Raw genomic sequence first — 56,681 nt, forward strand, 5'->3', positions numbered from 1 at the left:
TTCTGCATGCTCATGACATTTCCTCCGGATGTTCGACCGAGCGCGTGCACGGGCTCGGTGACGGGACGGGATTCCTCGACCTCGGCTGCCGCCGCCGGTCGACTCCTCGGCTGTAGGCAGCACGCGGCGGCGGCGCCCACTGCGGCGGGGCTAATTGCGGCCTGGCGGTGGTTTGAGCCCATACCGGGCGATGACGTCTGGCAGCCAATCGGGGGTGGCGAACTCCAGTCCGTACTCGGCCGCGAGCCGTGCCATCTCCCCTTCGGCGGGCGGGCTGCCTGCAATCAGGTCCGACAGGGCATGGAAGAACCCTTCGAAGCCGCCCGGGGCAATCACCTCGATCATCCGCGCGGGTATCTTGCCCGCGTTCCACATCGTGTGAAGTTCTCCGCGTGGCTTGGCGATGTATCCACCCGCGCCGAGTACGGCCTCGCGATCGCCTGATCGGAAACCGATCTCCCCTTCGGTCACGATCGAGTACTCGTCCTCACGGGTGTGCAGGTGCGGAGCGACCAGTGCACCGACGGGGAACGGGTGTTCCACGATCGACACAGCACCTCCTGTCTCGTGGCTCCAGAGCTTGAAGGCCACTCCGATATCTCCGAGATCCCCCTCCTTTCCCTCCCCCGGTTGCACGATCGTCAGTGGCGGAGGCGTTATGTCGCCCATGGTGACTCCCCGTCGTCATCGCTGTGACTCGCTGCCGGCGTCGTCCGACTCGGCCCCTGGCGAGGCCGGGTCAGCGGGCGCAGCTTCGCGGTCGCGAGCGATCTGGGCGATGAAGTATTCCGGGTCGTCCGGGTCGAAATTCCGTTCGGTGGTCTCCACCGGCATGGCTGGCTCCAATCACCGTGGGGCTGCGGCTTGTACCGTTGGCCGCCGTCGTCACTTCGATTGGCGTAAACCAAGGGGGGAATCTTACGGGGGTCGGCGAACTTGCCCTGGAATACCCATCGGGCACCCATCCGCGCACCGCAGCTGCTCGCGCCGGGTGCCTCGCCGCCCACGATCCGCTCGGTGTCGCTGGAGCCGGACCACGCGCAAGTTCGATGCGGCCTGCGCCTCTTCCTTGGCTGTGGTTCAGCGGCGAATCGAGTGATGGCACCTTGTTTGGCCGGACAAACATCGCGACACGTGATTTCCGCAGCCGGCCCGGGGGCACCTCCCGCGGCGGCGGCGACGGGTGGCCGAGCAAACGGACCCGGATCGCGCCGCCGCCGATCCGGAATCCTTTGTCTGGCAAAGCGACGAAGGTACGCGAACTGGTGACCTCCGACGCAACGTGGCGAACGCCGCTTCCCCCTGCTCACACAATGGCGACGCCTGGCCACCCAATAAGACTGTAAGGATGATCAGATGGCGTCCGGCGCGCGGGTCTGACCCGCGATACGACCGGCCTTCGGTGCCTTCAATTTGATCTGTTGACTCGGGTTCCGGGCGGTACGTGCTGCCGCCGGACCAGCGGGACGTGTCCCGATAGGGGCCTTGCCACTGGTGCGCGAGCATCACGGGACCGCGGCCGATGCGGCCAATACGTCCGTGACGCGGAGAACGCGGGCCGCCAGGACATCGCCGACTTCTTCCGCCGTGTGATGGAGCAGGACTCGGCCCGGGCGAAGCAGTGCCACGAGTACATGAAGGAGCCCTCGGGCAGCTCCAGCTCCGGCCCGGCGGTTTCCTGACGCGGCCGGGCGGGAAGAGCCGGGCGGCGCCTCCCGCCCCGCGCGGAGTTCATCGACAGCGCGTGCGAAGACCCACGCGAGTTACGAGCCCGACGAGCGGGAGGAGCCCGATGAGGAAGGTGACTGTCGACGATCTGCGCGAGCTGCTGGCGGCTTCGCTCGCCGAACCGGTGCTCGTGCTGACCGAAGGACGTCTGCGGGTCGAACCGCCGACGGCGGGACGCCCGGCGAGTGACGTGGTCACCCGCTCCGAGCTGCGCCGCCGACTCGGCGACGCCGGTGAACCCGGCAATCGCGACCTCGAGCTGATCGCGGCGACGCTCACCACGGCGGTCGGCGAGCGCGGAGCCTGACGGGTCAGAGGATCGGCACGCCGCCTGTCACCGCGACGCGCGCGCCGGACACGTAGCTGCCGTCGTCGGAGGCGAGCAGGACGTAGACCGGGGCGAGTTCGGCTGGCTGGCCGGCGCGGCCCAGTGGCACCTGCTCGCCGAAGCTCTTCACCTGTTCCTCGGGCATCGTGGACGGGATCAGCGGTGTCCAAATCGGACCCGGAGCGACGCTGTTGGCGCGAATCCCCCGAGGCCCCAGCAACTGCGCCAGGGCCGCCGTCATGTTCGCGACGCCCGCCTTCGTCACGTCGTAGGGCAGCAGCTGCGGAGTCGGGTTGTCGGAGTTGACCGACGAGCTGCCGATGATCGCCGCACCGGGCTTCAGGTGCGGCAGGGCCGCCTTGACGAGGTGGAAGTAGGCGCTGAGATTCGTGGCGAGCGTGTGGTCCCACTCCTCGTCCGAGATCTCTTCGAGCGTCTCGTGGGTCATCTGGAACGCCGCGTTGTTCACGAGCACGTCGAGCCGGCCGAACTCCTCGACCGTCCGAGCCACCAGCGCCCGGCAGTGCGCCGGATCCGCGATGTCACCGGGAACGGCCACGGCCTTGCGCCCGGCTTCGGCGACCCAGCGGCGGGTCTCCTCGGCGTCCTCGTGCTCGTCCAGGTAGGAGATCAGCACGTCGGCGCCTTCACGCGCGTATGCGATCGCCACCGCGCGGCCGATGCCGCTGTCCGCGCCGGTGATCAACGCGGCCTTGCCAGTCAGCTTCCCGGAGCCGCGGTAGGTGTGCTCGCCGTGATCGGGCCGCGGGGTCATCTCCCCGGTCGACCCGGGTGGGCTCTGCTGCTGAGCGGGCTGGGACACGGCCGGCTCCTTTCATTGTCAAATGCACCTGCGTTGGCACCGACGACATCGGGCAGCAGGCTCCCGTTCCGAGTGCGGCCGGTGGCGGTGCCGGCGACGATCTGGGTTCGACGGTCTGCGCGGCGTCCTCATCCGCCCGCTCGGCGAGTCGGCGCTCAGTTGCGCTCGCGGCTGACTTCGTGGTCGCCGGCGGCTTCGCGTTCGGCGAGCTCGCGCTGGTCCTCGGGGGTCAGGTCGCCCGAACCCGTGAGTTCACGGTCGAGCGTCGTATCGGCGTCGCGTTCGGGATCGGTCATGTTCCGTCGGCTACCCGCCCCTGAGCCCGGCAAACGCGGGGTCAGCCGAAGGCGGGCGCGGGCCCACCACCGGTGGACCCGCGCCGGTACCTCACGCTCCGCGGCCCGTGGTGCGCTGCAGCTCGTCGATCCGTTCCGAGGCCTGCGCTTTGGTGAGGTCGTCGGACACCTCGACCCCGGCCTCCTGTCCCAGCGTCTGCAGGTACGACTTCTGCGGCCCGGTCATGGGCTCGTCGCCGGTCGTCCAGTCGCTCGGATCCTTCTGCGGGTTCTGGTCAACCTGGTCCGTCATCACTCCTCCATTCGAACAGGTGTTCGCATGCACCGACCGTACCCCGGGTGTGCGGCAACCGCCGTCCGAATGAACCCGGAATGATCAGCGACGCCGCCGGGTACCCGCGAAACCGTGAGCAAACCTGATTTGACCCGTTCCAGTCTCGGTCCTACGGTGCCTGTGTGATGGCTGACTTCGAGGGGCAGCTGCGCTCGGCCTCATTGCGCGTGACACGGCCGCGACTGGCCGTGCTCGCGGCGCTGCGCGATCACCCGCACGTGGACACCGAGACGGTGATCGCACTGGTGCGCGACGAACTTCCGACGGTCTCGCACCAAGCGGTCTACGACGTGCTGCGGGCGCTCACCGACAGCGGCCTGGCGCGTCGCATCCAGCCCGCCGGCGCGAACGCCCGCTACGAGTCCCGGGTGGGCGACAACCACCACCACGTCGTGTGCCGCTCGTGCGGCGCGATAGCCGATGTCGACTGCACCGTCGGCGCCGCCCCCTGCCTCACCGCTTCGGACGACCACGGTTATGCGATCGACGAAGCGGAGGTCGTCTTTTGGGGTACCTGCCCCGACTGTTCGGCAGAACGCCACAACCAGTGATCCGCGAACTCGGAAGGCAAAACACATGACCGACACCCCGGAAAACACCCCGTCGAGCGCGCAGGGGGTGGACAAGAAGGCGGCCGAGGGTTGCCCGGTCGCACACGACTCCGTGACCTCGCACGGCAGCGAGAGCGAGAACCCGGCGATCGACTCGCCGCGCCCGAAGACAGGCGGCCGCCCGCGCACGAACCGGGACTGGTGGCCCAACCAGCTCGACCTGTCGGTGCTGCACGCGCACTCATCCAAGAGCAACCCGCTGGCACCGGACTTCAGCTACGCCAAGGAGTTCGAGAAGCTCGACGTCAACGCCCTCAAGCACGACATCACCGAGGCCCTCACGACCTCGCAGGACTGGTGGCCGGCCGACTTCGGGCACTACGGCGGCCTGATGATCCGCATGAGCTGGCACTCTGCGGGCACTTACCGCATCCACGACGGGCGCGGGGGCGCCGGTGACGGCGCGCAGCGCTTCGCTCCGCTCAACAGCTGGCCCGACAACGCCAACCTCGACAAGGCCCGCCGCCTGCTGTGGCCGGTCAAACAGAAGTACGGCCAGCAGGTCTCGTGGGCCGACCTGCTCGTGCTCGCCGGCAACGTCGCGCTCGAGTCCATGGGCTTCAAGACCTTCGGGTTCGGCTTCGGCCGCGTGGACACCTGGGAGCCCGAGGAGATCTACTGGGGCCCCGAGGACGACTGGCTGGGCGACGAGCGCTACGCCACCGACTCCGCGATGGTGCCCGAACTCGGCGCGACCGAGATGGGCCTCATCTACGTCAACCCCGAAGGCCCCCGCGGCAGCGCGGACTTCATGGCTGCGGCGCACTTCATCCGCGAAACCTTCGCGCGGATGGCGATGAACGACGAGGAGACCGTCGCGCTGATCGCCGGCGGTCACACCTTCGGCAAGACCCACGGCGCAGGCGTGGCCGACGACCACGTCGGCCCCGAGCCCGAGGGCGCGCAACTCGAGGCGCAGGGCCTCGGCTGGCTCAGCACCCACGCCAGCGGCAAGGGCGGCGACACGATCACCAGCGGCCTCGAGGTCACCTGGACCGACAAGCCGACGGAGTGGAGCAACCGCTTCTTCGAGATCCTCTTCGCCTACGAGTGGGAGCTCGAGACGAGCCCCGGCGGTGGCAAGCAGTACGTCGCCAAGGACGCGCCGGAGATCATCCCGGACCCGTTCGACCCGAACAAGAAGCACAAGCCGACCATGCTCACCACCGACCTGGCACTGCGCTTCGACCCGACCTACGGCGAGATCTCGCGCCGCTTCCTCGAGAACCCGGACGAGTTCGCGCTGGCGTTCGCCAAGGCCTGGTACAAGCTGCTGCACCGTGACATGGGCCCGGTCAGCCGTTTTCTGGGCCCGTGGGTCCCGGAGCCGCAGCCGTGGCAGGACCCGGTGCCGGCCGTCGAGGGTGATCTCGTGGCCGACGCCGACATCGCGGACCTCAAGGCGAAGGTGCTCGAGTCCGGGCTCACCACCGCGCAGCTGGTGACCACGGCGTGGGCGTCGGCCGCGAGCTTCCGCTCCACCGACAAGCGCGGTGGCGCCAACGGCGCGCGGATCCGCCTCGAGCCGCAGCGCGGCTGGGAGGTCAACCAGCCCGATCAGCTCGCGGCGGTGCTCGAGAAGCTCGAGGGCATCCAGCGCGAGTTCAACGAGGCCGGCGGCGCGAAGATCTCGCTCGCGGACCTCATCGTGCTGGCCGGTTCGGCCGCCGTCGAGAAGGCCGCGCACGACGCGGGCGTCGAGGTGACCGTGCCGTTCCACCCCGGCCGCACGGACGCCACCCAGGAGCAGACCGACGTCGAGTCCTTCGCGGTCCTGGAGCCGCGCGCCGACGGCTTCCGCAACTACCTGCGCGCCGGCGAGAAGCTCCAGCCCGAGGTGCTGCTCGTCGACCGCGCCTACATGCTCAACCTGACGGCCCCCGAGATGACCGTCCTGATCGGCGGCCTGCGCACCCTGGGCGCCAACGTCGACGGCGCCCAGCACGGTGTCCTCACCGACCGCCCCGGCGTGCTGACCCAGGACTTCTTCACCAACCTCCTGGCCCCCGGCACCCGCTGGAAGGCCTCGGAGTCGGACGAGAACGTGTACGAGATCCGCGACACCGCAACCGACGAGCTGAAGTGGACGGCCACCGCCGTCGACCTCATCTTCGGCTCCAACTCGCAGCTGCGTGCCCTCGCCGAGGTCTACTCCAGCGAAGACGCCCGCGACAAGTTCGTCGCCGACTTCGTCGCAGCGTGGACGAAGGTCATGGAACTGGACCGGTTCGACCTCGCCTGAGGCTGAGCAACGGACAGCCCGGCCGGTCCCGAGTGGATCGGCCGGGCTGTTCGCTGTCCAGAGCCCGAGGTCCTGCTCCCGGTGATCGCGCGCCGAGAGGCCGAAGGACCTCGATGACGATGCGGTTCCCCTGGGCGATCAGGTTTCATTCTCATAGAGGGAAAGCCCAGCACCCGGCCCCGCCCGCCACCGTGTCGGCCGTCAAGGCGTTGGTTTCACGTCTCCGCCTGTGGGAATCCAGCCCGCGCACGGTGCTTCCATCTGCGGGGCAGGCTTACGCGAAGGTGGTGGTGTTCGGTGAAACCGGAGCCCACGTATCGAGAAGAACTGCTGCTGCGTCACTACATAGAGTCGGTCGCTGAGCAGGTGGGAGTGGAGGCGACAGCGGTGCTTTGCGAGTGCGGCACGCCCTCAACCGCGTACGTCGCGCTCGCCGACACGTCGCGCGCTTGGCCCGGGCGGCTCCTGATGCTCGCGTGGAGCAGCGACGAGGGCTGGCGACTCGCACTCGAGCCCGAAAGCGACGAACCACCTGTGATCGTTGCCGTGTGGCCGGAACCGGTCCGCCCGGCCCCGGAGCGAGTCGCGCGCCGCCTCCAGAACGAGCTGCAGAAGCGGGCACAGGCAGCCGCGACGGCATCGATGATGCCTTCGGAAGATGCGGCCCACCCGTCGCGGCAGCCGGAACTTGCCCAAACGCCGATCAGGCGCTGAAGTTTACGTGGCCCGCCGTGTCGGCCGCCACCGCGCGGGTACTCCACCAACACAGCGGTATCAGCCACCGCACGAGCAAGTTCCGGAGAGGAGACATCATGGCCACCGGCGAAACCGGATTCGACGACGTCACCTACGACCTGGTGTCTGTGCAGTACCACGCCCTGAAGGCAGGACACGACTACGGCCAGTACGTCAGGGACGCGGACAACGCGGGCAAGCAGGAAATCGCCGATTTCTTCCGCACAGTCATGAAGGAAGACTCGGCACGCGCCAAGCAGTGTCACGAATTCATCAAAGAGCTGTCCGGCAGCTCGGAATCGGGCCCGGCCGTCACCTGAGGTCACCCGGCCGTTCGTCCTACGAGGCGAGGGCGGAGCAGCTGCGCACGGCCGCCGGCTCAGCCGGTGGCCGCGTGCTCGCTGTGAGCGGCCGGCACCACCGCGGCGCTGTCGCGGCGCGTAGGTCGACGCTGGTGGGTGCGTCGAGTGCGGCCGGGTCGCCGTCCGGATTCGGTTCGAAGCTCGACATGCCCTCGGTCTTGGCGCGGCCGCGGCCGAGGGGCTCCGACGCTGGCGCTCAATCTGAGTGAGGTCCCGCGTCGTTTCCTCGGCCGCGCTCGGGCGCTCGTCTCGAACGCAGCCTCAGCCGCTTGGGCACGACAGGTTCTTCACGCCGTATTCGTCTTGGGACAGGAACTGGCCGCCGAAGCAACCTGACGGAATTTTCGCGCGTATCCGCGGCATGATCAGGTAACAGGTCAGGTTGGATGATCAACGTCGAGGCGCCGGCGCCCACCATCTCGCCCGCGTCACCAGCGGCCGGGCGGGACCGGTTCGTCGCTGTTCAGCGGACACCGTACTGGACTGGGTTGCGAGTCAACTCGCGGCACCGAGCCGTTGGGCGAGCAGTTTCTTGCCCTGCTCCGCACCCTTCCGGCTTTCCTCCTGGGCACGGCGGAAAAAGGCGGCCAGCTCGCGGTCGCCCGTGCGGTCGGCATCGGCGATGTAGGACTCCATTCGCAGTGCGTTGCTCAGACACGCCTCCACGAACCAGATGATGTTGTAGTCCTTGTCCTGTGTACCGGTGACCTGATCGGTTTCGCTGCTGGTCACGATCACTCCTCGGGTTTCGTTTCCGATGGCCTCAGACCTCGGCTACCCCGATTCCGTCACTCGACACCTCGAACCCGCCTGGCCCGATCGCACTCGATGCCCGGCGCGGCCCGCTGCGCCCCCGACACGCGAGTGAACATCTCAACGCCCGAAGGTGGTGCACCGTAACGGTGGCTGCGAGACGATCGGGCAATGCAGGCATCCGATCGCTACCCCACGCCTGGCGCCGGCGAGACGAGCGTCAGCCTCCGCGGTGAGGGTTCGGCTGTGGTGCTCACGGCACGCGGCGAATTCGATGCGCTCACCGCGCCCCTGCTCCAGGCGGCGATCCACGATGCGCTGAAGACCACACCCGAAGTCCTGGTGGTCGACCTGACCGCAGTCAGCTTCATCTCCTCGATCGCGCTCGCGGCCCTGGCCGAGGTACACCAAGCCGCTGGTGAGCGCACCAGCCTCCGCCTGGCGGTCGAGCGCCAACTGGACCGCACCCTGCGGTTGGTCGGACTCCACCAGCGGTTCGCCCTGTATTCGTCAGTGGCCGACGCTCTAGCCGCTGACGACACCTGACTCGCAACGCGCGACACAGGACGGGTGTATCTCGGGCGGGCGCGGGTATGCCGCAGACAAGACCCGGCAGGCCGGGCCGCGACCGCGCGAGGTGGTGCCCATGTCTGTGACCGGCAGCCACGCCGCTGCAGCGAAGGCCGAGTTGTCGGTGCGCCTACCCGCGCGCACCGACGACGTGACGCTCATGCGGTATTCTCTGGCCGGCTGGCTCAGGGCCCACCGCCTGACAGGGGATCTCGCCCACGATATCGAGCTGGCAACCTACGAGGCACTGATCAACACGGCCAGCCACGCCTACCCCGCCGGCATCAGCGGCACCGTCGAGCTGAATGCACGCCACCAGGATGACCTGATCCGGGTCACCGTCACCGACGACGGCCGCTGGCAACCATCCACCAGGGACCCAGACCAGTGTTACGGGCGTGGCCTCACCATCATGCGCGCTCTCTCCGACCACATCATCCTCGCTCCCACCGACGTGGGCACCACCGTGACCATGACTTGGTACCTGACATTGCCCGAGGCCCTCGGCACGAGCTGACCCGAGCAGCCCACTGTCACCGCGCGCAGAAGCCGCCAGCTGGGCGTCGACGACCAGGGGCTCGTTGTCGGGCCCGCGGGCGATCTCGCGGCCCCGCAGCACCCAGGGACGCACGCCCGGGCCGCGCAGGTCACGCAGGTGCCCCTAGTCGTACAGCCGGCGGGCGAGCCACAGCCGTACGGAGCGGTCACGCCACCAGGACTCCGTCCGCAGCGGGTTCGCCGACAGGCCCGGCAGCGAGATGCCGGTGAGGCCGTCGAGACTTGTGGGATCGCGGTCGCCGTCGGCGAGGTCCGTGTCGGGGCCTCGCGACCAGCGCACATACAAGTCGTCGCCACCTTCGGTCTCCAACAGGCAGGCCAAGCCCGCGAGGTCGTAGACCGTCGGCAGGTCCGTGCCGATGCGAGTCCTGCTGCCCCGTTACCCAGGCGACCGCGCGCGAAACACGGTGGTTCGGCAAACCCACGACCGGGTAAGCCCGGGACATGCGCGACGGTACCGATCAGCCCGACATCGCCCGCCCGACGACGCCCGACCCGGGCCGCGAGGACGACTCCCTGTACGACCCGGGAGAAGGTCGCCCGCCGAGGGACGTCGATGACGCCGAGGGCACGGGCCAAAGCGTGATCGGCGAACAGCGCGAGCGCCGTCGCGACCGAACTTGACTCCCCTCTTTGGCGACGGCCGCGCCTTCGTCGGCGTCCATCTCCTTCGTGTCGTGCGGCGGCAGGAACTACTCGCCCCCCGGGCGACGCCGCACCTCGAGCCGGCGCCCGGGGCGAGGCGTCCAGCACCGCGATGTTCGAGATCCAGAGCCAGACCAGGAACACGATCACACCGGCGAGCGAATCGTAGGTCTCGTGGCAGGGAAACGAAATTAGCCACGCACGCCGCGAAGCCCGCCGAGCCGATTCCCAGGAGCGCGACCGAACCCGTTGCGACCACGCCGGGCGCGCGAATGGGGGCGGGATCACGATCCCGAAAGTCGGTGCCAACCGCAGCGGCAGGACTTCGACAGTGGACTCGCCGGAAGCCGCTCGGAGGCGGGCGCGCCCGGTGACCCGAGGTCTGGGAACCCCGGGCTCGCGATCGTGACACTACGCGAGCGCAGCGTCCGCGACTAGCAGCCAAAGGCTCTTTGGCTGAACGTTGTCAACGGACGTGGGGTCAGGGACGACGGTCAGCGTGACGTGCCTTCCCGACCGACGCGCCGACGTCGGCTTGTGTTTCAGACCAGTTGCCTTGCTCATCCTTTGTGGACACACGCCGCGTGGTGAAGAGTTACCGCTTCAGCGAGGTGGTGGAAGCGGGCGACCACCTGCCCGCGCCCGCGGCACAACTTCCTCGAGCTGCCGCGGACCAAGTCGGAATGGCCGGTGTTGGAGCTGCGCTCCCTGGCCATGGAGCGCATCAACGCGGAGAACCACGTGGCCCGACGGTTACTCGACACAAGTGTGTAAGCGCCCTCGTGCCGGGTAACCGCAGCACTCGAAAGGAGGCAGCATGGCTGAGTTTTCCCGTTCCTGGCCACGCCTGGTCGTCCTCGTGGTCGCGGTGGTCTACCTCGTGCTCGGCGTGGCGGGGTTCTTCGTGCCGGAGACCGCGCACGTCGGCCACGCCCCGTCCCGCACGGTCTGGATCTTCGGCTCCAGCACGGTCCTCAACATCGTGCACACCGCAGTCGGTCTGCTCGGCCTGCTCGCGGCACGCAAGCCCTCCGGGGCCGTCGGCTACTGCTGGTTCGTGTTCGTCGCGTTCGCCGGACTCACGGCGTTCGGCATCCTGTCGGCCACGTTCGGCACAGTCGACGACGACCCGGTGAACCTCAACGGCGCCGACAACTGGCTGCACGGCCTTACCTCGCTCGTCGCGCTGGCCGTGGCGCTCGCGGGCGACCGCGCTCGCGAACGCGACACGGCGCCTTCGTCGCCCAACCGGAGCGACTAACCGGCCACGAGGCCGACGGTGTACGGCAGCACAAACGCGCACCCACCGACGAAACCGGCGAACGCCAGCGCGCCGGCTACCGGCGACGAAGCCGGTCACCAGCGTGAGCACGCCACCCGGGAAAACCTGGCGCAGCCGCGCAGGGGAACAGCCAACCGGAGGTGACCATGTCCGTCCTGACCCGTGTCCTCGGGGCCGCCACCGCGGCCTACGGCCTGACTACCATCGTCTACCCGCGGGCGCTGGCCAAACCGTGCGGGCTCACGACCGCGTCCGGTGCCGTGCCGGCCGGCACCCGCACGCTGATCGCCGCGATGGGCGCCCGTGACATCGCGATCGGGCTGGCGATGGCGTTCGCAGACGAGGGCAAGCCGATGCGGCTCGCCCTCGCCGCGCGCGTCGCCTCCGACACCGCCGACGCGGCGGCGTTCGGGCTGGGGCTGCCGGATCGGTCACCCCGGCCGAAAGCCGCGGCGGCCGCGCTGGGGTGGGCCGCATTGTGCGCGGTCTCTACGTTCGTCCGCCGATAACAGTCTACTGTGGACTAGGCCAGCGACGTGGCGATGAGCAACGGCGCCGCGGCCGCCCACGCTTGCGGTGACGCCGAGTGTGGATACCGAACCGGGTACGGCGTTTCCGCGCGAGCGTAACCGGCCATCACCTCGGGCAGGCGGTTGCCTGGTTGGTGCCCGGCCGCGGCGACGAGACCCTCGGCCAGGTGCGTGGCCTCCGTGGTGAGTCCGGCGCGAGCCAGGCCCGCCACCGCGATGGCCGTATCATGGGGCCAGACCCCGCCGTTGTGGTAAGAGACGGGGTGGAAGGGCACCTGCCCTTCCGCGAGCGTGCGCACGCCCCAGCCGCTGAAGAACCTCGGCTCCGTCAGTCGCTTGCCGACCTGCTGCGCGCGGCCGTCGGGGAGGATCCCGGACCACAGCACGTGCCCGGCGTTGGAGGCCAGCGCGTCGACCTGGCGGCGCCGGCCGTCGAGGGCCAAGGCGACGAAGTCCTGGCCCCGCAGCCAGAAGTCCTGCTCGAAGTCGGCACGCAGGCGGGCCGCGCGATCGGTGAGCCGGTCGGCGTACGCCGGGTCCCGCCACACTTCGCGGGCGAGCTCAGCCGTCGAGATCAGGGCTTCGTAGGCGTAGCCCTGCGCCTCGCAGACCGCGATGGGTCCCTCGGCGAGCTCACCGTCCGCGAAGCAGATCGAGCGCGCGGAATCCTTCCAGCATTGGTGGACGAGGCCGGGCCCGTCCGTGCGGTACACCAGGTAACCGTGCTCGTCCAGGCCGCCGTGGTGGAACATCCAGTCAACGGCGGCGCGCGCGGCACTTTCCAGTTCGATGGCCATGCCGTCGCCCGCGACGCGACGGTGACCACCCAGCAGCACGAGGAAAAGCGGCGTCGCATCGACGGTTCCGTAGTACCGCCCGTACGGCGTCTGCCCGAAGCGGCTCAGCTCTCCCTGCCGCACCTCGTGCGCGATCTTGCCCGGCTCTTCTATCCGAGCCGGATCGACCACGCGGCCCTGCACCGCCGCGAGCGCGCGCAAGGTCGCGCCCGCCAGCTCCGGCCGGTAGGGCAGCGCCGACATCGAAGTGATGAGGCTGTCCCGGCCGAAGAGGGTCAGGAACCAGGGCACGCCGGCCCCCGGGATGCGCAGGTCCGGCTGCCCCGGCGCGGGCACGCGCAGGTCCGCCAAGTCGGCGAGCCCGGCCGTAACGGCCGCCCGCAGCTCGGGCCACCCGTGCGCCGGGACGTCCACTCCCTCGACGAACTCCTCGACGTCCAGCCGAGCTCGACGCGCCACGTCAGCCACTCTCGCGGGCTGTTCGCCGGACACCGGCACGCGCTGTCCTTCGCCGGCCAGCACTTCGAGACGCAGCGGTACTTCGCCGTGCGGTGGAAGGTCGAGCGTCCAGCTGAGCTGTTCGCCGGCGTACGCGGCCGGAACGGAGGATCGCAGCACTGTCCACTTGCGATAGTCGTCCCGCTCGTAGGCCAGCAGCACCTCGCCGCTTTCGCGCACGATCGTCGTGTGCCGGCCCGGACGTTCGAACTGACCGGTGCCACGCAACTCGAACTGGTCGGCGAAATCGGCCGCGAACCGGAACTCCACCGTCACGGCGACCGGCACCGCGAGGTGGTTGCGCACGCGGACTTCTTCGACGAGCGAGCCTGAACCCAGTGCCTGGTCGCGGAACACGCTGTACGCGGCGTCCTGGTTCCGCGGCGTGGCCGGGCTGAGGATCACGCTCGTCGACTGCCGGTCACGCACCGCGCTCAGCACCCGCAGCGCATCCCCGGTCGAGAACTCCCACCGCGACAGGTGCCGGGTGTCCTCGGCGTAGAAGCCTTCAGTACCCGCCACGACGTCGGCCGTGTCACCCGTGATGAGGAACGTCGTGCCCCGCACGGAGGTGTGCGTGCTCATGCCGCCCGCCCGTCCGCCGCCGGTTCCGCGAGGAGGTCGATCGCCACCGCGGCGGTCCAGCTGAAGTCGTCGCTGCCGTGGCCCTCGCCGGTGAGCGGGTCCACGTACTCGCGGAAGCCCGCGCCGCGGATCGAGTCCAGCATGCCCTCGCGCAGCCGATCGGCGACCTCGTGGTAGCCCTGGGCGCGCAGGCCGCGCCAGATGAGCCAGCCGGTGTTGAACCAGGCCGGGCCCCGCCAATAGCGCGCCGGTTCGAAATCGGCGGCGAGGAGGTCGTAACTGGGCACGGGGCTCAGCTCGCCGAGGCGGAAGTGCTCGCCGCGCGCGGATTTCAGCAGTTCCTCGACCACCGGCAGGTCCGGCACGACCAGCGGCACGAGACCACCGACCGTACGGCGCCGCAGCAGCGACTTCGTGTGCGCGTCGCGGGCGAAGAACATCCCCTCGACCGGGTCGTAGAGCCGGCTCACGAGCGAGTTCGTGATCGCGCCCGCGCGCCGCCGGTGGGGCGTCGGGTCGGCGCCGATCTCCTCGGCCATCGCCGCGAGCGCCGCTTCGCCGGCGGCCAGCACGGCGTTCGTCAGCGGGTCTTCCACGGCGAAGGCGCAGCCGTCGAGCGCGTCGGCGAACCCGCCGTCCCGGTAGTCGGCGGCGAGACGCACGTACCGGCCGTAGTCCAAGTCGGTCGGCCGCTCACCCGCACCGGCGTGCCCGAGATCGCGGCGGACGAACGACGAGGTGGGCACCGGCTCGATCCGGCCCAGCGGCTCATCCCAGCTCGGGCTGTTGTCCAACCCCGACTCCCACGGGTGCACCACGCTCACGAGCCCGTCACCGCCCAGGTCGCGGCGGGTGAACAGGTAGTCGTGCCAGCGCCGCAGCCGCGGGTAGAGCCGGCGCAGGAAACCTCGGCGGTCCGAAGTGGACGGGTCGGCGAGGTGCACTTCCCACGCGGCCAGCGCGTGCACCGGCGGCTGCACGAGCCCCGAGGTCACCAGGCCGGTCGACGCGTGGCGCGCGCCCGGTCCCCAGAAATCGGGGCCGGGGAAGTAGGCGTCCGCGGGCACCGCCGGGTTGAACACGATCTGCGGCACACGCCCGTCGGTCCACTGGGCGCCGAAGAGCGACTCGAGTTCGCGTTGCGCGCGCACGGCCGACAGGTGCCGAAGCCCCAGCGCGATGAACGCCGAGTCCCAGCTCCACTGGTGCGGGTAAAGACCTTGGGCGGGCACGGTGAATCCGCGGCGCCAGTTGGCGAGCAGGATCCGGCGGGCCCGCCGGGCGAGCTCGTCGGTCATGCGAGCCGTCGCAGGAACGGTGGCACCCCGGCCACCGCGTCCGCGGGCTCGCCACGCAGCCGGCTCTCCAGAGCAAGGTCGCCCTCGTAGCCGATGGCGGCCAGCGCGCCGAGCACCGCCGGCCAGTCGAGGTGCCCGGCGCCGGGCTGCAGCCGGTTCGAGTCGCTGACCTGCACGTGGCCGATGTAGCGGGCGAAACGCACGAGCGAGTCCGCGGGGTCGTCCTCCTCGATGTTCATGTGGTAGGTGTCCGCGCCGATGCGCACGGAGTCCAGCCCCACCTCGTCGATGAGCGACGCTGCCTGCTCGAGGCGGTTGACCATGTGGTCCTCGTACCGGTTGAGCGGCTCCAACAGCAGGAGCACGCCTTCGGCCTTCGCGTGCTCCCCCAGCTCGGTCAGGCCCGCGACCAGCACCTCGCGGTCCTGTTCCTCGGAGCGCGGCGGCTCGAACGGCGGCAGCCGGCGCGAGAACATCCCGTAGGACGCCGGGGTCATCGCCCCGATCCCGCCCAGCTCGGCGATCACCGACAGCTGGGAGCGCATCTGCTTGATCGCGTCGGCACGAAGCTCGGAGTCGAAAGCGCCGAAGAAGTGCAGCATGTCCACGCATACCGTGCGCATCACGACGCCGTTGCGCGCGGCGCGGTGCAGCTCCGGCAGGCGCTTTTCCAGCGCCAGATCCTTCTTGCCGCGCAGCTCGATGGCGTCGTACCCGGCCGCGGTCGCGAAGTCCCACTTGGTCTCGAGGTCGTCGCCGGGCAAAAGCTGTTCCTGGCAGGCGAGTTTCAGCATCACTTCTCCGTGTAGTCGAGGACGACCTGCAGTGCGTCGGCCGGGTGTTCGTCGAGCAGTTCGTAGGCGCGTTCGACCTCGTCGACGCGCACGCGGTGGGTGACGAGGCGGACGGGGTCGATGGCGCCTTCCGCGGCCAGCCGCAGGAACGTGCGGTTCATCCGGTCCTGGTCCCAGCGCCCGGCCAGGCGCCACGGCACCCCGCCGATCTGCGAGGCGACGATCTCGACGCGGTTGTGGTGGAACTCCTCGCCGAGGCGCAGGCCGGTGCCGTCGCCCTGGTAGAAGCCGGCGGCGACCACGCGCCCGCCGACGCCGACCGTCCGGACGGCTTCGTGCAGTGCGCGGTAGGTGCCGCTGAGCTCGATGGCAACGTCGGCGCCGCGGCCGCCGGTGGCTTCGCGCACGGTTTCCGCCGCACTGGCCGCGGTCACGTCCACGGTCTCCACCGCGCCGAACTCCGAAGCGATCGCCAGCCGCGACGCGATGGCGTCGCACGCCACGACCCGGCCGCCGTTCAGCGTCGCGAGCCTCGTGGCGAGCAGGCCGATCACGCCCTGCCCGAACACCGCGACTGTCTCGCCGACGTGCACGTCGGCGCCGAGGACGCCGTTGAGGGCCACCGCGCCGACGCGGGCGAACGACGCCGCCAGCGGTTCGAGACCGGCCGGCACAACGTGGTCGACCAGCTTCGCCACCGGCACGATCGCCTCGCTGCGGTGGCCCCAGATGCCCCACACGACGTCGCCCACGGCCGGCGCCCCCTGCGTGCCGACCGCGTCGGGCGAGACCTCGAGGACCTCGCCGACCTCGGAGTAGCCCCAGCCGACAACCGGGTACGTCTGGCTCACGTCCCCCTCGACGAACAGCCGGCGCTGCTCATCCCACACCCGCGTGAGGTACGGGTTGGTGCCGCGGTAGGCCGTCAGCTCGGTGCCGGCCGAGATGCCCGAGTACAGCGTGCGCACGCGCACCGCCCCGGCTCCCAACTCCTCCGGCTCCGTCTCGACCGCCTCGACCCGGCGAGGGCCAACGAACTGAACCACCGTGCCCACGAGGGCCTCCTCCGACCACCTTGTCGATCATTTATGACCATCTGCCCGGCAGAAGCTACCCCACTTATGCCAGAAAATCTACATAACTTGTCTTGCTTTCACGCCTAACTGATGCTGTGATCGTCGCCAGGCACGACGCAAAGGAGCACCGATGTCTTCAGCACGAGGACGGTCGAGAGTCCCGGTCCGATCGGCCGCCGCACTGGCGGCCGTGGTGATGGCCGGTGGCGCGCTGACCGCCTGCGGCTCCGGTTCCGACGACAGCGGCGATGGCACGCTGACGGTCTGGAGCATGGAGAACCAGTCAGACCGGGTCGCCGCGGCACAGAAGATCGCCGACCAGTTCACCGCCCAGACCGGCGTGAAAGTGAAGATCGTCGGTCTGGACGAGGACCAGTTCAGCCAGCTGGTCACCTCCGCCGCGGCCGCGGGCAACCTGCCCGACGTCGTCGGCGGGCTCTCGCTCACGGGCGTCAACGAGATGGCCGTGAACGACCTCGTCGACACCGACGCCGCGGCGGCGGTGGTGAAGGACCTGGGAGCCGGCACCTTCTCGGCCCGCGCCCTGCAGATGGACTCCAGCGCAGGCAAGCAGCTGGCGGTGCCGTCGGACGGCTGGCCGCAGATGCTCGCCTACCGCAAGGACCTCTTCGCCAAGGCCGGCCTGGGCGCGCCCGACACGTTCGACAAGATCCGCCAAGCGGCGCAGAAGCTCAACTCGGGCGGCGTCGCGGGCATCTCCATCGCGACCGACCCCGGGGACGCGTTCACGCAGCAGACGTTCGAGGACTTCGCGCTGGGCAACGGCTGCCAGCTCGTCGACCAGAGCGGGAAGGTGACGCTCGACAGCCCGGCGTGCGTCAACACGTTCTCCTTCTACAACGACCTGGTGCACAACTACTCCGTGCCCGGCGCCCAGAACGTCGACTCGACGCGCGCGACCTACTTCGCCGGCAAGGCCGCGATGACGGTGTGGTCCTCCTACCTCCTGCCCCAGCTCGCCGGGCTGCAGAAGGACGCCGCACCCAGCTGCCCGCAGTGCCAGGCCGACCCGCAGTTCCTCGCGAAGAACACCGGGTTCGTCACGGCCATCAAGGGCCCCGACGGCTCGGCCGCGCAGAACTTCGGCGAGCTCGGCTCGTGGGTGGTGACGCAGGGCGACCGCGCGGCGAACGCCCAGAAGTTCGTGAGCTACATGCTCGACCAGGGCTACGCCGGCTGGCTCGGCCTCGCACCGCAGGGCAAGATCCCCGCGCGCACGGGTACCGCGAACGAGCCCGGCAAGTTCACGAAGGCGTGGTCCGGCCTGCAGGTCGGCACCGACACCAAGAAGCCGCTCAACGCGGTGTACCCGGCGGAGGTGATCCAGTCGCTGCAGAACAGCTTGGACACCTTCCAGCAGTGGGGCGTCACGCAGGGACAGGGCGGTCTGGCCGGTGCGACGCTGGCCGAGCTGCCCGTGCCGAAGGCCGTCAGCGCGATGACCGGCGGCAACGTGGACCCGGCCGGCGCGGCCAAGCAGGCGAGCGACGCGGTGCAGAACATCCAGAAATCACTGAAGTAGGGAAACGCGGATGACCTCGGCGCACACCGTACGGAACCGGCCCGCCCCCGCGAAGCCGTCCGGACGGCCCCCACGGCGACGAGCGCTCACGCTGCGGCAGCAGGAGAGCAGGGCCGGACTGGCCCTGCTCTCCCCGACCCTGATCATCGTGCTGGTGGTCGTGGTCCTGCCCGTGGTGTGGACGATCGTGCTGGCTTTCCAGCGGCTACGGCTCGCGACCCTGCAACGCGAAGGCATCTTCGGACGCTTCACAATGCAGAACTTCGCGAAGGTACTCGGCTCCCCGGACATGTGGAGCTCGCTCGTCACCACGCTGGTCTACACCATTGGCGGCACGGTGCTCTCCCTCGCGCTGGGGCTCATCGCGGCGCTCGCTCTGCGCAAGCCGTTCCGCGGACGGGGATTCCTGCGCAGCGCGATGCTGCTGCCCTACGTCTCGCCGGTGGTGGCGGCCACGTTCGTCTGGGAGATCATGCTCAGCCCCCAGTTCGGCGTGGTCAACGCCTGGGGCAAGAGCCTGTTCGGCTGGGACAAGCCCGTGGCGTTCCTCAGCCAGGAGTCCTCGACGATCTCGCTCTTCGGCTGGCACGTGCACTTGCCGCTGGCGCTGCTGGTGGTGATCGCGTTCGAGGGCTGGCGCTACTTCCCCTTCACGTTCCTGTTCCTCGTGGCCCGGCTGCAGGCCGTGCCGTCGGAGCTGGAAGAGGCCGCGCTCGTCGATGGGGCCACGCCGACGCAGCGCTTCCGCCACATCCTGCTGCCGCAGCTCTACCCCGTGCTCGCTCTGCTGTCGGTGCTGCGGTTCATCCTGACGTTCAACAAGTTCGACGACGTCTACCTGCTCACCGGCGGCGGCGCGGGGACCGACGTGCTGAGCGTGCGCGTCTACGACTTCCTCACCGCGCAGTTCGACATCGGCGGCGCAGCCGCGCAGGCACTGGTCCTCGCCGCGGTGCTGGTCGTGTTCCTGGCCATCTACCTGAAGTTCTTCGCCCCGGAGGATCGCGCGTGAACCGCATGACGTTCGAAACCCGGCTGTTCGGGGTGCTGCGCTGGGTCACGATCGTGCTGCTGGCGATCGCGACGCTGTTCCCCTTCTACTACATGGTGCTGCTTTCGGTGCGGTCGCAGGACTCCCTGCTGCAGCACCCGGGTGACATCCTGCCCAAACTGTCGGACTTCACCGTCACGACCTACACGACCGTGCTCAAGTCGGTGGACGCCGGCGGCGACGGGCTGCTGAGCCTGCTCGGCAATTCGGCGCTGGTGGCGGTCGGCACGGTCATCGTCACCCTGGCGTTGTCGCTGCCGGGCGCCTACGCGGCCAGCCGGCTGCGCTTCGCCGGACGCAAGCAGGTGCACTTCCTGTTCTTGGCCGTCTACCTGTTCCCGTCTATCCTTCTGGCGATCCCGCTGTTCGTGATCTTCAGCAAGGCGGGCCTGCGCGACTCTCTGGTGGGGCTGCTCGTGGTGTATGTGGCTCAGGCGTTGCCTGTGTCGATCTACATGCTGCGCAACTACCTCAGCACCATCCCCGAGAGCATCGAAGAAGCCGCCGCGATCGACGGTTGCGGCCGGCTGGGGACCATGTGGCGGGTCACGCTGCCGCTCGCGGCGCCGTCGATCGTCGCCACTGGTCTATACGTCTTCATGATCGCGTGGAACGAGTTCCTGTTCGCTTTGCTGTTCCTCGTCGAGGACCGCTCGAAGTGGACGGTGTCGCTCGGGTTGTCGCAGCTCGCCGGAGGGCTCGAGGTGCCCAAGACGGTGCTGATGGCCGGGTCGGTCGTACTCACGATCCCCATCGTGATCCTGTTCTTCGCGGCGGAACGGCTGCTCGCCGAAGGCCTGACCAGTGGCGCGGAAAAGGGGTAGGAGATCACTACAGTTGCTCCGGTGACGATGTCTTCCGGCTATCTGCTCTGGTTGGTCCGCACGGGGAAGGCCCGCACGCGCGCCGATCTCCAGCAGCACACGGGGTTGTCGCGGTCGACGGTGCAGCAGCGCCTCAAGCCGTTGTTCGACCGCGGATACCTGCGCTCCCACGGCACCGAGGACTCGACCGGCGGCCGGCCGTCGGTCCTGCTCGAGTTCACCGACGAAGGTGTCGTGCTCGTCGCCGACCTGGACACCGCCGACGCTCGGCTGGCCGTCGTCGACCTCGACGGGTGCCGGCTCGCCGAGGAGCGAATCGAGCTCGAGGTCGCGGCGGGCCCGGTACCGGTCCTGGACACGCTCGATGTCCGGTTCCGCGCTCTGCTCGACCGAACGGGCCGGCCCCCGGGCCAGGTGCGCGGCATCGGCGTCGGCGTGCCCGGGCCGGTCGAGTTCTCGACGGGCACCGTACGCCAGCCGCCGATCATGCCGGGCTGGGACGGCTACTCGATCGCCGACGACCTGGCCGGCCGCTGGTCCGTACCGGTGCTCGTGGACAACGACGCGAACATCATGGCGCTGGGCGAGCACACCCAGCACTACCCGGGCTCGTCGCCGCTGGTGCTGGTCAAGGTGTCGGCGGGCATCGGCTCCGGGCTGGTGTTCAACGGCGGCCTGCTGCGCGGCGTCGACGGCGGCGCCGGCGACATCGGGCACATCCGGCTGCCAGGCCACGATGACGCGGTCTGCATGTGCGGTTCCCACGGCTGCCTCGCCGCCGTCGCGAGCGGTGGCGCGCTCGCGCGCCGGCTCACCGAACGCGGGGTGCCGACACGGTCGAGCCGGGAGCTGGCCGAGCACCTCGCGGCAGGCCGGCCCGAGGCCGTCGAGCTCGCGCGGGAAGCCGGCCGGCTCGTCGGCGAGGTCTTGACCACGGTCGTGTGCATGGTCAACCCGGAGGTCCTCGTCATCGCCGGTGACCTCGCCGACACGCACTTCGTCACCGGCGTCCGGGAGGTCATCTACCAGAAGGCGCTGCCCCGTGCGACGAGGCACCTGCAGGTGACCAGCAGCAGCCTCGGCGACCTCGCCGGCCTGCACGGAGCGCAGGCCATGGTGCTGGACGCCGCCTACGCCCCCGCCGCCGTCGACGAGCGACTCGCCCGTGAAGGAGCATCGTGACCGAAACGCCCCTTCGGATCGGGCTGGTCGGAGCAGGTCCGTGGGCCCACACCATGCACGCCCCGACCTTCGCCGCCGGTCCCGAAACCACCCTCACCGCGGTGTACGCGCGCCGCGCCGAGGCGGCCGCGGAACTCGCCGGGAAGTACGGCGCCGTCGCGACGACCGACTTCGACGCGCTGCTCGGCACCTGCGATGCCGTCGCGTTCGCGGTCCGCCCCGACGTCCAGGCCGACCTGGCGCGACGCGCCGCACGGGCCGGAAAAGCGGTGCTGCTGGAGAAACCGGTCGCGCTGACGTTGCCCGCGGCCCGCGAGCTCGCCGACACCATCGAGATCGCGGGTGTCGTGAGCCAGCTGGTCCTGACCAAGCGCTACCTGCCCGCGACCCGCGAGTTCCTCGACCGGGCGCGCTCGTTCGACACCGTCGGCGCCCGCTCGTGCTACCTGCACGGCGCCTTCCTCGGCGGCGACCTGGCCACCGGCTGGCGCCTCGAACACGGCGCGCTGCCCGACCTCGGCCCCCACCTGCTCGACCTGCTCGAATCCGCGCTCGGCCCCATCCACGCCATCCGCGCCACCGGCGACTCGACGAAGTGGATCGAGCTGACCTGCGAACACGAGTCCGGCGCGGTCAGCCAGGCCTCGTTGTCCGGCGTGATCGGCCTCGCCCGGCCGCGCACGACCGTGGAGCTGTACGGTCCCGCCGGCGCGCTGACCTACGACACCGCGGCCCTCGACCACACCGAAGCGTGGCCGATCTTGCGTGCCGAGTTCGCCGCGGCCGTCCGCGCGGGCCGCTCTTCGGCGCTCGACGTGCGGCGCGGGGTCCGGCTGCAGGAGCTGATCGCTCAAGCAGCCGGCTCCCTTCACGCCGCGAGCTGACTCGGGGTCATCCGCTCGGCACCGGCACCGCTGGGGTCGCGCCGTGCCATCGCTGATCGCGACATCCGCGTGGACCACGCGCAGCGGGAAATCGTTCGTCCACAACGGTTACGGGGAAAAGGTCATTCGAGTTTCGTGCACGCCTCGGATCGCCGATGGTCAGCTCAGGTCGCGTTTCCGAGGGCGCCCGCCGCCGGCGCCGCGACCGGGCCGCCCGTGTCCCAGGCTTCGATCTCGGGGCGACGGCTACGAGCCCAGCCCGGCGTGCGCCGGCGGAAGTTGGCGGCGTGCAGCGCCTTACGCAGGGACCGCCACGTCCCACGGACCTCGGCGATCAGCGCTTGTTCTCCGACGAGGTCTGGTCACCGGAAGCGCTCATTGACGAGCTCGAGCGTCTTGGGGCGGCCGCCCGATCCGACCTGATCGCGTCGTCGCAGGAGGCATCACGAACGGCGCGCTCCACACGCACCTCGGACACACACGTGTCCATGAGCTGGGCAACCAGTTCGGCATCGACCGCCGAACCGTTGGGGAGTTCTTCACCCGCAATGGTCTCCGGTCCGACCATCCAGGGTTATTCCCCTCCCCGAGCCGACCGGCGACCGTTCAGTCGAGCATGCCGCGGGCCAGCCAGTCGTCGGCATCCCGGACGCCGGGCAGGGCGAAGAAGTAGCCGCCGCCGAAAGGTGAGACGTAGTCGACCAGTGGTTCGTCGATGAGCAACGTCTGGAGGGCGACGAACTGCCGGTCGAGGTCGGCGTTGAAGCAGATGAAGATCATCCCCATGTCGAGCTGCCCGTTGCGCTCGATGCCGGCGCTGTAGTTGAAGCCGCGGCGCAGCATCCGTCGGTCGTCGGCCGTGCCGTCGTGCGGGTTGGCGAGCCGGATGTGCGCTGTCAGCGGCACGGTGTTGCCGTGCGCGTCCCTGAAGTAGCTGGGGAGCTGGAACTCCTCCTGGCCGGCTACTCGTTCGCCCGGGCGGCCGGACAACGGTGCGCCGGTGTCGCGGTCACGGCCGAAGATGCGCTGCTGCTCGTTGATCGAGATCCGGTCCCAGAATTCGACGAACATCCGGATCAGGCGGACCACGTGGTAGGAACCGCCGGTGACCCAGTCTGGTTCGTCGCCGCCTGCTTTGGTCCACACCAGTTGATCGATGAGATCGGGATGGTCGAGGATCTCCGTGTTGGCTGTGCCGTCCTTGAAGCCGAACAGGTTGCGGGGCGTCCCACTCGGCCGCGGCGGGCTGGTGAAGCCCTCCATCTGCCACAGCACCTGCAGGTCGGCCCGGGTCGTGCGCATCAGGATGCGCAGCGCGTGCAGCACGGTGTCAGGGTGATCGGCGCAGATCTGCAACAGCAGGTCGCCGTCGCAGCGCTCGGGGTCGAGCGCGTCGTTCGGGAACTCGTCCATCGCGCGTAGCCGGGCCGGTTTGACGCCCGCGAGACCGAACCGGTCGTCGAACAGGCTCGCACCGACACTGACCGTGACGGTGAGACCGTCGGGCACCGTGCCCGGGCCGAGCATGCCGTTCTCGTACGGGGTGGACACGAGCCCGTCGTCGCTGCCGCGCCCGGCCGGGGCGTCGCCCCCGTCGACCAGGTAGCGGATCGTCGCCGTCAGCGTCTGGAACATCCGCCGCAATGCCGGCCGGTCGGCCGCGGTCACGAGGAACGCGACGACGATCGCGGTGCGCTGCGGGGGCTCGAGAATGCCGGCCTGGTGGGTGCCTTCGAACGGCCGGCTCGCCGGCACGGCGGTGTCGCGTTCAGTCATGGGTGATCGGGCCTCGGTCGCGGGTGGCGTTGCGCGGGTCGATGACGACCGCGGCGTGGGAGAGCAATTCGACGCTGTGCTGCACTGCCGCGTTGAGCGCGGCCCGCTGCCGAATGGGCAGTGACGCCAATCCGACCCAGCCGTCGGCGTGGAGGTGGCTGCGGATCAACTGCTGGGTGAGCCGCAGCTGCTGGTCGGTCTGGTCCAGGTACGGGTCAAGCTTGCGCAGGATCGGTCGCAGCGGGTCCAGCGCCTGCCAGACCCCGGTGAGGTTCGCGTCCACGGTCGCCAGCTCGGTCTGGCTGCCGGCGTCGCCGATCCCGTTGAGGTCCCACTGCAAGGCATCCTCGAGGATCTCGTGAGCCCGCCGGCCCATGTCGATCGGCGTGATCGCGTTCGGCAGCGCCAGCTCGTCGGTGAGCCGCCCGATCGCCTCGAGCAACGCGTCGACGTGCGGCACGATCGTCGCCGCCGGCCGGTCACCCCACAGCATCGCCTCGATCTTGCGGAAGCCGGTGAAGTCCGCGTCCGCGAGGCGCGCGGGAGCGACTCCGCGCGGCGGGTCCGCGTTGATGTCGTCGCCGGTCTCGTCATACGCCCGGTAGGCGCCGCCCAGTGTCTCGTAGGTGAGGTGGGCGATCAGCCAGTCGCGTTTGGCGGCCGCCGCATCGCCGGCTTCCAGGTCGCCGCGCAGCCGTGTGACCTGTTGGGTGAGCGCGGGCAGCTGTCCGGTGATCCAGCCGACGTAGTCGTTGATCGGGATCCGCAGGTCCAGCGCAGTCACGGGGATGATCCCGTACACGTCGTAGGGCAACAGGTCACCTGTGACGATGACCGGCAGGCTGTACTTGATCGTGTAGTCGGTGATGCAGACCCAGCGGTACGTTCCGGGCGGCACCGATGCCGTGACCGTGCGGCTGACGCCGCGGCCGAAGTGCTCGACCTCGACGTAGATCCGCTCAGTCGCGGGGTCCTCCAGATAGATCTCCGCGCCGGCGCCCTCGTTGTTGACGAACACGAAGTCGTAGCGGCCGGCCGGTCCGCCGAGCCAGTCGTCGATGCCGTAGGGCGATCCGACGACCAGGACAACGGTCTGCGGCCGGGGTGGTGCGGCCGAGGCCGTCGTGATGCTCACCGAGCCCAGCTTGGGTGGCGGTCGTGAACGCGTTCGATGACGCCCATTGCGCACCGGTGAACAGCGGGTGACTCGATTGCGTTTTATCCGGGCAACCCCGACGGAGCGAAATCGCGGACGCCCTGAGACTTCCCGGAACGTTCACAACCTGATTCTCGCGGCGCCGAGACTTGCGGCAGTTGACTTTGCGGGGTTGGCGATTCAGGCCGACTCCCCACCACGAGAACCGAGGTACAAGCCCCATGTCGCAGAACGATTCGGACGGCACGAGACCGACGGCGGACCGCAACCGGATCTCCCGGCGCCGGCTGATCCAGGCCGCGGGAGCCGCGGGTGCCGCGGTCGCCGCCGGCGGGCTGGCGGCCGCCCCGGCCGAGGCCGCAGCCGACTCGGCCGTCCCGGTTGTGGCCGCAGCGGACGGCAAGCCCGGCTCGAAGCCGGTGCACCGCACGGGCACGATCAAGGACTTGAAGCACGTCGTGATCCTGATGCAGGAGAACCGGTCGTTCGATCACTACTTCGGCACCCTCGACCTGGCCGGCGCGCGCGGCTTCGGCGACAAGCAGGTGCTGACCTGGCAGAACGGCCAGACGATCTACTACGACCCCAACAGCCGTGCCGAGGGCTACCTGCTGCCCTACCACGGTGACAGCCTGAAGTACAACGCGCAGAACACCAGCGCGCGGAACCGGTACTTCATGGAAGCCGACGTGCCGTGGCACCACGCGATCGCCAAGGCTTACACCATCGGTGACCACTACTTCTGCTCGCTGGACACCAGCACCAGCCCGAACCGCATCATGATGTGGGCCGGCACCAACGACGCGGCCGGCACCCAGGGTGGTCCGGTCGTCAACAACAACGGCGACTACGGCTACGCCTACAAGTTCAAGACCTACCCGGAAACGCTGCAGGACGCCGGCGTCAGCTGGCAGATCTACGTCAACAACGACACCGACGACAACTTCCTCGGTGACTACACCGACAACACGGTCCGTTCGTTCGCGGCGTTCGACCCGAAGAACGCGAACCCGCAGAACACCATGCCCCGCGAGGGCCTGCTTGCCCGCGGCGGCGTGGTGCACGCCCACACCACGCAGCCCGCCGGCATCAAGAACGACACCTCCAACCTCGACTACGTGCTGGGGGACTTCATCGCCGACTGCAAGTCGGGCGACCTCCCCGAGGTGTCCTGGGTCGTCGCGCCCGCGGCGTGGACCGAACACCCGACGTACGCCCCGAACAACGGCGCGGTCTACACCGACCGGGTGATCCAGGCGGTGCACGACAACCCCGAACTGTGGGAGTCGACGCTGATCATCCTGAACTACGACGAGCCCGACCACGCGAACCGCATCGGTGAAGGCGGCTTCTTCGACCACGTCGTGCCGCCGATCCCCGAGGTGGGCACCGTCGGCGAGCGCGCGCCGGGGATCAAGCCCGGCATGGGCGGTCGCGTGCCGTTCGTGCTGGTCTCGCCGTGGACCCGTGGTGGCTTCGTCAACTCCGAGGTCTTCGACCACACCTCGACGATCCAGCTGATCGAGGAGTGGACCAAGAGCCTCGGCAAGCCGGCCATCTGCAACAACATCAACGACTGGCGGCGCAGCGTCTCCGGCAACCTGCTCTCGGCGATCGACTTCGGCAACTTCGACACGTCCTTCCCGAAGCTGCCGAAGCCGGCCGACCTGCTCAAGTCGGTCGTCGCCGACGCCAGCCTGCCGGCAGTGCCCCAGCCGGCCGTCGGTGCGCAGGTCATGCCGACCCAGCGGATCACCGGCAAGGCGAAGCGGAGCCCGCTGTCGTTCCAGCCCAACGGCGTCCTCGTCGAGAACCACGACACCGGGACCGCGACCGCGACCTTCACCGTCGAAGGCGGGCCCAACGGCAAGGCGGTCAACCTGGTCGGGCTGGCCGACAAGTACGTGCCCGCGCTGGCCGGCGCCGAGCCGCTCGGCATCGGCCAGGACGCGCTGCCCCTCACGGCCGGCAACCACCAGTCGAAGTCGTACACCTGGGACACCAAGGCGACGAACGGCAAGTACGCGTTCACCTTCTACGGGCCCGACCACTTCATCCGGTCCTTCGCCGGCACCGTCGTCCCGGCCAACGACCGGACCTCGGCCCAGCCGCGAGTCGACGTTCGGCTGGTCAAGGGGCACGCCCAGGGCAAGTCGTCCGACGCGACTGTCCAGTTCACCCTGTCCGCCGACGGCCGCCGGTCGGTGACCTACACGCTGACCGCGAACGACTTCGCCGGGAGGAAGACGACCATCGAGGTGCCCGCCGGCAAGCACAGCGTCGTCACCTGGCCGACCGAGGACGGCTACTACGACGTGATCATCACTGCAAAGGAGTCTGCCGACTTCATGCAGCGGTTCGCCGGTCGCGCTGCGGAGAAGTGAGCCTTTCGCTCGCCGTTTTGAGCTAAGGGATGTCTCGTAACTGCTCTTGTGGTTGGTGGGACTGGTGTTGCGGATCAGTCTGCGAGGAGGATGTTGTGCAGATGCGCGATGCCGGAGACCGTGTCGTTCAGCGTGCTGGCGGCGCGGCGGTAGTCGCGCAGGATCTTCCAGCACTTCATCCGCGCCAGCGCGTGCTCGACACGGGCCCGGATCTTGCGATGGCCGGCATTGAGGTCTTCCTGCCAGCCGGGCAGATCGCTGCGGTCACGAGGTTTGCGGTAGGGCATGATCACCTCAGGATTGCCTTGGTAGCCACCGTCGGCCATCACCGAACGCCCCGCCAACTTCTGCTCGATGCCGCAGGCGCGGTAGACGGTGCAGTCGCCTGCGTTGCCCGGATACGCGTCGCCGGTGGCGATCACCAACCGGGTGTCCGCGTCGATCGCGACCTGCACGTTCGCCGAATACCGGTAGTTCTTCGACGGTGCTGCCAGCCGGTGATCCCGCGTCGGCACCAGGGTGCCGTCCACGATCGCGATCGCGTCGATCCGCCACTTGCGGACCGGGCCCAGCGCCAGCAGCGGCCCGATCGTGTCGATCACCCGATGCGCCGCGGAATGCGACACCCCGAACAGCGGCCCGATCTGGCGCATCGTCAGGTTCGTCCGCCAGTACGTCGCGACCAGCAGCACACGATCGGCCAGGTCAAGACGCCACTGACGACCAGGTCGGCCATCGGCGATCTCGTCACCGCCACGTTTCGCCACGATCCGCACCAGCTTCCGGAACTGACCCGGTTCCAACCCCGTGAACGGGACAATCCACTCCGACCGCGACGCCGAGATCACCTGCACCACACCATGATCAACCACCACCCCCAACCGACCCACACCGGGTTACGAGACATCCCTTAGTCGCGATGTGCCCGCGTTCCCACCGGATCGCGGGCACATCGCGCTGCTTTGCGCTCTGTCCGCGCGCACCGCCCGATACCGGCCCCGTAGTGCGTAATCGGAGAACAGCCCCTTGAGGTTCCCGCGCAGGCCCCCGCTTCTCCGGGCCGACATGTCAGCGGCCGGTGCGGCGACAGCCGGAACACTCCCGCCCGCAGCCACCGCGACTGCGGCCGGCCACCGCACGCACACGCCCCGGCTTGACCTTGAGGTCCACGAAGCCGTGGTCGGTCCGGGTCACGATCACCCGGCCGACCGGTGGATTCCAGCCCCGGTTTGCCGGGCTGGGAGTCCGCGACCTTCTCCCCCACCGTCACCGACGCGATCGCCTTAAGCGAACCGTCCACCATCAATACTTTGGTCGCCGACGAAACTGTGCGTACAGTCGCCGTTCGCCGACGGGGCGCGGCCACGGGCACTGCGCAGACCACCCAGCGCGCCGAACGCCGCACCACCCACACCACCCGCCCCGCCGCGGCGGAGACCGCCGCCCAGCGAGCAGCAGCTCGCTCGTGCTCAAGGTGGTCCTCCCGGCCGGCGAATCCGGTTCCGCTGCTCCCGCGGTCAGTCCGTGAGCTCGGCGGGTACTGCGATCACGTCGACGAGGGCGCCGTTGCGGAGCACGGTGACCTCCATCTGCCGGCCGATCGCGTCGGAGAACAGGCGTTTCTGGAGTGATTGGGCGTTGCGGAGCGGGGCTCCGTCGACGGCGAGGACGAGGTCGGCCGGCTTCAGTCCGCTGCGCGCGGCGGGGCTGGCGTCCACCACCTCGACGATGCGCAACGCGGTGCGTTGTCCGAATCGTTCGGCTTGGGCCGGCGTCAGGGGCGCCGGGGTGGTCACCAGGCCGAGATACGCGCGGCGGACTCGGCCGTCGTGCATCAGTGCGTGGATGATCCGGTGGGTGGTGGCGTTGATCGGGACGGCCAGTCCGAGGCCGAAGCCGGCGACGGCGGTGCTGATGCCGATGATCCGGCCGTGGCTGTCGGCCAGCGCGCCGCCGGAGTTGCCGGGGTTGAGCGCGGCGTCGGTTTGGATGACGTTCTCGATCAGCCGCGCGGCGGTGCGGGTGCGGGCCGGAATGCTGCGGCCGAGGGCGCTGACCACTCCGGCGGTGACGGTGCCGGCCAGGCCGAGCGGGTTGCCGACGGCGACGACGAGGGAGCCGACGAGAAGGTTGTCGGCGTCGCCATAGTCCGGTGGGGCAGGGATTTCCCGGTCGGCGCGGATCACGGCGATGTCGGAGAGGGGATCGCGTCCCACGACGTCGAAGTGCGCGACGGTGCCGTCGGCGAACTCCGCGGTGCCATGGTGGCCGCCGGAGAGGACGTGGGAGTTGGTGATCAGGTGGGATTCGCTGGTCAGGACGACGGCCGACCCGGCGGATTCCCCGCTGCGGGACCGGATGGTCAATGCCGCGACGCGTGGTGTGAGCTGCTTGGCGACGGAAGTGACGATTGCCGAGTAGACGTCCAGTGCGTCGGGCTCCGCCTTGTCGTTGTCCATGTCATGCAAACGCGTCTCGTCGTGTGCCCGATTCCGTGGTTCACCGTCAGCGAACTGCGCCTCGGCGTTGGCGGTGTTGCCATCGGCCTGCTGACGGTATCGCTATCGGGAACCCTGCCGGATCACACTCGGTTCCTCCGCTCACCGTCCGGCTCGCCGAACAGTTCCGGGGTGACGTTCTCGTCGTAGCGGTGCAATGCGAGCGCCCGCGCGTAGCGTTGCGCCACCCGGGTCATCGCCGGCTCGCCCGGTGCCTCGGTCACGCCGAAGACGGTTCCCTGGTAGTCGAGCGGTTCCATCACCGAGGCGATGCGTTCCCGTTGCTGCGGTGGGATCAGCTGGACCGGGTTACCACCGGCGAACCAGCCGATCGGCACCGCCGTTCCCGGCGGCACCACGGTGTTGACGTGCACCACGGCCCCGAACTCGACATCGGCGCCGGAGCCGATGCGCGCGCCGTTGTAGATCATCGCTCCGGTCGCCACTCGCGCGTTGCCGTCGATGACGCAGCCACTGAGGTGGGCGTGCGGCCCAACCAGGACGTGGTCCCCCAGACGAACCGGATGGCGCAGGGAGCCTCGTAGCACTGCGTGCTCCATGATCACGCAGTGCGCGCCGATCTCGACCGGCCCTCCCTCCGCGGTGAGCACGGCGCCGAAGAGGACCCGGCTGTGCGGCCCGACGGTCACGTCACCACACAGCACGGCTGTCGGGGCGATGTACACGGACTTGTCGACGCGCGGGTGCCGATGCTGGTGTTCGATGAAGACCGCGCCGCGGCCCACCGGATGCAGATAGTCCTCGGGAAAGGTCATCGCGGCCTCCGATCGGTGGGGAAGATCGGCACCGACGGCAACAGCGCTGCCGCGCCGGGACCGCACCACAGCACGACGCTACGCCCGACCTACAGCCAAGGCCAGGCCATGTGCCGGCGAAGGCTCCAGCGTTCCATGCAGATCGAGGACGTGCGTCAGTCACCACACCGCCGGGGCGAGCCCGGCGCAACGAGAGTCCGCCGAAACCCACAGCAGCCGAGCCTGACGTCAGGAACGCAGTTGCAACGCCGCGGGTCGAATCGCGGCGGCGAGAGCGGGGTCCTCGCGGGCCGACGGTTCTTCACCGGCCGCGAGCACATTCGGATCCTGGTTGTTCGACGTCGTCAGCCCTCACACGTCGTAGTACAAGGCGAATTCGAACGGGTGCGGGCGCAACCGCAGCGGGTCGATCTCGTGCTCCCGTTTGAAGTCGATCCAGGTCTCGATCACGTCCATGGTGAACACGTCACCTTTGAGGAGGAACTCGTGGTCGGTTTCCAACCGGTCGATCACAGCCTCCAGTGATCCTGGAACTTGGGCGACATCGCGAGATTCCTCGGGCGGGAGCTCGTAGAGGTCCTTGTCGATCGGCGCCGCCGGCTCGATCTTGTTGCGGATCCCGTCGAGTCCGGCCATCAGCATGGCGGCGAACGCGAGGTAGGGATTGCCGGAGGAGTCGGGGCAACGGAACTCGATGCGCTTGGCCTGGGGACTGCTGCCGGTGATCGGGATTCGGACGCAGGCGGAGCGGTTGCGCTGGGAATACACGAGGTTGATCGGTGCCTCGTAGCCCGGGACGAGGCGGTGGTAGGAATTCACCGTCGGATTCGTGAAAGCGAGCAGGCTCGGCGCGTGGTGCAGAATGCCGCCGACGTAGTGGCGCCCGATATCGGACAGGCCGCCGTAACCGGTCTCGTCGTAGAACAGGGGCCCGTTCTCGTCCCACAGCGATTGGTGGCAATGCATGCCGGAGCCGTTGTCGCCGAAGAGCGGTTTGGGCATGAAAGTGACGGTCTTGCCGGCCGCCCACGCGGTGTTCTTCACGATGAACTTGAACAGCTGCAGGTCGTCCGCGGCGTGCAGGAGAGTGTTGAACTTGTAGTTGACCTCGGCCTGGCCGCCGCTGCCGACCTCGTGGTGGGCCTTCTCCACCTCGATTCCGACGCCGGCCAGGTTGCGCACGATCTCATCGCGCAGGTCGGCGAAGTGATCACGGGGTGGGACCGGGAAGTACCCGCCCTTGTACGGCGTCTTGTATCCCTGGTTTCCGCCGGCTTCGTCGGCGCCGGTGTTCCACCAGCCCTCGATCGAGTCGACTTCGTGGAAGGCGCCGTTCTCCGCGAAATCGAACCGGACGGAGTCGAAGATGTAGAACTCGGCCTCCGGCCCGAAGAACGCGCGGTCCGCGATGCTGGATTCCGTGATGTACTGCTCGGCCTTTCGGGCGATGTTGCGCGGGTCGCGGCTGTACGCCTCGCGAGTGAACGGGTCGTGCACGAAGAAGTTCATCGCGAGGGTCTTGTGGGTGCGGAACGGGTCGACGCGGGCGGTGACCGGGTCGGGAAGCAGCAGCATGTCCGACTCGTGAATGGACTGGAACCCGCGGACCGAGGAGCCGTCGAAGGCGAGCCCTTCGGTGAAAGAGTCCGCGTCGAAGGAGGCGGCCGGGACGGTGAAATGCTGCATGATGCCGGGCAGGTCGCAGAACTGGACGTCGATGAACTGGACGTCCTCATCGGCGACGAAACGGAGGATCTCATCGGCGTTGGTGAACATGTTCTCCGGTCTCCTTCGCGAGTATCGAGGACGGATTGCGGCGAGCTCAAGACACCAGGGCGACACCGATCGCGGCGGCGCCGAACCCGGGCACGGCGTCGGTGAAGGTGGGGATAACGGTGCGCTCTGTGATGCCTTTCCGCAAGACGGTGGTGGTCGCGCCGCCCAACAGGCAACCGGACGTGAGCGCGCTGGGGAACCCGATGCCGGCGGCAGCGAGTGGGCTGTGGCCCCGAATGCCGAGCAAGGCCGCGCCGGTGAGGAGGGCCGTTCCGAGTGGGCCGCCGAGCAGCATCCAGAGTTTCACGGGCCCGCACCCCAACCTGTGATCGCTGGGATCGTGAAACAGGGAGGGACTGTTGGCGGCCGAGACCGCGGTTCGGGTCCGGTGAGCCCCACCGCCGGCGCAAGTGCGCTGGAGGTTGAGATTACTGCATTTCGAGGACGTCTTCGGTGGAGCCGAAACTCCGTCGGTCCGGAGCAACGCCGAACCCAGGCGTCCTCCGGACCGACGACGGGCTACGAGTTCAGCAACCGCACGGTGAGCGGGCGGGCCGCCGGTTGCGCCGGCGTCCGCACGGTCACCGTCCTCGTCGCGGGGTCCCAGGCCCAGGACCCGTCGGCGCTGCGGTGACCGTCGATGAGCACCGCCGACGGCGCCTTGGTGTCGGTGAACTGGACGGTCCACGTGCGCTGCGCCGGCCTGCCCGGGTACGACCCGTGCATGGCGTCGATCGCGAGTGTCGCCGAGTGGGCCCCCTCGGTGTAGGTCATGCCGGTCGTGGCGCCCTTCGCGGAGGGCGACTGCCCGTCGTCCTCGTAGAGGGTGAACGCACCGTCGTGGCCGCCGGCCACGGTGACCGTCGCCGCGGTCAGCGGGTTGTTTTCGTCATGGGTCACGCTCCCGCTGCGGGTCACCATGATGCCGCCCGAGCGCAGGAACACCGGCATCGTGTCCCAGCCCGTGGTGATCTGCGCCGTGGTGCCGCCGTGGTAGATCTTCCCCGTGAAGTAGTCCGTCCAGTCGCTGCCGGGCGGGAACCACACACTCGTGGTGGCGGTGGCACCAGGGCTGGTCACCGGCGCCACCAACACGTCCGGGCCGTACAGGTACTCTCCGCCCGCCTGGGCGTAGGCCTCCTGCTGGCCCGGGTACTGCAGGTACAGCGGCCGCACGAGGGGCAGGCCCGTTGCGGTGGCCTCCTGCGCAAGCGTGTACGTGTACGGCACGAGATCTTCACGCAGGTTCAGGAACTTCGTCGCCGACGCGTCCGCGGCGGCACCGTACTGCCACGGCAACCGGTCGCTGTGGTTCGAATGCAGCCGGTCGATCGGCTGGAAGGTACCGAACTGCACCCAGCGCGCGTACAGGTCGTCCGGCAGCTTCGTGCTGCCCGGCTCGCTGCCCGGTTCCTGCAGGCCCCCGGTGTGGCCGCCGATGTCGTGGCTCACCGAGGCCAGGCCGGTAGCCGCGGACTCGCCGGGCGTGTAGCCGACCTCGAATCCCAGCGTGGCCCAGTCGGAAACGGTGTCGCCGGTGAAGTGCAGGGTGGTGCGCTTGTCCGCCCACGGCCCCGTGGGCACCGGGGTGGGCGAGCTGTAGCCACCGGCCTGCAGCGAGCCGTACGCGCGGGAGAACGCGAACCCGCGGCCGACGGTCTTCGCCGCGTCGTCGGCGTACTGCTGGTTGATCCACGCATCCGGCGTGACGCCGGCGAGGCTCGAGTTCGACCCGTCGCAGCACCAGTCGAGCCACCAGAGGTCGTTGCCTTGCTGCTCCATCGGCCGGTGCAGGTCGAAGTAGGCCTTCAACTGGTCCGGGTCGCCGAAGTCGAACACGTAGCAGTCGGTGCCGCCGCCCCCGCAGCTGCCGGGCTTCAGTTTGCCCTTCGCGGTCGCCTGCGCCGCCGGGAACTGCGGGTCGGAGGCGAGGATGCTCGGGTGGATGTTCAGCGCGGTGTGCAGGCCCTGGTCGTGCGCCCACTGGAAGAACGCCGCCGGGTCGGGGAACCGTGACGGATCGATTTCCCAGCCGTTCCACTTGTTCGGCGCCTTGAAGTCGGTGTCGACGACGAGCATGTCCAGCGGCACGTTCTCCGACTGGAACTTCGGCAGGATGTTCTGCTCGAAGTCCGCGGCCGTGCGGTCGTAGTACTCGGAGTACCAGACGCCGTACGACCAGCGCGGCAGCAGCAGCGAAGGTCCGGTCAGCTGGGACAGCTCACGCAGCGCGCGGGCGTAGTCCTGGCCGTAGGCGAACACGTACCCGTCCTGGTAGGCCTTGCCACCATGCCCAGAGCGCTGCGTGACGACCTTGGTACGCGGGTCGTACAGTGCCGAGGCGGTGTCGTCGAGCAGCGACCAGCCGTCCTGGTAAAGGATCCCCGGTGCGGTGACGGCGGTGCCGTCCACGCCGTCGAGCCCGCGCCGGTAGCCGCCCAGCGCCGCGTGCGGGGCGAGCAGCGGCGAGTGGGGCCGGGCGATCGCGACGGTGTCGATGTTGAGGTGGCAGTTCGTCGAGTCGGGGCAGCCGAGCGTCACGGTGTTGGTGCCGGCCGCGAGCTTGACCGGGACGGCCGTGGTCCGCCACGAGTTCCAGCTGCTCGTCGCCGGCAGCGTGAGGCTGGTGGGTGCAGCGTCGCCCACCCGGAGGGACAGGGTGGTGGGTTGGGTCTGGCCGGAGACGGCGGTCGCGTCGGCGTAGCGCAGTTGCAGGTCGTACGAGCCCTTCGCGGGCACCCCGGTCACGGTGAGCGTGTCGGACGCGTCCGCCTTTTCCATGCCCGCGAGGAAGCTCTTGCCGGAGTAGCCGTCGTGGTCGCTCGCCGGGTGCGCGCCGCCGGCCAGGGCGCCCTGCTCGGCTTCGCAGAGGGCGCCCAAGGCGCACGGTGTGGGCGCGGGCGGAACGGGCTGCGGGTACGAGGCGCCCGTCGTGACCACGGCGAGGCTGTCGATGTTGACGTTGCCCGAGTCGGTGGCGCCGCGCTCGACGGTCACCTGGTGCTCCCCCGCGGACAACGTCACCGGCACGGTGGCGAGCGTCCAGGTGTCCCAGTCGGCGGTGGGCGGCAACGACACCGTGTGCGGGTCACCGCCGTCCACGAGGACCGTGAGCGTGCGCGTGGTGTGCTGCCCGTCGCCGCCGGACCCGTTGGCGTACCGCAGATCCAACTGGTAGGCGCCGGCCGCCGGGGCGGTCGTGCGGAACGCGAGGTCGTCGCCGGCGTTGGCGAAGCCCGCGGCGAAGCCGTCGCCGGTGTAGCCGCGGTGGTCGCTCGCCGCGCCCGGCCCGGAAAGCTGCAGGTTCTCGGCCTCGCACAGGGTGCCGAACGCGCAGACGGGGGTCAGTTTGCCCGTCCAGGGGCCAGCCGTGACGTCCTGGTCGCCCGTACGAAGCTCGACGGTCAGATTGTCGTCGGAGAACGCCCCTGAGCCGAGTTTGTACCGCAACCGCACGGCGCTGGTCCGGATCGTCAGCCAGCCGTCACGCTTCGTTGTGGTGTACGGGGTTCTGGCGAAGCTGCCGCGGCCGACCGCGTTGAATGTCCCGGCATCGACGAAGGCGGAGTCGCCCGCGTACTCGGTCCGGATGAGCGTCGGCGAAAGAACCTCGAACCGCGCCTGCCCGGCCGTCACCGTTTGAGCGGCCAGGCCGGAAGCGGGCGCCGCACCGGCGGAAGCGCCGGTGGACACCAGCGTGCCCGCCAGACACAGCACGGCCAGCAGCCGCACCAAAGGTCGTCGTCGGACAGATGTTGCCCGTGTGGCCACCGTTGCCTCCTAGACAGATCTTCGGCGACGGTAGTTCGGCAACGATCAAGAATGAAGACGCGGGTTCAAGGTTGTCCGATGTTCTGTCCTGGCGGGCACTCACCACACAGCGCCGAGCGTGGGGCTCCGGGCGTGAAAGATATCCGTTCAAGGGAACGGTTTCCGGACGAGTTCGAGCACCTGGGCGATGGTTCGTACGGCTGGCCCTAGGCGACGCCACCTCCGGCGGAAATTTACCGCCACCGAACCGGGCATGCTGCCCTTCGGATCGATATCCGGACGAATCTCGGACCATGAAAATCGAGTTCGGAGAAGTTCAACGAAGCGTGCATCAAACGCCCTTCAGAACACGATCAAGTGCTGCGCGACCTGCAGGTCCCCAGTGAGGCTTGCCGCCGGGAAGACCCCGATCTCCGTTCTGCCCCATGAGCATCAGGAAGAGGCTCTTCATCGCGGCCAGCCCGCGGGCGCGGCGGATCGCCGCCTCGTCCGCGTGCGCGTACATCTCGAAGAACCGTGAGGCCGTGCCCGCGGGTAGCAGCACCCATGCGGCGGCGAGGTCCCACGCTGGATCGCCGGCGAACATGTCACCGAAGTCGACGATGCCCGAGAGCGTTCCGTCCGAGACGACGACGTTCGCAGGATGGAGGTCGCCGTGCACCCACACGGGCGGGCCCTCCCACGCCTGGGCCGCGACGGCGTCGTCCCAGACGGCCCGGACGTCGGCAGCGATGTCGTCAAGAGCAACGGCCTGGAAGAAGTTGTCGAAGCCGCCCGTGCAGTTCCTGGGATGGGCACCCCGATCCGTGGCGATCGGCGCCTCGGCGGGTGCTTCTACATGGAGCGCCTGGAGGAAAGCCGCGAGCGTATCGGCCGCGTGGGCGCCGCGGCTGATCGTGCCATGGTCCAATGGCTCGCCGGGAACCCACGTCATCACGGTCCAGTGCTTGGGGAAGCGCTCGGACGGTTCGCCGAACCGCACCGGGGTCGGCACCGGGAGCGGCAGGTGCGGGGCCAGCACGGGTAGCCATCGCCGCTCCTTGAGCTGGAGCTCCGGGGTGGAGTCCATCCGCTGCATGCGCACGGCCAACTCGTCCCCGAGACGCCACATTTGGTTGCCCCAGCCGCCCGCCACCTCACGGATGGCCAGCCCCGCAAGGTCTGGATGTTGTTCCTGCAGGAGGTCGCGGACCAGGTCTGCGGTGATCTCGATCTCGGCGTCGGTCATACGAAGTCACAGTACTGAGGCGGCGGGTGTCGGCCAGGGCAGGACTGTGAGCTCGGGCCACTGGTGGCGCCAACGACTGGTCTTGGCCTCGAAGACACTGCGTGGGGCCAGGATTGGGTTGGGCCGGACGATGAGGTTGAACACGTCGGATAACCCGTGCGGGGCGTAGACGCGCCAGCGTCCGCCTGGTTCGACGCGGACCCCCAAACAGCAGGTGGTCGCGGCGAAGGAGTCGATCGCGTCCTCAGTGGAGGTGTGGGCGGGACATGGCGTCCCGAACTTGTCCTCGTACCAGAGATGGACGCGCGCCTCGTTGCGGATCTCCACCTCGGCTGGGATGTCGGCGAAGACGCGCTTCGCCGACTGGATCACCGCGTCCTCCGCTTCCCAGGACAGGTCGGTGGCGTCGAAGTAGAACAGGTCGTAGTCCTTGATGCCGTCGCCGGGCGCCCGGTTGGTGACTGCGTTCCAGACGGTCTGGAACAGACAGCCTGCCGTGAGATACCAGCCGGGCAGCCCCAGCGACACCGACCGGGACAGTACCTCCATCAGCACCTCGTTGCGGGAGAGCACCTTTCGGAAGGCGTCGAGTTGTTCGTCAACAGGTAGTTGGCTGATCACCGCTTATGCCTACCATCTGCGCGGCGAGCATCGGGCACCGCAAACGCGATGAACCGAAATGATCTTGAATTCGGAGGTGGCCGCGTGGCTGATGACTCACGGCGAGGAGGCGCGCGGGCGCCGGCCTGAAGTTCAACTTCCTTCAGGGTCTCGCGGCAGTCGGCGCAGAGAACGAACGCCTGGCTGAGGCTGCCCGAGGTGTTTGGCCATCGTTGCTGCGCCGCGCCCTCCAGTGCTTAGGCGGCGACCCGAGCCCCTATGACGACCATTGGGGCGACTGGGCCACCGCTGCCCTCCTACCGGACCCACTGCCCTGGGTGCAAGGTCTATACAACGAGGTCGTCGGCGCAGCCATCGACTGGGCGCCGTACAGCCGATGACGTCTCGCGGCATCATTCGGATCGCGTTCCTCGCCAAGGCTCGTCACAGCAACCGCCCTCTTTGGCAGCCTCCCCCGGGCGGGTGGGCCACGGTGAGGGCTCCGGCGGTGCTCGTCGCGAGCACGCGGTGGTCAATGTCCTCGATGCGGGCGCAGGCGGTGAGGGCCATCGCGCGGTCGAGCTCCGAGGTCAGTACCCGCAGCACCCGCTCCACGCCAGCTTGCCCGCCGGCCGCGAGCCCGTACAGGTAGGGCCGGCCGACCAGCACCGCGCGGGCGCCGGTGGCCAGGGCGGCGAGCACGTCGGTGCCCCGTCGCACGCCGCCGTCCAGGAACACCTCGGCGTGGCCCGCGGCTTCGGCGACGACGCCTGCGAGGGCTTCGATCGTGGCGGGCGCGCGGTCGAGCTGGCGGCCGCCGTGGTTGGACACCACGATGCCGTCGGCGCCGAGGTCGAGCAGCACGCGGCAGTCGGCCGGGCGAAGCACGCCCTTGACCACGAGCGGGCCGGACCACCACGCGCGCAGGTCGGCGAGATCCCGCGCGGTCACCGGATAGAGGCTGCGCAGCATGTCGCGCTGCATCGCGTGCGGCGCGACCCGGCTGTGGTGCGTGCCGCGCCGGCGCAGGTGGCCGCGCGCGATGTCCACCGCCCAGCTCGGGCGCGTGGCGCAGTGCAGCGCCATCCGAGGCCCGAAGCGCATCGGCACGGTGAACCCGTTGCGGCGATCCCGTTCGCGATTGCCGAACACCGCACTGTCCACAGTGACCACCAGAGCCCGGTACCCGGCCGCCGCGACGCGGTCCAGCAGCGCGCGCACCGCCGCGTGGTCCGGCCAGAGGTAGAGCTGGTACCACCGCGGGCCAGGGGCCGCGGCGGCGACCTGCTCGAGCGAGAAGCTGGCCACCATGCCCTGGACGTAGACGGTGTCGCGGGCGGCGGCCGCCCGGGCGACGGCCATCTCGGCTTCGCCGTGCAGCACTCGTGCCGCGCCGGTCGGTGCGAGCAGGATCGGCGACGCCACCCGGTCGCCGAAGATCCGCACCGCGGTATCGCGCTCGCCGGGCACGGCCAGGGCCGAGGGCAGCAGCCGCGTGGCACGGAACGCTTCGACGTTGCGCCGCGCCGTCACCTCGTCCTCGGCGCCGCCCTCGACCAGGTCGAACACCGGCCGAGGGACCCGGCGGCGTGCGCGCTCGCGCAGTTCGGCGATGTTGCCGGCGCGGTTCACCCCTCGCCTCGCACGTACCGCGCCAGCAGCTCGGCCGCCGCCTCGATCGCCCGCGCCTTCCCCTGCCGCGTGGCGCCGGCGATGTGCGGCGAGAGGAAACACCCTGGGGCGGTCCACAGTGGATGATCCGGCGGCAGTGGCTCGGGGTCGGTGACGTCCAGCACCGCCAGCAGCCGCCCGGCGAGGACCTCGGCGGTCAGCGCCGCCGTGTCGACCACCGTGCCGCGCGCGGCGTTCACCAGCACGGCCCCGTCCGGCATCCGGGCCAGCAATCCCGGACCCGCCAGCCCCGCGGTGTCGGCGGTCGCCGGCACGAGCAGGACCACCGCGTCGGCCTCGGCCACGAGGTCGTCGAGCTCGGTCACCGGGTGCACCCCGGCGCGAGCTGTGCGCGCGACCACGGTGACCGAGGCCCCGAGGCCGGCGAGCTTGTCGCGGGCGCAGCGGCCGATCGACCCGGCACCGACGAGCACCACCCGGGCCCCGGCCAGCTCCGCGCTCACCCTACGGCGCCATCGCCGCTGACACTGCTCGCGCACGGCAGGCAGCAGCCCGCTGGCCAGCCCGAGCAACGCCGCGGCGACCCACTCGGCCACCGCGTTGTCGCGCGCACCGGCGGGCCGGCTCAGCCGCACCCGGTCCGGCAGGTACGGCTCGAGCCACTCGGCACCGGCGATCAGCGTCTGCACGATCCGCAGCGCGGGCAGCTCGCCGAGCACGGGGAGCAGGTCGGTGCGCTGGTGTTCCAGCACGAGGAACTCGACGTCCCGCAACGCCCGCACCGCTGCCGGTCCCCCGGACGACGGGAGCGGGACGACGCAGACCCGCCCCGGCGCGGCGGCGCGCAGCGCGGGCAGTGCCTCGTCCGGCCCGGAAGCCACGACCTGGCTCGTCATCAGCCCAGCTCGGCCAGCCGCTTGTCGAACTTGTGCAGCTCCTCGACGCCGTTGTCCCCGATGATCACGTTGTCGCACACCCAGTGGCAGAAGCCGTCGAGCACGTAGCGCGGGTGGCAGGCGAGGTTCATGCCCGCCGCGAGCACCATCGGCTCTTCGGCCCGGATCAGCGGGCGCTCGACGAGGTCGGTGCCCTGGCCGTGGCAGTGCAACCGCAGCTCCTCCGGCCGCCCGTTGTCGCGCAGGAACTCGTTGTACTCCGCCCAGATGTCTGCGGGCGCGGCGCCGGGACGCAGCAGGCCGTAGCAGAATCGCTGCGCCCGCAGGCAGAAGTCGTACTCCTCGGCGATCCGGTCCGGGACCCGGCCGACGACGCCGGAGCGGCCGATCTCGGTGTACATCCCGCCAGGGCCGTTCACCTCCACCATGAGGTGGAACGCATCGCCCTCCCGGATCACCCGGTGCTGGCTGTGCGGGTGCGCGATCCGGCCGGGCTCGCCGAGCGGGGTCGAGACGCACCAGTAGATGCCCTGCTCACTGCCCAGCGACTGCGCCGTGTGCTGCGCGACGGCAGCCACGTCGCTGTCTCGCATCCCCGGCTGCAGCGCATCGAACGCCGCCGCGATCGCCGCGTCCTGCAGCTTCGCGGTGGCGCGCACCAGGTCCAGCTCCTCTTCGGACTTGAGCGCGCGGACGGTGTCGACGACGTCGGCGGCCTCGGTGAACGTCGCCGCGTGCAGCTCACGCTGCAGGTACTCGCCGAACGCCAGCGGGATCGTGCCGGTGCCGACCCACCCGATCCGGCCGCCGGCGAACGGCCGCAGCGCGTCGAGCGCGAGCTCCGCCCCGTCGTAGCGGGTGTAGGACACCGAGCTCATGTACGGGCTCGCCAGCGCCCGGCCGACGCCGCGCAGCACCGGGTCGTGGACGGGATCGACCACCAGGTCCTCGCCACGCGCGCCGTGTCGGATGATCGTCATCGGCTCCTCGCGGGGGAACACGACAGTGACCGGGTAGCCGTTGGTCGCCGGGATGTCGGTGAGGTAGCGGATGTAGCCGCCGACGTAGTCGTTGTTAGTCTGCGCCACCAGCACGTCGATCCCGCAGGCGGCCATACCCTCGCGGATCGCGCGCCACCGCCTCTGCAGCTCGGCGGTGCTCACCGGGTGGTTCAGCCGTTCGGACAGCTCGGTTCCGGTCATCGCGCAGCTCCCGTCTTCGCGCCGCTGATCAGGGTGAGCACCTCGGTTCGCAGCTCGGTGAACCGCGGCAGGGCCTTGGTCGTCACCTGGCTGCGCGGCCGGGGTAGGTCGACGTCGAGCGTCCGCAGCACCGTGGTCGGGCGTCCGGACATCACGATCACCCGGTCACCGAGGTACACGGCCTCGTCGATGTCGTGGGTGACCAGCACGATCGTCAGCCCGGCGTCGTGGCGCACCCGCAGCACCAGGTCCTCCAGGTCCGCACGCGTCTGGGCGTCCACCGACGCGAACGGCTCATCCATGATGAGGAACTCGGGCCGGTAGGCGATGGCGCGCGCGATCGCGACCCGCTGCTGCATCCCGCCGGAAAGCTGCCACGGGTAGCTGTCGTCGAACCCGTCGAGGCCCACCTCCTCGAGCGCCTTGCGCACCGCGACCCGGCGCGCCGCGCGGTCGCGGATCTTGTTCTTCAACGGGATCGCGACGTTGCGGCCGACCTTCGACCACGGCATCAGCGAACGGCTGTAGTCCTGGAAGACACAGGCGACCTCCGGCGGCGGGCTCTCGATCACCTTGCCCGTCTCGGTGAGCACGACCTTGCCCCCGGACGAGGGCAGCAGCCCGGACAAGCAGCGCAGCAGGGTGGTCTTGCCGGCACCGGACGGGCCGACGATCGTGACGAACTCGCCGGCGTTCACGGTGAACGAGATGTCGCGCAGCACCTCCAGCTCGCTGCCGGCGGAGCGGTAGGACTTTTTCAGGTGTTCCACGGTCAGCATGTCAGCTCTCCCGATCCTTGGTGTACCAGCGCAGCAGCCGGCGTTCGACCAGCACGAAGGCGCCGTTGAACAGCACGCCGAGGATCCCCAGCAGGAGCATGCCCGCCCACATCTCGGACACCTCGAAGCTCTGCTGCGCCTGCAACGTGACGAACCCGATCCCGTTGGTCGCCGCCACGAGCTCGGTCACCACCATCATCACGAACGCCACGGTCAGGGCGATGCGCATCCCGGCGAGGATGTTCGGCGCGGCGGCGGGCAGCTGCACGTGCAGCACCCGCTGCGCCCGGGTCAGCCGGTACGACCGCGCGGCGTCCTCGAGCTCCCGATCGACTGCCCGCACCCCGTCGATGGTGTTGAGCAGCACGGGAAAGACTGTGACGAACGCGGTGAGCACGATCTTCGGCAGGTCACCGATCCCGAGCAGCACGATGCTCACCGGTACCAGCGCCGTGGCAGGCAGGGCCCGGCAGAACTGCAGCGCCGGGTCGAACGCCCGGTGCAGCAGAGGCAACCGTCCGAAGAGGACACCCAGCGCAACGCCGAGCACCACGGCCACGCAGTAGCCCAGCAGCATCCGGCCGACGCTCGGCAGCACGTCGGAAGCGAACCGGCTGAACAGCCACAACTGCTGGAACGACACGAGGATCGAGCGCAGCGACGGCCAGAACGGCGAGGTGCTGCCCAGCGAGGCGAACCACCAGCTCAGCAGGGCCGTGACCGGGACGACGAGCGAGACGAGCCACGCCGTGAACCGGCGTCCGGCCCGGCGCGGGCGCACCATCGAAGTCATCTGGCCTCCTCACGGTAGGAGATGTGCCAGCGCAGCACACGACGCTCGATCGCGAGCAGTCCGACGTTGGCCAGGACACCGAGCACACCGACAACGAACACCAGCGCGTACATGCTCGGGTAGACCGCGTTCGAGGCGTAGACGGCGATATCGGCACCGATCCCCCGCACCGACGCGATGATCTCGACCGCCACCACCACGACCAGCACGTGCGACGCCGCGAGCCGCACCCCGGTGGCCACGAAGGGTGCCACGGCGGGCAGCACCACGTGCCCCAGGCGCTGGTGGGCCCGCAGCCCGAACACGCGAGCGCTGTCGCGCAGCACATCGTTGATGCCGCTGACCCCGTAGAAGGTCTGGAAGAGCATCGGCCACAGCGCACCGACCATGCCGAGCAAAGTGGACACTCGGGGGGTGGCACCGAGCAACACCAGCATCAGCGGCAGGAACACCACGGCGGGCACGAAACGCAGGAAGTCGAGCGGGTAGTGCACGAGCCGGTACAACAGCGGCACGGCGCCGAGCGCGACGCCAAGGACCAGGCCGGCGACCACACCGCCGGCCAGCCCGACCGCGACCTGCTCCAGCGTCGCCATCAGGGCGTGGACGAACCCCACGGTGGGAGCCAGTTCGACGAGCGCAGTCCCGATCGCGCTGATCGACGGCACCTCCGGCGGCAGCCAGCCGGCGCGGGCGATCAGCTCCCACAGCACGAGGATGCCGAGGGTGGTCAGCCACGGGAGGCCGCGCAGCAGCCAGGGCCGGGAAGCCCGGCGGGCGGGGGTGGCCGCCGGCGTCGGTGCGTCGAATCCGGCGGGTGCGGGGGCCAGGCCGGCGGGGGTCGGCTGGGTGCTCATGGCACTACGTACGTTCCGTATGCGGGCGCGGCCGAGACCACCCCGTACTTGACCGTGAACGCCGCTTCCTTCTCGATCACCTGGCGGCTGACGTCCGCGGTGTAGAGCGGTAGCGGGGCCTGTGCCACGAGGGCGGGATCGGCCTTCGTCTGCTTCACGATGGCCTTGCGGGTCTCGTCGGGATGTGCGTTGGCGTACTCACTGGACTCTCGCACCGCCTTGCGCCACCTTTCCACGATGCCGGGATGCTGGTCGATGAAGGACTTGGCCATGAAGAACACCGTGTTGTCGGCGTCCGGATCGGCGAACGCGACAGCCGGCGAGTCACCGATGTCCCGAAAGCCCTTCTTCCGCAGGGCTGTCGCGTACGGCTGGGCGGTACTGATCGCGTCGACCTTGCCCTGTTCGAGGGCGGTGACCTGGTCGGGGAACGTGAGCTGTACCAAGTGGACGGACGATGCGTCGCCGCCGTCCTTCTCGATCGCCTCGCGGATCCAGAACTCCCAGCAGCACTTCAGGGAGTTGACGGCGACCGTCTTGCCCGCGAGGTCCTTGAAGGACCGGATCGGGCTGCCACCCGCCACCATGGTCTGGTACTGCGCCCCGGCCGCGGCGGGACGGTCGGCGACCGCGCCCGACACGATCTGCACCGGGATGTGCGAGGCCGCCGCGATCACGACCGGCGAGATGCCGCCGAGCGCCACCTGCTGCTGGCCGTTGATGACCTGGGTGATCGCTCCGGCACCGGTGGCCGCGCGGCCGATCGTGAGGTCGATCCCGTTCTGCGCGAAGAACCCGTGCTGCTCTCCCACCAGGATCGCGGTCGACGACTGCGACGCCGCGACCCCCGCCGTGATCGGGATCAGGCCGCCGGTCGACCCGCCACCGAGCGTGTTGGTCGCGCTCAGCGCCCCGCACGCCGACAGCAGGAACATGGCCCCGGTGAGCACCAGGCACGCGAGTTTGCGTCGATACTTCACGGTTGGCTCCGTTTCGCCGGTGAAACGAATCAAAGTCCTTGCGGGTCCGCGGAATTGCCCGTCCGGGAGAAGAAGAGTGCCCGTATCGTACGCCGCGCTCGCGTGAACGGACACATTTTTTCGTTGTTATTACTGGGAAATACGCGCCGTGTCCGCTTCGGACACCCGCGGTAGCAGTGCGAGTGCGTTGTCCCGGTTGACGGCGGCGCGCTGCGTTTCGGACAGCGGATACGCGTCCAGCTGCGCGGTGAAGTACTGTGAGTTGTCGCCGCGGGCGTAGGGCCAGTCACTGCCGTAGAGCACACGGTCCGGGCCGGCGAACGCGAGCAGGCTCGGCAGGGTGTCCGCGTTGGCGGACAACGCCGTGTCGAAGTAGAACGTGCGCAGGTCGCGCAGGAAGTTCTCGCGCGTGACGACGTGCCCCGCCGCGCCTTCGGTGAGACTGGCCATGCGGTGCGCCGCGTACGGTACGAACCCTCCGGCGTGCGAGAGGATCATCCGCATCCGGGTCAACCGGGCCACCACGCCGTGGCGCACCAGGTTGAGCGCCGCGCGGGTGGTGTCGAGCAAGAAGTCGGCGGCGAAGGGCGGCACGCCCGGCACCGCGGGGCCGGGCGGCGCGGTCGGGTGGACGAACACCACCGCCGCCCGCCGGTCCAGTTCGGCCATCAGCGGGTCGAACGCCGGGTCGCCGAGGTACACGCCGTCCACATTGGCCAGCAGGATCACGCCGTCGGCGTGCAGCTCGTCGAAGGCGTAGGCCACCTCGTCGAGCGAACCGTCCACATCGGGCAGTGGTACCGAGGCGAAGAACCCGAAGCGACCGGGGTGGTCGCGGACCAGCCCGGCGGAGTACTCGTTGACCTGCCGTGCCAGTTTCCGCGTGTCGGCGACGCTGCCGCCCAGGTGCACGCCGGGACGCCCGACGGAGACGACGGCCGTCGCGATGCCGAGCTCGTCGAGCAGCTCGAGCGCGGCGGCCGGGCTCCACGCCGGCGTGGCCTGCCCGCCGAAGTAGCCGCTCGTGCGCAGCGCGTCCGCCCACACAGGGGGAACGATGTGGTGGTGGGTGTCGATCCGGCCGGTGGTCATGTCAGCACTTTCCCTTCGGTGCTTTTTCCTCCCCCGGCCGGGGCGCCGAGCCTGCCTCGGGCCCGGGTGAACCCGCGGGGGTTGTTCCAGCCGAGGACGCCGGTCACGCGGCCGCCCGCCGCGTGGGCGGCCACGAACTTGCCATCGGCCACCGAGCCATCGACGACCGTCAGCTCACCGTCGGCGAAGGTGCCGGCGGCCTGGATCCGGATGTCGCCGGCGTCGGTCCAGAAGAAGTGCGACGGCGCGAACGGCTCGTCGTGCCCGAGCAGGTTCAGCGCGACGCGCCGCCCTTGCTCGGTGGCGTTCATCCGGTGTTCGAACCGGCGGTGGGTACCGGTCGCCGGATCGGGGTTGGCCGCGACGTCGCCGGCCACGTAGACGCCGTCGGCAGCTCGGCAGAACGCGTCGCAGCGCACGCCACCGCGCAGGTCGAGCCCGGAGCCGGCAAGCCACTCCATGGCCGGTTCGGCGCCGACGGCCGCGACCACGACGTCGGCCGCGAGCGTCGTGCCATCGTCGAGCCGCACCAATCCGGCGTCCGCGGTCGTGACCCCGACGCCCATCCGGAACTCCACGCCGCGTTCTTCACCCGCCGCCCGCACGAGCTCGCCCAGTGCCGGCCCGAATTGCCGGATCATGGGACTGGGCAACGGATCGACGAGAGTGACGGTCGAGCCGAGCGACCGCGCGGCCGCCGCGATCTCGACGCCGAGGAACCCCGCGCCGACCACGATGGTGCGTCGAGCCGAACGCAGCCGCTCCCGCAGCAGCACCGCGTCCTCGACCGTGCGCAGGTAGCACACGCCCTCGGCGCCGGGCAGCCGCCGCGGCCGCACGCCGGTGGCGATCACGAGCGCGTCGAACGCCACCACCGTCCCATCGTCGAGCCGGACGCGGCGGCCGGGCAGGTCCAGCCCGGTTGCCTGCCGGCCGAATCGGGTGTCCAGCCCGAGCTCGGCGTAGCTGCCGGGCGGGCGCAGTGCGAGCCGCTCCGGCTCCCAGGAACCGAGCAGGATCTGCTTCGACAACGGCGGCCGGTCGTACGGGTCGTGGTGCTCCGCGCCGATCAGGGTGAGCCGGCCGTCGAAACCGTGCTCCCGCATCGTCTCCACCGCAGTGAGCCCCGCCGCGCCCGCACCGACGACCACCACCGCTCTCATGTTCGCGCTCACCCGCCCGACGCGGCCAGGCGGATCGCCCGCGCGGGACAGATCCGTTCGGCGCTGCGGACGGCGTCCTCTTCGGACGAAGGCACGTCGTTCACGCGGAGCACGACGATCCCGTCGTCCTCACGCTGGTCGAACACCGCGTCGGACAACAGCACGCACTGCCCCGACGCGATGCACTTGTCGGCTTCCACTTCGACCTTCATGCGCTGGCTCCGTTACCACTCGACGGGCATCGCGAAGAGCCCGTAGAACACGTTCTTAGTCTTGAACGGCAGTTCGCTCACCGGCACCGCGAGCCGCAGATCCGGCAGGCGCCGCAGCAGCGTGGGGTACACCACTTGCAGCTCGACGCGCGCCAGCGGCTGCCCGAGGCACTGGTGCACCCCGTAGCCGAAGGTGAGGTGGTGCCGCGCGGACCGGGACAGGTCCAGCTCGTCGGGGTTGCCGCCGAACGCCTCCGGGTCGCGGTTGGCCGAGTCGTTGGCCGCCACCACGCCCTCGCCCTTGCGGATCAGCGTGCCCGCGACCTCGACGTCCTCGAGCGCGACGCGCCGCCGGCCGTAGTGGGTGATCGTCAGGTAGCGCAGCAACTCCTCGACCGCATTCGCCACTGCCGCCGGCGAAGTGTCGGCCTTCAGCGCGGCGAGCTGGGCGGGGTTCTGAAGCAGCGCCAACGTTCCGAGCGCGATCATGTTGGCGGTCGTCTCGTGCCCGGCGCGCAGCAGCAGGTTGAGCATGTTGATCAGCTCGTCGCGGCTCAGGCCGCCCGCGCGCTCGATTTCGAGCAGGTGGCTGATCACGTCCGGTGCGGGCTCGGCGGCCTTGCGCTCGACCAGGCCGCCGAGGTACTCGCGGATCGTGGCGAACGCCTCCAGTGCCTCGTCCGCACCGGTCTCACCGGAGATGAGCAACCCGCTCTGCCGTTGGAAGAACTCGTGATCCTCGTAGGGAACCCCCAGCAGCTCGGAGATCACCGACGACGTCACCGGCAGCGCGAATCCGGTGACCAGGTCGGCAGGCTGTGGGCCGGCGGTGAACTCGTCAAGCAGCTCGTCGACGTGCCGCTGGATGCGCGGGCGCAGCGCCTCGACCCGCTTGATCATGAAGTCCCGGGTGAGCATCCGGCGGTGCCTGGCGTGCTCGGGGTCGTCCATGTTCAGGAACGTGGGGTGCTTCTGGCGGGTCACGGAAACGCCCGCGCTGTGGCTGGGGAAGCCCGGGTTGGTCATGTCCGCGCTGAACCGCGGGTCGGCCAGCACCTCGCGGACGTCGTCGAAACGGGTGACCAGCCAGGCGATCTTGCCGTCCCACAACCGCACGCGGGAGATCGGCTCATCCGCGCGCAGCGCGCGGAACTCGGCGGGCGGGTCGAACGGACAGCCCGGCGGCCGGGACATCGGGTACTCGGGGATCGGCTGCCCGGAAATCTCTGTGGTAGTGATGGTGCACCTCCGACTTGGCTTGAGCGGCCGGGAAAAGCGGGATCAGTTCGCCGTGCGAGCGCGGACGGGGGTGAGCTCGGCCGGCGGCACCGGGCCCGCCCCCGCTCCCAGGGTCGGGCAGGTGACGGCACCGGTCGCGCTGACGTCGACGGTCAGCTCGCCGACCCGCGTCACGGCCGCGGTCACCGAGTCGCCGTCGTGGATGGCCCCGACGCCGGACGGCGTGCCGGTGCTGATGACGTCACCAGGATGGAGTGTCATCACCGATGAGACGTACTCGATGAGCGCGGGCACGTCCCAGATGAGGTCGCGGACGTCGGCGTCCTGGCGCAGGGTGCCGTTCACCGAGCAGGTCAGCCGGAGCGTCTCGAGTGGACCGACCTCGTCCGGCGTCACGAGCCAGGGCCCCATCGGCGTGAAGGTGTCGAACGACTTGCGGGTGGAGCGGTCCTCCCCGCCGCGCATGGTGATGTCGAGCAGGCACGTGTAGCCGAACACATGCGACAGTGCGTCGGCCGCGGGCACCCCGCGGGCCGTGCGGCCGATCACCACGGCCAGCTCACCCTCCTGGTCGAACCGGCGGTCGGTGTAGGGCAGGCGGACCATGTCGCCGGAACCGATCAGCGACGAGGGCGCCTTGAGGAACACTCCGAGCGAGCCGACGTGCACGCTCTGGCTCATCTCGGCCTGGTGGTCCACGTAGTTCACCGGCGCGGCCACGATCTTGGTCGGATCCGGCACCGGCGGCAGCACGCGGACCTCGTCGAGCGGGACGCCGGGACCGTCGGCGAGCGGGACGTCCCGCTCGGGAACCCCGGACGCCGCGATGAGGCGCCGCATCGGGCTGAGCCCGGCCGGCCCGGCGGCGCGTTCCGGTGAGACCTCGCGCACCACGCCGTCGGCGACGACGCCGACCCGGTCGAGGCCGTCGCGGCCGCGGTAACTGAGCAACTTCATTGCCGGCTCCTCGGTGTCGTGCCGATCAGGACGAAAGGACGGCGGATTCCGCCGCGTACAACCAGTCCAGCTCGCTGTAGTCGTCCGGCCGCCGGGAGCGCATGTACCGGTCGCGCAGCCCGAGCGTGACCGGGTCGCCGGTGTGCCAGACCTGGCCCCACAGCCGCGCCCGCGTCTGGCACAGCCCCGCGCGGGGAACGCGGACGGCGTCGTAGGACTTCACGGCTTTCCCGATGTCGGTGCCGCTCCCGCGAACCGCTTCGCCCAGCGCCAGCGCGTCCTCGAGCGCCTGGCACGCCCCCTGGCCGAGGTACTGCAGCATCGGATGCGCCGCGTCGCCGAGGAGCACCGCCCGGCCGTGCACCCACGTGGGCAGCGGGTCCCGGTCGTAGATCGGCCAGCAGCGGCCGGTCTCGATGCGCGAGACGTGCCGCTGCACCTGTTCGCACGCTTCGCCGAACCGGCCGAACAGCTCCTCGACCGGCCCCACCGGCTCGTCGCCGCGGCCGAAGCTGTCACTGCGGAACACCGCGACCTGGTTGTACAGCTCGCCGCGGCGCACCGGGTACTGGATGAGGTGCAGCCCGGGCCCCACCCACAGCACCACGTCGTCATTGCTGACCTCGGTCCGCACCTCGCTCATGGGCAGCGCGCCGCGGTAGGCGACGAATCCGCTGGGCACCGGCTGGTCGACGGAGACCAGCTTGCGCACCACGGAGTGCAGCCCGTCGGCGCCGACGAGCAGCTCGGCACGGTACGTTGCGCCGTCCTCGCAGCGCACGCCGGCGCTGTCCTCGTCGGCCCACGCCTCGGCGACGACCCGGTTGTTCTCCAGTCGCACCAACGGTTCCGCCCGGCAGGCTTCGACCAGAATGGACAGCAGATCACTGCGGTGCACCACCACGTAGGGGTAGCCGTAGCGCTCCCGGAAGGCGCCGCCGAGATCGAGTGTGGTGAGCGGGTCGGCGGTGATCGCGTTCCGCATCACGCCGTGCCGCGGCAGCACCGCGACGTCGAGCAGCTCGGTGAGCAGGCCGAGCCGGTCGAGCATCCGGATCGCGTTCGGGCCGAACTGCAGGCCGGCGCCGATCTCGGTGAACTCGGCCGCTCGTTCGAGCAGGTGGACCTCGCGCCCGGCGCGGGCCACGGACAGCGCCGCGGCCAGCCCGCCGATACCGCCACCGACGATCAACGTGGGCAGTGGTGTCGTCGCCATGCGCTCAGCACTCCCGTTCGCGGTAGAGGCCCAGCGCTTCCAGTACGGGTGCGTCACTGACGCTGAACACGTCCAGGTGTTCCTCGGCGGCAAGGCCGTAGGGAGCCCACGACGGCGCGGCGAAGACGTCACCCGGTGCGAGCTCGAAGCGGTGGTCACCGATCAGCACCTCGCCGGTGCCCGCCAGCACCGCTCCCACCCGGGATCCGGCCTGCCGGGTCGTGCGGCTGCGGCTGCCGGCGCGCACGCGCCGCATCTCGCAGCGCATGGTGGGCATGACGTCGGCGCCGGTCTGCGGATTGGTGTAGCGGATCTGCGCCTCGCTCGCTCCGGTGGCGGCCAGCTGCGCCGCGAGCGCCCGGTCGGTGTCGGCGCGCCGGTACACCAGCAGCGGCGAGTGCGCCGCCTCGCGCCGGGCCTTGCCGAAGCCGCCGGGCACGAGGCCGGGACCAGCGCCCCAGAGCCGTTCGGCGGCCGAGGCCGGCTCGCTGCGCGAGCCACCCTGGGCGTCGGCGCCCTCCTCGAAGAACACCGCGTCGAGCGCGGCGACGACCGGCAAGTCGAGCACGTCCAGCCACATCATCGGCTCGGCGCCGGGGTTGTGGTGTTCGTGGAAGGTCATGCTCGGGGTGAGCACGAGGTCACCGGTCGCCATGCGCAACGGGTCGCCGTCGACAAGCGTCCAGGCACCCTCGCCGGCGAGGACGAACCGCAGTGCCGCCGGGGTGTGCCGGTGCGCGGGCGCGCGCTCCCCCGCACCCAGGTACTGCATCCCGGCCCACATGGTGGAGGTCGCGTACGGCGCACCGCCGAGACCGGGATTCGCGCAGGCCAGCACCCGGCGATCGCCGCCCCGGTCGATGCCGACCAGTTCGCCGCTGCGAGCCGCGAGCCCGCTGAGCGCTTCGGCCCGCCACCGGTACGGGACGGTCCGGGGCACCGGCTCCGGCGTCAGCAGGCCGGAGAGCTTCCACAACGGCTGGAGATCGGCTGCCGCCACGTCGCCGTACAGCTCGTCCAGCCGGCTGTCCTGATCCGTGAAGCGAGATGTCGCCATGGGGGTTTCCCTCCGCATGCCACGAGACAAGCTGAATTAGTACGTGTACGTACTATGAAACGGGACGCTAGACGTTAGTTTGTTGACAGTCAAGAGCTTCACGGCGCAACCGCCGCGTCGATCAAGCCGAGATAGTACGGACACGGCCGATCTCGGTCCGCTACAGTGAACCGGTCAAGAAGGGGACTCTCGTGCGAAACACCGCCATCGGCAGCAGCCCACCTCCCCAGGCACCGGGACCGGTCACCCTCGTGCTGCCGCCCGACACGACGGCCGGGCACCTCATCCGCCGCGCCCAGCAGGCGCACACGGCGCTGTGGTCAGCCGAGGTCGGCACCGAAGTCACCGGCCCGCAGTACGCGATCCTGAGCGCGCTGAGCCGCCGGTCGGGGGTCGACCAGGTCACCGCGGGCCGCGCGGCATCACTGGACAAGTCCACGACGGCCGACATCGTCGACCGGCTGCGGCGCAAGGACTGGATCCGGCGTGACCGCGACACCGGCGACGGCCGTCGGTACCTGCTGTCGCTGACTCCCTCGGCCAAGGCGATGCTGCCCGACCTCACCGCCCGGGTGGAGACGGTGCAGGACCGGCTGCTGCACCCGCTGGGACCGAACCTGCGGCGCAGCTTCGGCAGGCTCCTGGGCCGAGTGGCCTACCAGGGGCAGGTGCCCACCGGCGGCAAGGACGAGGACAAGGACATCGAGGTGCTGCGGCTCAGCTCGACGCCCGGCCACCTCATCCGGCGCGCCGAGCAAGTACACGGCGCACTCTGGAGCCGACACGTCGGCACCCAGCTCACACCATCGCAGTATGCGCTGCTGTGCAGCCTCGTCTGGCGCCCGGCGATCGACCAGACCGCGGCCGGCGAGATGGCGTCACTCGACAAGTCCAGTGCCGCGGACATCGTGGCGCGATTGCGGCGGCGAGGCTGGCTGCTCGACACCCGGGACGAGACCGACCGGCGGCGCAAGCTCCTGGTGCTCACCGATCTCGCGCGCGACACGCTCGCCGAGGTGACGCCTGCGGTGCAGACCGTTCAGCGCGACCTGGTGGCGCCGCTGTCTCCCGCCGAACAGGACAAGCTGATCAGCCTGCTGCGCCGCGTCGCCTACCAATGACCGTCCGGTGAAGACTGTCGCCGCATCAGGCAATCGCATGCGTTAACCGGGCAAGCCAGGGGTTGATCGCCGGATCGGCGAGAAAGCCTGGACGGTGTCGCGGTAACTCCCGGCGGGCTCGCGCCCGACACTCCAGTGTGGACAACGCACCCGCCCGGCGGCCGCGAACCGTGAAGGTGACAGGTGCTCGGCTGCCCCCGTTCTGATGGTGGACCGGGGCCGGCCTGTAACCAGCCGGTCACCCCTTCACCGCGCCAGAGCAATCGGGCCTTCGGCGCCGCGCCGTTTTGGGATTGTTGGATCCTTTCCGGAGTCACTGACCGCACCTGCACGTTTTGCAAGGCAACAAAAACCCCGCGCCGCCTAGGCGACCGGGGAAGGCCGCGAGCCGAACTGTTGGCGATGATGGGCGCGGACAGCAGCTCGAGGAGTTGCCCAGAGTGCGTATCCGAGCGGCCGATGTGCGGTACCCTCAGTGCAGCTTGGCCCACGCTTCGTCGATCATCGCCGCGCACGCGGCCGGGTCGCTGTATTCCTTCGTGCAGCGAGCCCAAAGACGGCCCGCCCCTGCCGAGCGCACGAGCCGAGGCCGAGGCCGTGGCCGGATTCCTGCCCGGTTCGACGGTGCTCATCGACTCGGCCGCCACCGCGGACGCCATCGAAGCGGGCCTCCACGATCACCCGATCGCGCACTTCGCCTGCCACGGCCGGGCAGTCGCCGCAACCGAGCACCCGGACGTCGGCGGACTGGTGCTCAGCAAGGGAAACGGGTTGTTCGTGCCGACGTTCGTCCGCAACCTGCGCACCACCAACGCGCAGCTCGCCTTCCTCTCCGCGTGCGACACCGCGGGACCCAATCCGACGCTGCTGGACGAACCGCTGAACCTCGCCTCGGCATTCCACCTCGCCGGCTTCCGCGGCGTCATCGGCACCCTTTGGCACACCGCCGACAGCACCGAGACCGCCGAAACCGTGTACGCGACACTCACCGCGCGCGGCACCCGACCCCCGGACACCGCACAAGCCGCCTCGGCACTGACCGAGACGCTGCGCCGGACGAGGGACGCCTACCTCGCCGTGCCGACCCGCTGGGCCGCGCACATCCACTTGCCGTGCCTGACAAACCGGAAACGATTTACCCGCCCGATGTGACACCGGAAATGATCATCACAATGCAATTCGAACAGGCGATTCTTTCCGAACGCATCGAATTCCTGGCTTGGAACAGGTGCCATCGCCGATTACCTGCAAACAGTTCTCAGCGTCAAGCAGGCGAGCGCGCGAGCGCGGGGTCAAACCGTGAGCTGACGCCACGAGGCCGCGGCTCGGCCCTGCAGAATTCGACGCCCACAACCCTCCCAAGGTCGCTTGACAGACGACCACCGTCTGTCGACGATGGAATTCGCAACACGACTGACAACGTTGTCAACACAACGCATCGGGAGCGACGTGACCCAGGTGAATCGCAGAAGTTTCCTGTCCGGTGGAATCGCCGTCGCCGGTGGGGGTGTGCTCGGGGCGTTCGGGTTGAGCGGCGTCGCCGGTGCGGTCCCCGGCGGGCCCGCGGGCGGCCAACCGCTGCGCGTCGACAGGCGTGAGATCACCGGCGGCTGGAGCTTCGCGGCGGCCGACGGTACGCCGGTGACCGGGGCGCAGCTGGCCAGCGGGCGGCAAGTCGCCGGGTTGAAGCCGGCCGTGGTGCCGGGAACACCGCTCACCAGCATGATCGCCAACGGCGAGTACCCCGATCCGCTCTACGGCCACATCGTGACCGACACGGTCCCGGACACGCTCAAGGACACCGGCTACTGGTACCGGGTCGCGTTCCCCGTGCCACGGCTGGTGCCGGGCCAGCGGTTCTGGCTCCAGTTCGACGGCATCAACTACCTCGGCACCATCTGGCTCGACGGCGCAGAGGTCGGCACCGTCGAGGGCGCGTTCAAGCGCGGCGCCTTCGACGTCACGGACATCGTCGCGAAGGCGGACGGCACGGCGCACCTCGCGGTGCTCGTGGGCAAGCTGGACCACTCCGAACAGCCGTCGCCGCCGAGCTACGCCAGTGGTGTGACCCGCGGCGGGCGCAACGGCGGCAAAACCGGGATCACCTTGGAGAACGGGCCGACGTTCTTCTGCACGGCGGGCTGGGACTGGCTGCCCACCATCCCCGACCGGGACCTCGGCATCTGGCAGCCGGTCACCTGGTCCACCACCGGTCCGGTCCGGCTGGCCGACGTGCGCGTGGACCCCACGCTCTCGGCCGACCTGCGCACGGCCGACATCACGATCGACCTCGGCCTCGACAGCGCGTTCGGCACGTCGAAAACCGTGGTGGTGAAGGGATCCCTCGACGGTCGCGACTTCGAAAAGACCGTGACCGCGGCGGCCGGCGCGTCCTCGGTCACGCTGACGTCGAAGGACATCGCGGCGCTGCGGTTGAGCCGCCCGAAGCTGTGGTGGCCCAACGGGTACGGCGACCCCCACCGCTACCGGCTGGCGATCGCTGTCGAGGCCGGTGGTCAGGTCCACGACGAGCGGACGGTGGACTTCGGCGTCCGGCGGATCGAGTACACCAAGCCGATCCAGTCACCGTCCGGTTCGCCGGTCGACTGCCTGGCGATCACCGTCAACAACCAGCCGATCATGGTGATGGGCGGCAACTGGGGCCTGGACGAAGCGCTCAAGCGCATCCCGCGCGAACGCCTGCGCGATCAGGTGCGGCTGCACCGCGACGCCAACCTCAACCTGATCCGGAACTGGAACGGCCAGAGCAGCACGGAAGATTTCTTCGACGCGTGCGACGAGTTCGGCATCCTCGTCTGGCAGGACTTCTTCTGCTCGACCGAAGGCCCGCCGCCGGAGAACTTCGCCCGCGACCTGGACAACATCCGCGACTGCATCGTGCGGTTCCGCAACCACCCGTCGATCCTGCTGTGGTGCGGCGGCAACGAAGGCCCGCCGCCTCAACCGCTCATCGACGGCCTGGACGCGCTGGTCGCCGAGCTGGACCCCAATCGCGCCTCGCTGACCAGCTCGGCCGGCGACACCGGCAAGGACCCCATCGGCGGGTACAGCTCGGGCGGGCCGTACCACTGGGTCACCCCGAGCACCCACTTCTCCCTCAACGACGGCACGCGCTGGCCGCCGTTCCACAACGAGGTGGGCTCGTACTCGATCCCGACGCTGGAGTTCAT

General features: G+C 69.6%; 54 protein-coding genes and 1 pseudogene (1 of these 55 running past the window's edge). 19 read left to right on the forward strand and 36 right to left on the reverse strand.

The window, feature by feature from the left end:
* Positions 1-150: 150 nt before the first annotated feature.
* A complete protein-coding gene (locus AB0383_RS43525) occupies positions 151-552 on the reverse strand; it encodes a cupin domain-containing protein (RefSeq protein ID WP_364175731.1) in 402 nt (133 codons plus the stop codon).
* A 132-nt stretch (positions 553-684) separates the two neighbouring features.
* Positions 685-834, reverse strand: a complete 150-nt coding sequence (locus AB0383_RS43530; protein ID WP_364175733.1) for a hypothetical protein — start codon at positions 832-834, stop codon at positions 685-687.
* A 958-nt stretch (positions 835-1,792) separates the two neighbouring features.
* On the opposite strand from AB0383_RS43530, the gene AB0383_RS43535 reads away from it, so the two are divergent.
* Entirely contained in the window at positions 1,793-2,035 is a 243-nt protein-coding gene (locus AB0383_RS43535; RefSeq protein ID WP_364175735.1) for a hypothetical protein, read from the forward strand.
* A 4-nt stretch (positions 2,036-2,039) separates the two neighbouring features.
* Here AB0383_RS43535 and AB0383_RS43540 read toward each other — a convergent pair whose 3' ends face one another.
* From AB0383_RS43540 to AB0383_RS43550, 3 genes are all read right to left on the reverse strand, one after another.
* Positions 2,040-2,831 (reverse strand): SDR family oxidoreductase, encoded by a 792-nt coding sequence (locus tag AB0383_RS43540; protein WP_364176407.1) that lies wholly within the window; start codon positions 2,829-2,831, stop codon positions 2,040-2,042.
* 203 nt (positions 2,832-3,034) lie between these two features.
* Positions 3,035-3,175, reverse strand: a complete 141-nt coding sequence (locus AB0383_RS43545) for a hypothetical protein (RefSeq protein ID WP_364175738.1) — start codon at positions 3,173-3,175, stop codon at positions 3,035-3,037.
* 91 nt (positions 3,176-3,266) lie between these two features.
* Positions 3,267-3,467, reverse strand: a complete 201-nt coding sequence (locus AB0383_RS43550) for a DUF3072 domain-containing protein (protein WP_364175741.1) — start codon at positions 3,465-3,467, stop codon at positions 3,267-3,269.
* A 167-nt stretch (positions 3,468-3,634) separates the two neighbouring features.
* On the opposite strand from AB0383_RS43550, the gene AB0383_RS43555 reads away from it, so the two are divergent.
* The 4 genes from AB0383_RS43555 (at position 3,635) to AB0383_RS43570 (ending at position 7,417) form a co-directional block, all read left to right on the forward strand.
* On the forward strand, positions 3,635-4,060 hold the full coding sequence (locus AB0383_RS43555; RefSeq protein WP_364175744.1) for a Fur family transcriptional regulator: 426 nt from the start codon (positions 3,635-3,637) through the stop codon (positions 4,058-4,060).
* Positions 4,061-4,085: 25 nt separating this feature from the next.
* Entirely contained in the window at positions 4,086-6,362 is a 2,277-nt protein-coding gene (gene katG / locus AB0383_RS43560; protein WP_364175746.1) for a catalase/peroxidase HPI, read from the forward strand.
* A 297-nt stretch (positions 6,363-6,659) separates the two neighbouring features.
* Positions 6,660-7,076 carry a DUF6292 family protein gene (locus AB0383_RS43565; protein WP_364175749.1) on the forward strand — a complete coding sequence of 139 codons (417 nt, stop codon included), beginning with the start codon at positions 6,660-6,662 and terminating at the stop codon, positions 7,074-7,076.
* A gap of 98 nt (positions 7,077-7,174) precedes the next feature.
* Complete coding sequence (locus AB0383_RS43570; protein ID WP_364175751.1) at positions 7,175-7,417, forward strand: acyl carrier protein; 243 nt, start codon at positions 7,175-7,177, stop codon at positions 7,415-7,417.
* Between the two features lie 537 nt (positions 7,418-7,954).
* On the opposite strand, the gene AB0383_RS43575 is transcribed toward AB0383_RS43570, so the two are convergent.
* Positions 7,955-8,191, reverse strand: coding sequence for a hypothetical protein (locus AB0383_RS43575; protein ID WP_364175754.1), 237 nt, complete (start codon positions 8,189-8,191; stop codon positions 7,955-7,957).
* Between the two features lie 192 nt (positions 8,192-8,383).
* On the opposite strand from AB0383_RS43575, the gene AB0383_RS43580 reads away from it, so the two are divergent.
* A complete protein-coding gene (locus AB0383_RS43580; RefSeq protein ID WP_364175756.1) occupies positions 8,384-8,758 on the forward strand; it encodes an STAS domain-containing protein in 375 nt (124 codons plus the stop codon).
* A 100-nt stretch (positions 8,759-8,858) separates the two neighbouring features.
* Complete coding sequence (locus tag AB0383_RS43585) at positions 8,859-9,299, forward strand: ATP-binding protein (protein ID WP_364175759.1); 441 nt, start codon at positions 8,859-8,861, stop codon at positions 9,297-9,299.
* A gap of 42 nt (positions 9,300-9,341) precedes the next feature.
* Here the strand turns inward: AB0383_RS43585 and AB0383_RS43590 are convergent.
* Positions 9,342-9,701, reverse strand: a pseudogene (locus AB0383_RS43590) (DUF6098 family protein); the annotation flags it as partial.
* A gap of 83 nt (positions 9,702-9,784) precedes the next feature.
* Here AB0383_RS43590 and AB0383_RS43595 point away from each other — a divergent pair.
* The 3 genes from AB0383_RS43595 (at position 9,785) to AB0383_RS43605 (ending at position 11,776) form a co-directional block, all read left to right on the forward strand.
* On the forward strand, positions 9,785-9,964 hold the full coding sequence (locus AB0383_RS43595) for a hypothetical protein (protein WP_364175762.1): 180 nt from the start codon (positions 9,785-9,787) through the stop codon (positions 9,962-9,964).
* Between the two features lie 838 nt (positions 9,965-10,802).
* Entirely contained in the window at positions 10,803-11,246 is a 444-nt protein-coding gene (locus AB0383_RS43600; protein ID WP_364175765.1) for a DUF4383 domain-containing protein, read from the forward strand.
* Between the two features lie 167 nt (positions 11,247-11,413).
* Complete coding sequence (locus AB0383_RS43605) at positions 11,414-11,776, forward strand: hypothetical protein (RefSeq protein ID WP_366190324.1); 363 nt, start codon at positions 11,414-11,416, stop codon at positions 11,774-11,776.
* Between the two features lie 14 nt (positions 11,777-11,790).
* Here AB0383_RS43605 and AB0383_RS43610 read toward each other — a convergent pair whose 3' ends face one another.
* The 4 genes from AB0383_RS43610 to AB0383_RS43625 are packed head-to-tail and all read right to left on the reverse strand — an operon-like array spanning position 11,791 to position 16,824.
* The gene (locus AB0383_RS43610; protein ID WP_366190325.1) at positions 11,791-13,677 is read right to left on the reverse strand and encodes a glycogen debranching N-terminal domain-containing protein; all 1,887 of its coding nucleotides are present in this window, start codon (positions 13,675-13,677) and stop codon (positions 11,791-11,793) included.
* Complete coding sequence (locus AB0383_RS43615; protein WP_364175772.1) at positions 13,674-14,975, reverse strand: hypothetical protein; 1,302 nt, start codon at positions 14,973-14,975, stop codon at positions 13,674-13,676. Before AB0383_RS43615 ends, AB0383_RS43610 begins: the two co-directional genes overlap by 4 nt.
* Positions 14,972-15,769, reverse strand: a complete 798-nt coding sequence (locus AB0383_RS43620) for a sugar phosphate isomerase/epimerase family protein (protein WP_364175775.1) — start codon at positions 15,767-15,769, stop codon at positions 14,972-14,974. The genes AB0383_RS43615 and AB0383_RS43620 overlap by 4 nt, the downstream gene beginning before the upstream one ends.
* Entirely contained in the window at positions 15,769-16,824 is a 1,056-nt protein-coding gene (locus AB0383_RS43625; RefSeq protein ID WP_364175778.1) for a zinc-binding alcohol dehydrogenase, read from the reverse strand. Before AB0383_RS43625 ends, AB0383_RS43620 begins: the two co-directional genes overlap by 1 nt.
* A 151-nt stretch (positions 16,825-16,975) precedes the next feature.
* Here AB0383_RS43625 and AB0383_RS43630 point away from each other — a divergent pair, with 151 nt between their 5' ends.
* Genes AB0383_RS43630 through AB0383_RS43650 form a run of 5 tightly spaced genes read left to right on the forward strand, consistent with a single transcriptional unit; the run spans position 16,976 to position 22,329 of the window.
* Complete coding sequence (locus AB0383_RS43630; RefSeq protein WP_364175781.1) at positions 16,976-18,388, forward strand: extracellular solute-binding protein; 1,413 nt, start codon at positions 16,976-16,978, stop codon at positions 18,386-18,388.
* Between the two features lie 10 nt (positions 18,389-18,398).
* Positions 18,399-19,400: a sugar ABC transporter permease gene (locus tag AB0383_RS43635; RefSeq protein ID WP_364175784.1), complete on the forward strand. Its 1,002-nt coding sequence runs from the start codon at positions 18,399-18,401 to the stop codon at positions 19,398-19,400.
* Between the two features lie 5 nt (positions 19,401-19,405).
* Positions 19,406-20,263: a carbohydrate ABC transporter permease gene (locus tag AB0383_RS43640; RefSeq protein WP_364175787.1), complete on the forward strand. Its 858-nt coding sequence runs from the start codon at positions 19,406-19,408 to the stop codon at positions 20,261-20,263.
* A gap of 27 nt (positions 20,264-20,290) precedes the next feature.
* Positions 20,291-21,445 carry an ROK family transcriptional regulator gene (locus tag AB0383_RS43645; protein WP_364176409.1) on the forward strand — a complete coding sequence of 385 codons (1,155 nt, stop codon included), beginning with the start codon at positions 20,291-20,293 and terminating at the stop codon, positions 21,443-21,445.
* Positions 21,442-22,329, forward strand: coding sequence for a Gfo/Idh/MocA family oxidoreductase (locus AB0383_RS43650; protein ID WP_366190326.1), 888 nt, complete (start codon positions 21,442-21,444; stop codon positions 22,327-22,329). The genes AB0383_RS43645 and AB0383_RS43650 overlap by 4 nt, the downstream gene beginning before the upstream one ends.
* Positions 22,330-22,663: 334 nt before the next feature.
* On the opposite strand, the gene AB0383_RS43655 is transcribed toward AB0383_RS43650, so the two are convergent.
* Genes AB0383_RS43655 through AB0383_RS43665 form a run of 3 tightly spaced genes read right to left on the reverse strand, consistent with a single transcriptional unit; the run spans position 22,664 to position 25,240 of the window.
* Positions 22,664-22,897 (reverse strand): hypothetical protein, encoded by a 234-nt coding sequence (locus tag AB0383_RS43655; protein ID WP_366190327.1) that lies wholly within the window; start codon positions 22,895-22,897, stop codon positions 22,664-22,666.
* Between the two features lie 38 nt (positions 22,898-22,935).
* On the reverse strand, positions 22,936-24,105 hold the full coding sequence (locus AB0383_RS43660; protein WP_366190328.1) for a Dyp-type peroxidase: 1,170 nt from the start codon (positions 24,103-24,105) through the stop codon (positions 22,936-22,938).
* The gene (locus tag AB0383_RS43665) at positions 24,098-25,240 is read right to left on the reverse strand and encodes an EfeM/EfeO family lipoprotein (protein WP_366190329.1); all 1,143 of its coding nucleotides are present in this window, start codon (positions 25,238-25,240) and stop codon (positions 24,098-24,100) included. The genes AB0383_RS43660 and AB0383_RS43665 overlap by 8 nt, the downstream gene beginning before the upstream one ends.
* Positions 25,241-25,482: 242 nt before the next feature.
* Between AB0383_RS43665 and AB0383_RS43670 the strand changes: the two genes are divergently transcribed.
* On the forward strand, positions 25,483-27,645 hold the full coding sequence (locus tag AB0383_RS43670) for an alkaline phosphatase family protein (protein ID WP_366190330.1): 2,163 nt from the start codon (positions 25,483-25,485) through the stop codon (positions 27,643-27,645).
* Positions 27,646-27,719: 74 nt separating this feature from the next.
* Here AB0383_RS43670 and AB0383_RS43675 read toward each other — a convergent pair whose 3' ends face one another.
* The 22 genes from AB0383_RS43675 to AB0383_RS43780 all read right to left on the reverse strand — a co-directional run bounded on the left by AB0383_RS43675 (position 27,720) and on the right by AB0383_RS43780 (position 52,369).
* On the reverse strand, positions 27,720-28,499 hold the full coding sequence (locus AB0383_RS43675; protein WP_366190331.1) for a transposase family protein: 780 nt from the start codon (positions 28,497-28,499) through the stop codon (positions 27,720-27,722).
* Positions 28,500-29,162: 663 nt separating this feature from the next.
* Positions 29,163-30,104 carry a trypsin-like peptidase domain-containing protein gene (locus AB0383_RS43680; RefSeq protein WP_364175801.1) on the reverse strand — a complete coding sequence of 314 codons (942 nt, stop codon included), beginning with the start codon at positions 30,102-30,104 and terminating at the stop codon, positions 29,163-29,165.
* Positions 30,105-30,226: 122 nt separating this feature from the next.
* Entirely contained in the window at positions 30,227-30,919 is a 693-nt protein-coding gene (locus tag AB0383_RS43685; RefSeq protein WP_364175803.1) for a gamma carbonic anhydrase family protein, read from the reverse strand.
* Between the two features lie 351 nt (positions 30,920-31,270).
* Positions 31,271-32,695 carry a type I glutamate--ammonia ligase gene (gene glnA / locus AB0383_RS43690; protein WP_364175805.1) on the reverse strand — a complete coding sequence of 475 codons (1,425 nt, stop codon included), beginning with the start codon at positions 32,693-32,695 and terminating at the stop codon, positions 31,271-31,273.
* Positions 32,696-32,741: 46 nt separating this feature from the next.
* Entirely contained in the window at positions 32,742-33,002 is a 261-nt protein-coding gene (locus tag AB0383_RS43695) for a hypothetical protein (RefSeq protein WP_364175807.1), read from the reverse strand.
* Between the two features lie 212 nt (positions 33,003-33,214).
* Positions 33,215-36,427 (reverse strand): TIM-barrel domain-containing protein, encoded by a 3,213-nt coding sequence (locus AB0383_RS43700; RefSeq protein ID WP_366190332.1) that lies wholly within the window; start codon positions 36,425-36,427, stop codon positions 33,215-33,217.
* A gap of 370 nt (positions 36,428-36,797) precedes the next feature.
* Positions 36,798-37,694: an aminoglycoside phosphotransferase family protein gene (locus AB0383_RS43705; protein ID WP_366190333.1), complete on the reverse strand. Its 897-nt coding sequence runs from the start codon at positions 37,692-37,694 to the stop codon at positions 36,798-36,800.
* Between the two features lie 6 nt (positions 37,695-37,700).
* Positions 37,701-38,315 (reverse strand): nucleotidyltransferase family protein, encoded by a 615-nt coding sequence (locus AB0383_RS43710; RefSeq protein WP_366190334.1) that lies wholly within the window; start codon positions 38,313-38,315, stop codon positions 37,701-37,703.
* Positions 38,316-38,738: 423 nt separating this feature from the next.
* Positions 38,739-39,926 carry an alpha-hydroxy acid oxidase gene (locus tag AB0383_RS43715; RefSeq protein ID WP_364175819.1) on the reverse strand — a complete coding sequence of 396 codons (1,188 nt, stop codon included), beginning with the start codon at positions 39,924-39,926 and terminating at the stop codon, positions 38,739-38,741.
* The gene (locus AB0383_RS43720; protein WP_364175821.1) at positions 39,923-40,822 is read right to left on the reverse strand and encodes an NAD(P)-dependent oxidoreductase; all 900 of its coding nucleotides are present in this window, start codon (positions 40,820-40,822) and stop codon (positions 39,923-39,925) included. Before AB0383_RS43720 ends, AB0383_RS43715 begins: the two co-directional genes overlap by 4 nt.
* Complete coding sequence (locus tag AB0383_RS43725; RefSeq protein ID WP_364175823.1) at positions 40,822-42,024, reverse strand: aminopeptidase P family protein; 1,203 nt, start codon at positions 42,022-42,024, stop codon at positions 40,822-40,824. The genes AB0383_RS43720 and AB0383_RS43725 overlap by 1 nt, the downstream gene beginning before the upstream one ends.
* Positions 42,021-42,803: an ABC transporter ATP-binding protein gene (locus tag AB0383_RS43730; protein WP_366190335.1), complete on the reverse strand. Its 783-nt coding sequence runs from the start codon at positions 42,801-42,803 to the stop codon at positions 42,021-42,023. Before AB0383_RS43730 ends, AB0383_RS43725 begins: the two co-directional genes overlap by 4 nt.
* Position 42,804: 1 nt before the next feature.
* A complete protein-coding gene (locus AB0383_RS43735) occupies positions 42,805-43,596 on the reverse strand; it encodes an ABC transporter permease (protein WP_366190336.1) in 792 nt (263 codons plus the stop codon).
* A complete protein-coding gene (locus AB0383_RS43740) occupies positions 43,593-44,453 on the reverse strand; it encodes an ABC transporter permease subunit (RefSeq protein WP_366190337.1) in 861 nt (286 codons plus the stop codon). Before AB0383_RS43740 ends, AB0383_RS43735 begins: the two co-directional genes overlap by 4 nt.
* The gene (locus tag AB0383_RS43745; RefSeq protein ID WP_366190338.1) at positions 44,450-45,433 is read right to left on the reverse strand and encodes an ABC transporter substrate-binding protein; all 984 of its coding nucleotides are present in this window, start codon (positions 45,431-45,433) and stop codon (positions 44,450-44,452) included. Before AB0383_RS43745 ends, AB0383_RS43740 begins: the two co-directional genes overlap by 4 nt.
* A 129-nt stretch (positions 45,434-45,562) precedes the next feature.
* Entirely contained in the window at positions 45,563-46,525 is a 963-nt protein-coding gene (locus AB0383_RS43750; protein ID WP_364175837.1) for an amidohydrolase family protein, read from the reverse strand.
* Positions 46,522-47,688, reverse strand: coding sequence for an FAD-dependent oxidoreductase (locus AB0383_RS43755; RefSeq protein WP_366190339.1), 1,167 nt, complete (start codon positions 47,686-47,688; stop codon positions 46,522-46,524). Before AB0383_RS43755 ends, AB0383_RS43750 begins: the two co-directional genes overlap by 4 nt.
* An 8-nt stretch (positions 47,689-47,696) precedes the next feature.
* Positions 47,697-47,900: a ferredoxin gene (locus AB0383_RS43760; RefSeq protein WP_364063908.1), complete on the reverse strand. Its 204-nt coding sequence runs from the start codon at positions 47,898-47,900 to the stop codon at positions 47,697-47,699.
* Positions 47,901-47,912: 12 nt separating this feature from the next.
* On the reverse strand, positions 47,913-49,094 hold the full coding sequence (locus tag AB0383_RS43765) for a cytochrome P450 (RefSeq protein WP_366190340.1): 1,182 nt from the start codon (positions 49,092-49,094) through the stop codon (positions 47,913-47,915).
* Between the two features lie 87 nt (positions 49,095-49,181).
* Positions 49,182-50,096 (reverse strand): fumarylacetoacetate hydrolase family protein, encoded by a 915-nt coding sequence (locus AB0383_RS43770; protein ID WP_366190341.1) that lies wholly within the window; start codon positions 50,094-50,096, stop codon positions 49,182-49,184.
* Positions 50,097-50,121: 25 nt separating this feature from the next.
* The gene (locus tag AB0383_RS43775) at positions 50,122-51,312 is read right to left on the reverse strand and encodes an FAD-dependent monooxygenase (protein WP_366190342.1); all 1,191 of its coding nucleotides are present in this window, start codon (positions 51,310-51,312) and stop codon (positions 50,122-50,124) included.
* A gap of 4 nt (positions 51,313-51,316) precedes the next feature.
* Positions 51,317-52,369, reverse strand: a complete 1,053-nt coding sequence (locus tag AB0383_RS43780) for a cupin domain-containing protein (RefSeq protein WP_366190343.1) — start codon at positions 52,367-52,369, stop codon at positions 51,317-51,319.
* A 191-nt stretch (positions 52,370-52,560) separates the two neighbouring features.
* Between AB0383_RS43780 and AB0383_RS43785 the strand changes: the two genes are divergently transcribed.
* The 3 genes from AB0383_RS43785 to AB0383_RS43795 all read left to right on the forward strand — a co-directional run.
* On the forward strand, positions 52,561-53,490 hold the full coding sequence (locus AB0383_RS43785; protein ID WP_366190344.1) for a MarR family transcriptional regulator: 930 nt from the start codon (positions 52,561-52,563) through the stop codon (positions 53,488-53,490).
* A 459-nt stretch (positions 53,491-53,949) separates the two neighbouring features.
* Entirely contained in the window at positions 53,950-54,642 is a 693-nt protein-coding gene (locus AB0383_RS43790) for a CHAT domain-containing protein (protein ID WP_366190345.1), read from the forward strand.
* Positions 54,643-54,939: 297 nt separating this feature from the next.
* Positions 54,940-56,681, forward strand: partial view of a glycoside hydrolase family 2 TIM barrel-domain containing protein gene (locus AB0383_RS43795; protein WP_366190346.1) — the 5' portion only. Its footprint extends 1,063 nt past the window's final position; only the first 1,742 of its 2,805 coding nucleotides appear in the window; the start codon lies at positions 54,940-54,942; its stop codon lies off the right edge, out of view.

It is taken from the genome of Amycolatopsis sp. NPDC051373, assembly GCF_040689465.1.
Classification (GTDB): Bacteria; Actinomycetota; Actinomycetes; order Mycobacteriales; family Pseudonocardiaceae; genus Amycolatopsis.

Excerpts from the sequence above, each read along its gene's own strand:
- AB0383_RS43530 (WP_364175733.1), bottom strand. The coding sequence starts at position 834 with ATGCCGGTGGAGACCACCGAACGGAATTTCGACCCGGACGACCCGGAA.
- AB0383_RS43615 (WP_364175772.1), bottom strand. The coding sequence starts at position 14,975 with ATGACCGACGAGCTCGCCCGGCGGGCCCGCCGGATCCTGCTCGCCAAC.
- AB0383_RS43660 (WP_366190328.1), bottom strand. The coding sequence starts at position 24,105 with ATGACTGAACGCGACACCGCCGTGCCGGCGAGCCGGCCGTTCGAAGGC.
- AB0383_RS43775 (WP_366190342.1), bottom strand. The coding sequence starts at position 51,312 with ATGGCGACGACACCACTGCCCACGTTGATCGTCGGTGGCGGTATCGGC.
- AB0383_RS43545 (WP_364175738.1), bottom strand. The coding sequence starts at position 3,175 with ATGACCGATCCCGAACGCGACGCCGATACGACGCTCGACCGTGAACTC.
- AB0383_RS43755 (WP_366190339.1), bottom strand. The coding sequence starts at position 47,688 with ATGAGAGCGGTGGTGGTCGTCGGTGCGGGCGCGGCGGGGCTCACTGCG.
- AB0383_RS43685 (WP_364175803.1), bottom strand. The coding sequence starts at position 30,919 with ATGACCTTTCCCGAGGACTATCTGCATCCGGTGGGCCGCGGCGCGGTC.
- AB0383_RS43595 (WP_364175762.1), top strand. The coding sequence starts at position 9,785 with ATGCGCGACGGTACCGATCAGCCCGACATCGCCCGCCCGACGACGCCC.
- AB0383_RS43750 (WP_364175837.1), bottom strand. The coding sequence starts at position 46,525 with ATGACCACCGGCCGGATCGACACCCACCACCACATCGTTCCCCCTGTG.
- AB0383_RS43655 (WP_366190327.1), bottom strand. The coding sequence starts at position 22,897 with ATGGTCGGACCGGAGACCATTGCGGGTGAAGAACTCCCCAACGGTTCG.
- AB0383_RS43645 (WP_364176409.1), top strand. The coding sequence starts at position 20,291 with ATGTCTTCCGGCTATCTGCTCTGGTTGGTCCGCACGGGGAAGGCCCGC.
- AB0383_RS43740 (WP_366190337.1), bottom strand. The coding sequence starts at position 44,453 with ATGAGCACCCAGCCGACCCCCGCCGGCCTGGCCCCCGCACCCGCCGGA.
- AB0383_RS43610 (WP_366190325.1), bottom strand. The coding sequence starts at position 13,677 with ATGAGCACGCACACCTCCGTGCGGGGCACGACGTTCCTCATCACGGGT.
- AB0383_RS43620 (WP_364175775.1), bottom strand. The coding sequence starts at position 15,769 with ATGCTGAAACTCGCCTGCCAGGAACAGCTTTTGCCCGGCGACGACCTC.
- AB0383_RS43720 (WP_364175821.1), bottom strand. The coding sequence starts at position 40,822 with ATGACGAGCCAGGTCGTGGCTTCCGGGCCGGACGAGGCACTGCCCGCG.
- AB0383_RS43770 (WP_366190341.1), bottom strand. The coding sequence starts at position 50,096 with ATGAAGTTGCTCAGTTACCGCGGCCGCGACGGCCTCGACCGGGTCGGC.
- AB0383_RS43540 (WP_364176407.1), bottom strand. The coding sequence starts at position 2,831 with ATGACCCCGCGGCCCGATCACGGCGAGCACACCTACCGCGGCTCCGGG.
- AB0383_RS43780 (WP_366190343.1), bottom strand. The coding sequence starts at position 52,369 with ATGGCGACATCTCGCTTCACGGATCAGGACAGCCGGCTGGACGAGCTG.
- AB0383_RS43535 (WP_364175735.1), top strand. The coding sequence starts at position 1,793 with ATGAGGAAGGTGACTGTCGACGATCTGCGCGAGCTGCTGGCGGCTTCG.
- AB0383_RS43735 (WP_366190336.1), bottom strand. The coding sequence starts at position 43,596 with ATGACTTCGATGGTGCGCCCGCGCCGGGCCGGACGCCGGTTCACGGCG.
- AB0383_RS43670 (WP_366190330.1), top strand. The coding sequence starts at position 25,483 with ATGTCGCAGAACGATTCGGACGGCACGAGACCGACGGCGGACCGCAAC.
- katG (WP_364175746.1), top strand. The coding sequence starts at position 4,086 with ATGACCGACACCCCGGAAAACACCCCGTCGAGCGCGCAGGGGGTGGAC.
- glnA (WP_364175805.1), bottom strand. The coding sequence starts at position 32,695 with ATGTTCACCAACGCCGATGAGATCCTCCGTTTCGTCGCCGATGAGGAC.
- AB0383_RS43570 (WP_364175751.1), top strand. The coding sequence starts at position 7,175 with ATGGCCACCGGCGAAACCGGATTCGACGACGTCACCTACGACCTGGTG.
- AB0383_RS43790 (WP_366190345.1), top strand. The coding sequence starts at position 53,950 with ATGTGCGGTACCCTCAGTGCAGCTTGGCCCACGCTTCGTCGATCATCG.
- AB0383_RS43730 (WP_366190335.1), bottom strand. The coding sequence starts at position 42,803 with ATGCTGACCGTGGAACACCTGAAAAAGTCCTACCGCTCCGCCGGCAGC.
- AB0383_RS43635 (WP_364175784.1), top strand. The coding sequence starts at position 18,399 with ATGACCTCGGCGCACACCGTACGGAACCGGCCCGCCCCCGCGAAGCCG.
- AB0383_RS43640 (WP_364175787.1), top strand. The coding sequence starts at position 19,406 with ATGACGTTCGAAACCCGGCTGTTCGGGGTGCTGCGCTGGGTCACGATC.
- AB0383_RS43765 (WP_366190340.1), bottom strand. The coding sequence starts at position 49,094 with ATGTCCCGGCCGCCGGGCTGTCCGTTCGACCCGCCCGCCGAGTTCCGC.
- AB0383_RS43680 (WP_364175801.1), bottom strand. The coding sequence starts at position 30,104 with ATGGACAACGACAAGGCGGAGCCCGACGCACTGGACGTCTACTCGGCA.
- AB0383_RS43550 (WP_364175741.1), bottom strand. The coding sequence starts at position 3,467 with ATGACGGACCAGGTTGACCAGAACCCGCAGAAGGATCCGAGCGACTGG.
- AB0383_RS43600 (WP_364175765.1), top strand. The coding sequence starts at position 10,803 with ATGGCTGAGTTTTCCCGTTCCTGGCCACGCCTGGTCGTCCTCGTGGTC.
- AB0383_RS43705 (WP_366190333.1), bottom strand. The coding sequence starts at position 37,694 with ATGACCGACGCCGAGATCGAGATCACCGCAGACCTGGTCCGCGACCTC.
- AB0383_RS43555 (WP_364175744.1), top strand. The coding sequence starts at position 3,635 with ATGGCTGACTTCGAGGGGCAGCTGCGCTCGGCCTCATTGCGCGTGACA.
- AB0383_RS43760 (WP_364063908.1), bottom strand. The coding sequence starts at position 47,900 with ATGAAGGTCGAAGTGGAAGCCGACAAGTGCATCGCGTCGGGGCAGTGC.
- AB0383_RS43585 (WP_364175759.1), top strand. The coding sequence starts at position 8,859 with ATGTCTGTGACCGGCAGCCACGCCGCTGCAGCGAAGGCCGAGTTGTCG.
- AB0383_RS43580 (WP_364175756.1), top strand. The coding sequence starts at position 8,384 with ATGCAGGCATCCGATCGCTACCCCACGCCTGGCGCCGGCGAGACGAGC.
- AB0383_RS43605 (WP_366190324.1), top strand. The coding sequence starts at position 11,414 with ATGTCCGTCCTGACCCGTGTCCTCGGGGCCGCCACCGCGGCCTACGGC.
- AB0383_RS43630 (WP_364175781.1), top strand. The coding sequence starts at position 16,976 with ATGTCTTCAGCACGAGGACGGTCGAGAGTCCCGGTCCGATCGGCCGCC.
- AB0383_RS43725 (WP_364175823.1), bottom strand. The coding sequence starts at position 42,024 with ATGACCGGAACCGAGCTGTCCGAACGGCTGAACCACCCGGTGAGCACC.